Origin of the sequence: Blastopirellula marina DSM 3645, from assembly GCF_000153105.1 — a bacterium.
Classification (GTDB): domain Bacteria; phylum Planctomycetota; class Planctomycetia; order Pirellulales; family Pirellulaceae; genus Blastopirellula; species Blastopirellula marina.
The window spans coordinates 1922855-1980525 of the sequence record NZ_CH672376.1 but is presented as its reverse complement, the minus strand read 5'-3'; the positions used below and the strand labels follow the sequence as shown (position 1 = coordinate 1980525).

At 56.9% G+C, this 57671-nt stretch carries 45 protein-coding genes and 1 pseudogene (1 of these 46 cut by a window edge); 18 read left to right on the top strand and 28 right to left on the bottom strand.

What is annotated here, in order from left to right; genetic code table 11:
• Positions 1-565: the 3' portion of a 3-keto-disaccharide hydrolase gene (locus DSM3645_RS09940; protein WP_002652009.1), read on the top strand. It extends 425 nt beyond the left edge of the window; the window shows 565 of its 990 coding nt (coding positions 426-990); the start codon falls outside the window, past its left edge; it ends in the stop codon at positions 563-565.
• Between the two features lie 65 nt (positions 566-630).
• On the opposite strand, the gene DSM3645_RS09935 is transcribed toward DSM3645_RS09940, so the two are convergent.
• The 3 genes from DSM3645_RS09935 to DSM3645_RS09925 form a co-directional block, all read right to left on the bottom strand.
• Positions 631-1323: a lysophospholipid acyltransferase family protein gene (locus tag DSM3645_RS09935; RefSeq protein WP_002652008.1), complete on the bottom strand. Its 693-nt coding sequence runs from the start codon at positions 1321-1323 to the stop codon at positions 631-633.
• Positions 1324-1578: 255 nt separating this feature from the next.
• Positions 1579-3549, bottom strand: a complete 1971-nt coding sequence (locus tag DSM3645_RS09930) for an alpha/beta fold hydrolase (RefSeq protein WP_002652007.1) — start codon at positions 3547-3549, stop codon at positions 1579-1581.
• A gap of 580 nt (positions 3550-4129) precedes the next feature.
• Positions 4130-6445 (bottom strand): hypothetical protein, encoded by a 2316-nt coding sequence (locus tag DSM3645_RS09925; RefSeq protein ID WP_131282397.1) that lies wholly within the window; start codon positions 6443-6445, stop codon positions 4130-4132.
• 1446 nt (positions 6446-7891) lie between these two features.
• Between DSM3645_RS09925 and DSM3645_RS09920 the strand changes: the two genes are divergently transcribed.
• Both DSM3645_RS09920 and DSM3645_RS09910 read left to right on the top strand, forming a co-directional pair.
• Positions 7892-9658 (top strand): tetratricopeptide repeat protein, encoded by a 1767-nt coding sequence (locus DSM3645_RS09920; RefSeq protein ID WP_237564792.1) that lies wholly within the window; start codon positions 7892-7894, stop codon positions 9656-9658.
• Between the two features lie 523 nt (positions 9659-10181).
• Positions 10182-10379: a cold-shock protein gene (locus tag DSM3645_RS09910; RefSeq protein ID WP_002652003.1), complete on the top strand. Its 198-nt coding sequence runs from the start codon at positions 10182-10184 to the stop codon at positions 10377-10379.
• A 701-nt stretch (positions 10380-11080) separates the two neighbouring features.
• Here DSM3645_RS09910 and ftsY read toward each other — a convergent pair.
• The 6 genes from ftsY to polA form a co-directional block, all read right to left on the bottom strand.
• On the bottom strand, positions 11081-12067 hold the full coding sequence (gene ftsY, locus DSM3645_RS09900; RefSeq protein ID WP_002652001.1) for a signal recognition particle-docking protein FtsY: 987 nt from the start codon (positions 12065-12067) through the stop codon (positions 11081-11083).
• 47 nt (positions 12068-12114) lie between these two features.
• Positions 12115-12528, bottom strand: a complete 414-nt coding sequence (gene nusB, locus DSM3645_RS09895) for a transcription antitermination factor NusB (protein ID WP_002652000.1) — start codon at positions 12526-12528, stop codon at positions 12115-12117.
• 52 nt (positions 12529-12580) lie between these two features.
• Entirely contained in the window at positions 12581-13057 is a 477-nt protein-coding gene (gene ribH, locus DSM3645_RS09890) for a 6,7-dimethyl-8-ribityllumazine synthase (RefSeq protein WP_002651999.1), read from the bottom strand.
• 168 nt (positions 13058-13225) lie between these two features.
• Positions 13226-14770 (bottom strand): transcription termination factor Rho, encoded by a 1545-nt coding sequence (rho, locus tag DSM3645_RS09885; protein WP_002651997.1) that lies wholly within the window; start codon positions 14768-14770, stop codon positions 13226-13228.
• 395 nt (positions 14771-15165) lie between these two features.
• Positions 15166-15786 carry a dephospho-CoA kinase gene (coaE, locus tag DSM3645_RS09880; protein ID WP_002651996.1) on the bottom strand — a complete coding sequence of 207 codons (621 nt, stop codon included), beginning with the start codon at positions 15784-15786 and terminating at the stop codon, positions 15166-15168.
• Between the two features lie 181 nt (positions 15787-15967).
• The gene (gene polA / locus DSM3645_RS09875) at positions 15968-18778 is read right to left on the bottom strand and encodes a DNA polymerase I (protein ID WP_390072398.1); all 2811 of its coding nucleotides are present in this window, start codon (positions 18776-18778) and stop codon (positions 15968-15970) included.
• A gap of 74 nt (positions 18779-18852) precedes the next feature.
• Here polA and DSM3645_RS31630 point away from each other — a divergent pair, with 74 nt between their 5' ends.
• Positions 18853-18975, top strand: coding sequence for a hypothetical protein (locus DSM3645_RS31630; RefSeq protein WP_261339558.1), 123 nt, complete (start codon positions 18853-18855; stop codon positions 18973-18975).
• Positions 18976-19178: 203 nt separating this feature from the next.
• The gene (locus DSM3645_RS09870; protein ID WP_040351744.1) at positions 19179-20564 is read left to right on the top strand and encodes a hypothetical protein; all 1386 of its coding nucleotides are present in this window, start codon (positions 19179-19181) and stop codon (positions 20562-20564) included.
• Positions 20565-20863: 299 nt separating this feature from the next.
• Here DSM3645_RS09870 and DSM3645_RS09865 read toward each other — a convergent pair whose 3' ends face one another.
• From DSM3645_RS09865 to DSM3645_RS09845, 5 genes are all read right to left on the bottom strand, one after another.
• Positions 20864-21319, bottom strand: coding sequence for a hypothetical protein (locus tag DSM3645_RS09865; RefSeq protein ID WP_002651991.1), 456 nt, complete (start codon positions 21317-21319; stop codon positions 20864-20866).
• Positions 21316-22941: a HEAT repeat domain-containing protein gene (locus DSM3645_RS09860; protein WP_002651990.1), complete on the bottom strand. Its 1626-nt coding sequence runs from the start codon at positions 22939-22941 to the stop codon at positions 21316-21318. Before DSM3645_RS09860 ends, DSM3645_RS09865 begins: the two co-directional genes overlap by 4 nt.
• 181 nt (positions 22942-23122) lie before the next feature.
• Entirely contained in the window at positions 23123-24445 is a 1323-nt protein-coding gene (locus DSM3645_RS09855) for an alkaline phosphatase family protein (RefSeq protein WP_002651989.1), read from the bottom strand.
• Positions 24446-24480: 35 nt separating this feature from the next.
• Complete coding sequence (locus DSM3645_RS09850; RefSeq protein WP_002651988.1) at positions 24481-25332, bottom strand: sugar phosphate isomerase/epimerase family protein; 852 nt, start codon at positions 25330-25332, stop codon at positions 24481-24483.
• A 61-nt stretch (positions 25333-25393) separates the two neighbouring features.
• Positions 25394-26437, bottom strand: a complete 1044-nt coding sequence (locus tag DSM3645_RS09845; protein WP_002651987.1) for a UbiA family prenyltransferase — start codon at positions 26435-26437, stop codon at positions 25394-25396.
• Positions 26438-26652: 215 nt separating this feature from the next.
• On the opposite strand from DSM3645_RS09845, the gene DSM3645_RS09840 reads away from it, so the two are divergent.
• Positions 26653-27573, top strand: coding sequence for a DUF6655 family protein (locus tag DSM3645_RS09840; protein WP_002651986.1), 921 nt, complete (start codon positions 26653-26655; stop codon positions 27571-27573).
• Positions 27574-27580: 7 nt separating this feature from the next.
• Here the strand turns inward: DSM3645_RS09840 and DSM3645_RS09835 are convergent, their stop codons facing one another.
• Positions 27581-28066, bottom strand: a complete 486-nt coding sequence (locus DSM3645_RS09835; RefSeq protein WP_081444781.1) for an MEKHLA domain-containing protein — start codon at positions 28064-28066, stop codon at positions 27581-27583.
• Between the two features lie 260 nt (positions 28067-28326).
• On the opposite strand from DSM3645_RS09835, the gene DSM3645_RS09830 reads away from it, so the two are divergent.
• A complete protein-coding gene (locus tag DSM3645_RS09830) occupies positions 28327-29463 on the top strand; it encodes a M48 family metallopeptidase (RefSeq protein ID WP_002651984.1) in 1137 nt (378 codons plus the stop codon).
• A gap of 18 nt (positions 29464-29481) precedes the next feature.
• On the opposite strand, the gene DSM3645_RS09825 is transcribed toward DSM3645_RS09830, so the two are convergent.
• The 4 genes from DSM3645_RS09825 to DSM3645_RS09810 all read right to left on the bottom strand — a co-directional run bounded on the left by DSM3645_RS09825 (position 29482) and on the right by DSM3645_RS09810 (position 37027).
• Positions 29482-31968: a sensor histidine kinase gene (locus DSM3645_RS09825; protein ID WP_161603319.1), complete on the bottom strand. Its 2487-nt coding sequence runs from the start codon at positions 31966-31968 to the stop codon at positions 29482-29484.
• Positions 31969-32015: 47 nt separating this feature from the next.
• Entirely contained in the window at positions 32016-33254 is a 1239-nt protein-coding gene (locus tag DSM3645_RS09820) for an ABC transporter substrate-binding protein (RefSeq protein WP_237564789.1), read from the bottom strand.
• Between the two features lie 220 nt (positions 33255-33474).
• Positions 33475-34794: a DUF1552 domain-containing protein gene (locus tag DSM3645_RS09815; RefSeq protein WP_040351742.1), complete on the bottom strand. Its 1320-nt coding sequence runs from the start codon at positions 34792-34794 to the stop codon at positions 33475-33477.
• Entirely contained in the window at positions 34778-37027 is a 2250-nt protein-coding gene (locus DSM3645_RS09810; protein WP_161603318.1) for a DUF1592 domain-containing protein, read from the bottom strand. The genes DSM3645_RS09815 and DSM3645_RS09810 overlap by 17 nt, the downstream gene beginning before the upstream one ends.
• A 506-nt stretch (positions 37028-37533) precedes the next feature.
• On the opposite strand from DSM3645_RS09810, the gene rnr reads away from it, so the two are divergent.
• The 7 genes from rnr to DSM3645_RS09775 all read left to right on the top strand — a co-directional run bounded on the left by rnr (position 37534) and on the right by DSM3645_RS09775 (position 44632).
• Positions 37534-39846, top strand: a complete 2313-nt coding sequence (gene rnr / locus DSM3645_RS09805; protein ID WP_002651978.1) for a ribonuclease R — start codon at positions 37534-37536, stop codon at positions 39844-39846.
• Positions 39847-40185: 339 nt separating this feature from the next.
• Positions 40186-40515 (top strand): hypothetical protein, encoded by a 330-nt coding sequence (locus DSM3645_RS09800; protein ID WP_131282394.1) that lies wholly within the window; start codon positions 40186-40188, stop codon positions 40513-40515.
• A gap of 138 nt (positions 40516-40653) precedes the next feature.
• Positions 40654-41229, top strand: coding sequence for a tRNA-(ms[2]io[6]A)-hydroxylase (miaE, locus tag DSM3645_RS09795; protein WP_040351740.1), 576 nt, complete (start codon positions 40654-40656; stop codon positions 41227-41229).
• Positions 41230-41306: 77 nt separating this feature from the next.
• Positions 41307-42032, top strand: coding sequence for a methylthioribulose 1-phosphate dehydratase (gene mtnB / locus DSM3645_RS09790; protein ID WP_002651974.1), 726 nt, complete (start codon positions 41307-41309; stop codon positions 42030-42032).
• 39 nt (positions 42033-42071) lie between these two features.
• Positions 42072-42653: a 1,2-dihydroxy-3-keto-5-methylthiopentene dioxygenase gene (locus tag DSM3645_RS09785; RefSeq protein ID WP_002651973.1), complete on the top strand. Its 582-nt coding sequence runs from the start codon at positions 42072-42074 to the stop codon at positions 42651-42653.
• Positions 42650-43384 (top strand): acireductone synthase, encoded by a 735-nt coding sequence (gene mtnC, locus DSM3645_RS09780; protein ID WP_002651972.1) that lies wholly within the window; start codon positions 42650-42652, stop codon positions 43382-43384. The genes DSM3645_RS09785 and mtnC overlap by 4 nt, the downstream gene beginning before the upstream one ends.
• A gap of 222 nt (positions 43385-43606) precedes the next feature.
• A complete protein-coding gene (locus DSM3645_RS09775; protein WP_002651971.1) occupies positions 43607-44632 on the top strand; it encodes a hypothetical protein in 1026 nt (341 codons plus the stop codon).
• A 32-nt stretch (positions 44633-44664) separates the two neighbouring features.
• Here DSM3645_RS09775 and DSM3645_RS09770 read toward each other — a convergent pair whose 3' ends face one another.
• The 5 genes from DSM3645_RS09770 to DSM3645_RS09750 form a co-directional block, all read right to left on the bottom strand.
• The gene (locus DSM3645_RS09770; RefSeq protein ID WP_002651970.1) at positions 44665-45900 is read right to left on the bottom strand and encodes a GspE/PulE family protein; all 1236 of its coding nucleotides are present in this window, start codon (positions 45898-45900) and stop codon (positions 44665-44667) included.
• Positions 45893-46252, bottom strand: coding sequence for an STAS domain-containing protein (locus tag DSM3645_RS09765; protein ID WP_002651969.1), 360 nt, complete (start codon positions 46250-46252; stop codon positions 45893-45895). The genes DSM3645_RS09770 and DSM3645_RS09765 overlap by 8 nt, the downstream gene beginning before the upstream one ends.
• A gap of 92 nt (positions 46253-46344) precedes the next feature.
• Positions 46345-47121: an SDR family NAD(P)-dependent oxidoreductase gene (locus tag DSM3645_RS09760; protein ID WP_002651968.1), complete on the bottom strand. Its 777-nt coding sequence runs from the start codon at positions 47119-47121 to the stop codon at positions 46345-46347.
• 314 nt (positions 47122-47435) lie between these two features.
• Complete coding sequence (gene rpsT / locus DSM3645_RS09755) at positions 47436-47711, bottom strand: 30S ribosomal protein S20 (protein WP_002651967.1); 276 nt, start codon at positions 47709-47711, stop codon at positions 47436-47438.
• An 88-nt stretch (positions 47712-47799) separates the two neighbouring features.
• Positions 47800-49242, bottom strand: coding sequence for a tetratricopeptide repeat protein (locus DSM3645_RS09750; RefSeq protein WP_002651966.1), 1443 nt, complete (start codon positions 49240-49242; stop codon positions 47800-47802).
• 188 nt (positions 49243-49430) lie between these two features.
• Between DSM3645_RS09750 and cobA the strand changes: the two genes are divergently transcribed.
• The gene (gene cobA, locus DSM3645_RS09745) at positions 49431-50957 is read left to right on the top strand and encodes a uroporphyrinogen-III C-methyltransferase (RefSeq protein WP_040351739.1); all 1527 of its coding nucleotides are present in this window, start codon (positions 49431-49433) and stop codon (positions 50955-50957) included.
• Positions 50958-51019: 62 nt separating this feature from the next.
• Here the strand turns inward: cobA and DSM3645_RS09740 are convergent, their stop codons facing one another.
• Positions 51020-52087: a prenyltransferase/squalene oxidase repeat-containing protein gene (locus DSM3645_RS09740; protein ID WP_002651964.1), complete on the bottom strand. Its 1068-nt coding sequence runs from the start codon at positions 52085-52087 to the stop codon at positions 51020-51022.
• Between the two features lie 256 nt (positions 52088-52343).
• On the opposite strand from DSM3645_RS09740, the gene DSM3645_RS09735 reads away from it, so the two are divergent.
• Positions 52344-53045, top strand: a complete 702-nt coding sequence (locus tag DSM3645_RS09735; RefSeq protein ID WP_237564788.1) for a hypothetical protein — start codon at positions 52344-52346, stop codon at positions 53043-53045.
• A gap of 15 nt (positions 53046-53060) precedes the next feature.
• Here DSM3645_RS09735 and DSM3645_RS09730 read toward each other — a convergent pair whose 3' ends face one another.
• Positions 53061-53243, bottom strand: a complete 183-nt coding sequence (locus DSM3645_RS09730) for a hypothetical protein (protein ID WP_040351738.1) — start codon at positions 53241-53243, stop codon at positions 53061-53063.
• A 264-nt stretch (positions 53244-53507) separates the two neighbouring features.
• Here DSM3645_RS09730 and DSM3645_RS09725 point away from each other — a divergent pair, with 264 nt between their 5' ends.
• Positions 53508-54653 (top strand): aminotransferase class V-fold PLP-dependent enzyme, encoded by a 1146-nt coding sequence (locus DSM3645_RS09725; RefSeq protein WP_081444778.1) that lies wholly within the window; start codon positions 53508-53510, stop codon positions 54651-54653.
• 20 nt (positions 54654-54673) lie between these two features.
• On the opposite strand, the gene DSM3645_RS09720 is transcribed toward DSM3645_RS09725, so the two are convergent.
• Both DSM3645_RS09720 and DSM3645_RS28010 read right to left on the bottom strand, forming a co-directional pair.
• Positions 54674-55558: a dihydroorotate dehydrogenase electron transfer subunit gene (locus DSM3645_RS09720; RefSeq protein WP_002651960.1), complete on the bottom strand. Its 885-nt coding sequence runs from the start codon at positions 55556-55558 to the stop codon at positions 54674-54676.
• Positions 55555-57108, bottom strand: coding sequence for a pseudouridine synthase (locus DSM3645_RS28010; RefSeq protein WP_002651959.1), 1554 nt, complete (start codon positions 57106-57108; stop codon positions 55555-55557). Before DSM3645_RS28010 ends, DSM3645_RS09720 begins: the two co-directional genes overlap by 4 nt.
• A 103-nt stretch (positions 57109-57211) precedes the next feature.
• On the opposite strand from DSM3645_RS28010, the pseudogene DSM3645_RS09710 reads away from it, so the two are divergent.
• Positions 57212-57671 (top strand): annotated as a pseudogene (locus DSM3645_RS09710) (2-isopropylmalate synthase); the annotation flags it as partial.

The window sequence follows — 57671 nt, the reverse complement described above, 5'->3', positions numbered from 1 at the left end:
GCTGGGCGCCAAGCCGCCGACCGGAGCGACCGTGTTGTTTGACGGAGCGAGCGCCGACGCTTTTGAAAACGGCAAGATCGTGCAAGACGGTTTCCTGTTGGCCGATTGTTACACCAAAGAGAAGCTGGGCGATCACACGCTGCACATTGAGTTCATGACCCCGTTCAAGCCCGACGCTCGCGGCCAGGCCCGTGGTAACAGCGGCGTTTACATGCAAGGTCGCTACGAACTGCAAGTGCTCGATTCGTTCGGCCTCGAAGGAGAAAACAACGAGTGCGGCGGCATCTATCAAATCTCGAAGCCGAAAGTCAACATGTGCTTTCCGCCGCTCACCTGGCAAACCTACGACATTGACTTCACCGCCGCCAAATACAACGAAGCCGGCGAGAAGACCACCAACGCTCGGGTGACCATCAAGCAGAACGGCGTCGTGATTCATGACGACCTCGAACTGCCGAAGCACACCCCGGGTCGCGAACAAGAAGCGAACAGCCCGGCGGCGTTGTATCTGCAAGGACACGGCAACCCGGTCGTTTACAAAAACATCTGGGTTCTCAAAAAGTAAGGCCGCTTCGGCTTTACCAGCGATTCAATCCGAGAACGCCGGCGATTTCAATCGTCGGCGTTTTTTTAGGCCGCGATCTCATCGCTGGACGCTTGTTCGACGACCACTGCCGGCGCTTCGGCCGGATCATGCTCCGCTTCCAGCGAGTTCAGCGAAGCTTCGATGCGGCGACGGTAGTCTTCCAGCGACTCGTCTGTGATGGGACGCACAGGCTCGGCAAAATAACCATGCACGCGGCAAAACGGCTGCGGAATCTGAAGCCGATCCCAGGTCTTCGCCAAGATCCAGCGCCGCTCTGGCACCGCGACCATGTTGATCACGACGGCGCCTGTCTTTTTTGAGAGGGCCGCGACCCCTTTGTGAACGCGATTACGCGGCCCACGTGGTCCATCCACCGCCAGATAAGCCGGTTTTCCGCCGTCGACATGCTCGATCAAGCCGACCAGCGCCTCGCGGCCCCCTTTGGTTTGACCACGGGTTCGATTCGACCCACGGATCGGCGTGACGCCCATCATTCGCAAGGTCGGAACGATCAACTCTCCGTCCAACGACTGCGAGACCATCGCAGCGGTCCCTGCTTCGCCTCCCATCGCGGCGGCGACCTGATGGGCATGCAAAACCGAATAGACGTACGGAACGCCAGCGGCTCGCAGAGCGGGCCGTGGATCGTTATGCAAACGAACTCGACAAGTCCATCGCAACAGCAAAACGACGATCGCCGCCAACCAGGCGATGGTCCAATTCAAAATATATTTCACGGCCTTCGGCTCTTCCGCACGACAAATGACTTACGACGTCCGATTCGCAGCCCTAAATCGGCCAGTTGATCGCGACGAAAAGAACGCACACGGCTCGTCTGCCTGAGACGAACGCGTCTACGTCCAGCGGTCCGCCGCAGCGCCGGCTCGCCGTGATTGCCCACGCCATCCACATCGCCGGGCGTTGATGGGGCAATCGAGAGATCGGGAGTTTACCTAGCAACCGGCGAAAGGGTCAATGCGACCGCAGGCCGATTATTCAGCCTCTTTCGTCGGTTTGACCTGCCAGACTTCATCAAAGAAGTCTGCAGCCGCTACTTTGCCGGGAGTCGATCCATTCGGGGGAGTCGTGATGTCAATAATCGCCCAGTCGGGCAATTGCGGGTTCTGCCGAGAATTGCTGCTATCATCCGCCTCGCGAAAGGTCGGACCGCTGTTGAGAACCAGATACTTCTGCGGATTCAGGGGGTTCGGGTAAATCATCAACGGCACGTGGACATCAGCCGAAAATTGACGCCCTCCAAGCGTCACTTGCTTCTCGTCCCAAGTGAGCGGTAGTTTCTCCAGCGAGTCTCGAATCAGGCGGTTCGTTTGCGGCGTCCCCCACGCGATAAGGTGATACTTGGCGATGTCGGCCGGCGTCACCTGATCGTCATATTTCCAGCGCGGCTTCCCCCGGAAGAGCGCCTGCCAGCGATCGTCAAAGTGGGCGATCTCAAACTCGAGCCATTGCTGCAGTCGCGCGTTCGTCGACTTCTCGCGCGGCACGACCACCATAAACGGCTCCAGAAAAACGTCATCGATTGGTCCTTGGAGGCCCGGCAGTTTCGCCAATTGTTCGGCGTCGGCGGCGGGAGCAGCAAACGTCCACTCTCCGTCTTGTTTCACCAGCGAAAGCGGCGCATCGTCCGCAGGCGCCGTTTCGACATTCAACTTTTGGCCATCGATCTCGACCACAAAGCCGGTCGGGATTTTTTGCAGGTGCAGCGCCAACGCGGCGATGTTTTTCGTCGTCAGCGTCACCGAGTCAGGCCACGCGACCTGGGCGTCGATCCGCGAATCTCGCCAATGCTCCTCCAGTCGCAAAGCTTCGACCCAATGCATGTGTCGATAGCGCAGCGTTTGGGTTTGCAGCGAGACTTCGGTCGGCGTCCTATTCAAACCGGCGTCGCGAAACTCCTTCATTTTGGCGAGCAGCACTTTCAGCGTCTCTGGTTCATACTTATGCGCCGTCTGGGGACCGATCAAATGGGGCAACGTACGACCTTCGGCGGCGTACGCAGCTTCCATTACCTGGGCCGCTTGAATCTGCTTGTCGATTTCGCCGCTATAGGCGATGACCGGCAGATTGAACAGATTGCGCACGTAGTCGGGAACGTCGTAACAGCCCCATAGTTTTTGCGTGTAGCTCGGCGGATAGTTCTCTGGCTTCAGTTTTTGATAGCGGGCCGTCTCAGCGAATCCAGCGCCTGGGCTCATCGCGACCCAATGATCAGCATAGTGAGCGCCCACATGCCAAACGCCGGCGCCCCCCATTGAAAAGCCCATTAGGACGATCCGATCGGGATCAATCGCATAGCGCTGTTTGACATCTTCGATCGCGTCCAGAATATCGATCTCGCCGGCCGACTTAAATCCAATACATTGCCGGCCAAATGGATGCAGCGTGATCGCATCGTCAGGCGCGACATAGCCTTTGCTGCGTTGACGACCATGGATGAAATAGAGATCGGTTTCTTTATCGCCGCGTCCATGCAACCAGACGTACAGCGGAACCGGCTTCGACAGATCCAGATCCGCCGGGATATGCAAACCATACGGTTGCGGCGAATCGTCGATCGTACTGCGATAACCGCGCACCAACAAACCATCGGCGGTAGTCCACTCCGGCTTACCAGCGTCAATTTGGGCGATCCGCTGTTCGGCCGAGTCAAGCGCCGCCCGAGCGACGTTGACATCTTTCGGTTTGTAGAATTCGCCGTTTCGCAGCGCGAGCGAAACCGCTTTCAAATAGATCTCGGCGTCGATCGACAACGGATTGTTTTCGACCGTCTCCAGTTGCTTTTGCAGTTGCTCTAAACGGGTCGTTAGTTCCGTCTTTGTTTTGGCGTCAATTTCCATTCCCAGCGGCGGCAAGATCCGTCGGATCGCAGGGATAGAATCCTCGGCCCAGGAAGCGGAAGCCAGCGACAAGACAAAACAAACAGTCCAGACGTAGCGCATCATTTTTTGGCGAACGGGTTGGATAGGAAGGGGGATAGGAAGCAGACGAAGAAGGAGATATTGACGCATAGGAAACACCCATCAACAACTCCCCATGGTAGTCAAAATGCGGCAAGCATGCGATTGCGCTGGGCCGCGATGAAACCAGCCCTTATTGCACGACTTTTACCGCCTACCGTCCGGTTCCTAAAGACCGTCCAACCAATTCTCAAACCGGCTACCCAAACTGCCTAGTTTCATCGTCCTCGCCCCAACGAGCGCTGGGCGGCCCAGGCAGTTTGTCCAGAACGGACCGAGTTACGTCCGCAACAAAATGCAACGTCCACTTGCGGAATCGTCCCCCGACAACCGCAAAGCGACGCTCCGTCCCTCTCAGCGTCGACCAGAGGCCAAACCGATTTTAAAGGAGTAGCTGGGAGACCATTAGCGCCGGAGCGATACAGACAGAGACTGAATACTTCGAGCGCCACTGGCCGAAGTCAGCCTGGTAGCGACTGGCTTGATCGTAACTCGGTTTGCTCCACCCACCTATGTGACCGTCAATGAAATCATGGAGCCCGCGCGTTATCGGGATCGTACTCCATTACTTCGACAGCAAAGGCAATCCCTTGATGGTGTTTTGCAATCCGCCGACGGTTCCGCCGACCGTGCTACCGACTCCATTTAACCCTCCTCCCACGGCGCCGCCGATTCCATTCAGCCCGCCTCCCACGGCGCCGCCGACTCCACTTAAGCCGCCGCCTAGGCCTCGCACGGTGCTGGGTAATCCGCCTGCTCCGCCGAGCGAAGAAGCTTTGAACGAAGTCTGCGATCGAAGGGAGCCCAACGTGCTTTGCTGAAGATGGATAGTTTGGTTCAGCTTGGTGCTCTTAAGCGAATTCTGCAGCAATCCAGATGCTTCTGCCGACAGCGTCGCAGTTCCCTCAAGCTTGCCTATTTGGGGCCGAAGAGATTTTCCTGAAGAGTGGTGAATATCTCCGAGCACATTTGCGACGAGTCGCCGCGATAGCGCAGATGTTTGCACTGCGGCATGCTCGGTGGAAGTCAGCAGTAATCGCTTTGTTGCAGCGGCGTTAACCGGCGGTCGCCATTCTCTATGGCTTTCATAAAAATGCTCCCACCCGGCCAGGCGACGCTCAAAGTCAATATTGCCAAGTCTATGTATCTTCTGATATTGCCCCAACAAGGTTCCTTCAGCGAGCCCGGCTTTTCTCCAAGCGATTAGTCCCAACGATTTTCCGGTCTCGCCATAATAATCGCCGAAATAGAATCGGTCATTGGCGCGATCGACGAATAGATGCAGTAACAGATTACGAATCAAAATCGGCTCGGTGAGCGTGATGGAGACCGTGTTTGGTTGCGACATCGAAAGGGTTGAAGCGTCAATCGGCGCAAATAATATGCCGCGATCTTCCAGCAAATAGTCGAGATGGCGCACGGTCTTCACAACGCCAGTAGCGGTAGCGACTCTTGCAGCCGGGGCAATAATCTCATGTGGTCCCTGTTCCGCTAAGGATTTTATCTCGCCGGTAACCTTCCAGTAGCCGGCTGTCCGAATGAATCCATTTTCCGAGCTCAGCCAGCTTCCAGCGACCCATTCCATCCCCTGGGGCGCGCGTCGCAAAACGCCGGTCACCCACACAAATTTTTGTTCAACAGGCTCAAACGACCAGTACCCCGGTATAAACGAGAGCCCATCGTCAATCTCATTCACGATTTCACGAACAGATGGCGGCGGAGTGATCGGCGCCATCTCTCCATAAAGGACATCACCGAGAAGGGGACGAGCGAAGGCTTCATGTAACGAACCTCGAAATCGCGATGCCTCTGATGTCGCTGCCACGATTTCGTTCAGATTCGCTTGCGATGATCGATTGATTCCCGCGTTCACATCGACCAGGCGTCCCGTGGGCCGATTGTTCGCGGAGTTATCCATACCTGCGTTCACGCCAACCAAGGGGCGTCCGCCATCATTCGCGCCGCTGCCCGATCGATCGATTCCCGCGTTCACATCGACCAGGCGTCCCGTGGGCCGATTATTGGCGGCGTTATCGATACCTGCGTTCACGCCCACCAAGGGTCGTCCGCCGTCATTCGCGCCGCTGCCCGATCGATTGAGTCCCGCGTTCACATCGACCAAGCGTCCCGTGGGCCGATTGTTGGCGGAGTTATCCATACCTGCGTTCACGCCCACCAAGGGGCGTCCGCCGTCATTCGCGCCGCTGCCCGATCGATTGATTCCCGCGTTCACATCGACCAGGCGTCCCGTGGGCCGATTTTTCGCGGAGTTATCCAGACCTGCGTTCACGCCCACCAAGGGTCGTCCGCCGTCATTCGCGCCGTTACCCGATCGATTGATTCCCGCGTTCACATCCACCAAGCGTCCCGTGGGCCGATTGTTCGCGGAGTTATCCATACCTGCGTTCACGCCCACCAAGGGTCGTCCGCCGTCATTCGCGCCGCTGCCCGATCGATTGAGTCCCGCGTTCACATCGACCAAGCGTCCCGTGGGCCGATTATTGGCGGAGTTATCGATACCTGCGTTCACGCCCACCAAGGGTCGTCCGCCGTCATTCGCGCCGCTGCCCGATCGATTGAGTCCCGCGTTCACATCGACCAGGCGTCCCGTGGGCCGATTGTTCGCGGAGTTATCCATACCAGCGTTCACGCCAACCAAGGGGCGTCCGCCGTCATTCGCGCCGCTGCCCGATCGATTGATTCCCGCGTTCACATCGACCAAGCGTCCCGTGGGCCGATTGTTCGCGGAGTTATCGATACCTGCGTTCACGCCCACCAAGGGGCGTCCGCCGTCATTCGCGCCGCTGCCCGATCGATCGATTCCCGCGTTCACATCGGCTAATTGGGCTGTCGATCGATCGTTAATTTGGTCGCCACTCATAATGGACGCACGACTAAGGGGACGAATGGTTGTTTCACCCTGCGTCGGACTTCCACTCTGCGTCGGACTTCCACTCTGCGTCGGACTTCCACTCTGCGTCGAACTTCCACTCTGCGTCGAACTTCCACCCTGCGTCGAACTTCCACTCTGCGTCTGGTTACCGCGCGGGCCCGGGCTGTCACCTCCTGTTGCTGACCCCTGACCGATCGGAGTGTTCGTTGGACCCGCGTTGCCGCTGCGTGACGATGGGCTCGGAGAATTTCTCGGAGAGGCTTGACTCGCTGAGGATCTCTGATTCTCGTTAGGAGCCTGATTGTCCGTGACGACGTCGTCGGTTTTTGAATCGTCGTTACCGCTTGGGGTTCCAGCATTTGGAGTATTGGATGATTCCGTTGCGACTTGGCGTTCGCTGGAACGTTGATCGTCACGACTCGAATTGTCGGCGAATGACTGCCCCTTGGACGAACCATCATCGGCGGAAGTCGACTGACTACCCGAGGGGGTCTGACCATCGTTGGCGTTTCGTCGATTTGATCGATTCTCGCCCGAGGACTGCCGCGACGAATCGCGATCACCGGCACTCGTCGACGAATCCATCCCAGCTGTTCCAGCTTGGCCCTCTGAGGCGTCAGGATCACTGGAATTCGCGCCACGCTGATTCGTTGAATTGCGGTCGCCCGCTTGACTTGCGTTTTCTTCCATTTCGGACTGCGGCATCTCTCGATCGCTGAAATACTCGCCTTCATTCACCCGCACTTGTAAGGCGACCTCACCTTTTTTGTCGGACAAAGTGCGAACTTCCACCGGTGCTCCAGCCGATAATTCGCTCATTTTATGACGCGGATGAAGTTCATCGACGACGAGAAATGCAGCGATATCGTGCACGACGAAAGAACGCCTTTGGGCGACTTCCTTTTGCGTATCACCGGGCGCAGTCACACGCTGAATATCCATCACCAGGACAGGTTCGTTGTAACTGACAAATGTTCCTTCGTAGCGCCAGGAAGGAATTGTGGTCAGAACTGTTTCACTATCAGCGATTTGGCTGAGGCAGAATGGCGAAAAAGAAAAAACAGCCACGAAAAACATGCATGTTCGCAGCCAAACATTTCGCTGGTTCATGGATTTGCCCCCATCTCGATTACCCAGACGTCCATGAAGGCGAACACGCCCTCATCAATACAAACATATGCCTGTTCCCCGCAACTGCTGGGAAATCTCTGCTTTTAATGCTTGCACATCGATTTCGCGCACGAATAACTTTCATGAGTCGTACAGTACGCACGCGAGGCGATTGAGATGCATGCGTTCCCCGACTCCACGCGAGAATACTGGTATTAGGGGCAAATCGAGATGTACCATTTCATTCGCGCAGTAAGTCTATGCGCATTACTGACCTTGATCTGCACAGATCGAAGTTCAGCTCAGACTCCCTTTTTTTCGTTCTTGAGTCGACAGCCTAAAGCGGCGGAGGACGCGCCCGTTGAGCCAGAACTTCCGCGGCAACGCTATCCGTTGAACGATCCGCCGACATCTGCCTTTCGCATGGCGCAGGCGACGGGTGCGCCGATCGAAGAGAATCTATCGCCGCAAAACGGCGGTATCCCCTCACCGTTTCCACCCCGTTTTGTTCCGCAGGGGCCGGCGTTGATCCCGCTTCCGCCGCTTGATCAGGAATCGCCTGCTACCTCGGCGCCAAATCAAGAGTTGGATCGCATCGAATCGTTGGCGGTCGCCGCGCTGCAACGAGAGGATTGGAAAGCAGCGGAGAAATATTTGAACCAAATTCTCGCACAAAATCCGACCCATCGGGACGCTTTGAAAGTATTGGCCAACATGCTGCGGAGCCGGGAACGTCCGGCCGATGCAGTAAAACTTCTCCAGCAATACCATGCTCATTTTTCTGATGACGCCGAGATCACCATGATCTACGGACGAGCCCTGTTGGAAAATGAGGAAACGGATGCGGCCATCCGTTCTTTACTAGCCGCCGAACGCATTGATCCAAAGTTGGATGACGTTCGATTTTTCTTGGGGTCCGCTTATTTGCAGGCCGAACTGCCGATGAAAGCCTGGTCTGCGGTACAACAGGGCGAAAACTCCAGTGCGGAAGCTTCGCAATATCAGTTGTTGACCGAGGCGACAGCGCTCGCTCAATTGGGACAATTGCGACAAGCGGACACGATTTTCTTCGAGGTATTTTCAAATCCTCAATCTCAAGCGGTTGCGGAAATGGCCGAAAATTATCGCCATGAAATAAAGGAAGCGCTGCTGGAAACGCCGCGATTTTTTGGCGCGGTTAAATTAATGCAGCGCTATGACGACAACGCAGGCGTAATTCCAACTTCCAACCTGTTCAACGCACCGCCGATGACGGTTCCATCCTTTGGCGGACTATTATCCGCAGACCTTAACTACTATTTGCTTCGCACCTACCAGACTAATGTTGTCGCAGGATATGCGCCCTTGGCGACGCACTACTATCGCGACTTGGCTTCGCAGTTTGACTTGATCGGTCACTCTGGTTATCTATCGATGACGAACATTGGTTTAACGCCCTGGCGCGACCGCCCTTATGTGGCGGCCATTCGCACCGAGTTCGATCGGCTCGACATCAATACGTCTCCTTATCTGCAGCGTTGGGGCGGCAGCGTCGCACTTTCGATCAAAGAAAATGACATCGTCACCAACAGCGCCGTCCTCCAACTCTCTAATTTTGACTTTTTGGGCCTTGGTCCGGGAATCGAAGGATCGCCCAGCGACGCGGATTCCTTCAGTTGCCAAGCGGCCTTCTCGCGACAATGGCAAACCTGGCGTCGCAACTTGAAGTGCCGAATTGGCTACGCCTACAATCGCAACGAATCGCAAGGCAGCGACTTTGACTACAACGGCCATATCGCATCGTGCGGATTATCTTATGATTTCGAGGATGAGTCGTACGCCGCTGTCGACCTGCAATATTTCTATCGTCACTACGATCATGTGCAGACAATATCCGGCATCACGCGAGAAGACTCGGAAATATTGCTAGGCGCCAGCTATGTGCGTCCCCTGTGGCGAGAATTCGACTTACTGCTCACCTACGCATACGATCTCAATGACTCGGATCTGGTCAGCAATACTTATGACCGCAACGTCATCGAGATCGGCGTACAATGGAACTTCGGTCAAAACGATCCCAATGAACCGTCGCAGCGGCGTTGGCTTCGGTAAGCGTCTCTTTTCAGAGTTTGACTCTGAGCGAATCCCAAAGACGCTACGCGAATTGCAAAAGGCCGGAGGTCTCACTCCGGGATTTCGATCGCGAAGTACGTTTCGCGCTGCGAAAGGCGACTAACTGCATCGGACTCTCGTCTCGGATTACGTTTTTACTTTCGCATTCCGCTTTTTGGTGATGCACGGTGGGTGGATCGTCAGCCGGTCGGTGGGTTGCGCAAACCGGTCATATCGATTGGCGATGGTGGGATCGAACAAGTTTTTTGCTTCCCCGACTCCGCTACTTTGCTTCCGAACCTTGCAGGAGAAGAAAGACGAAAACATCGGGCGAAAGGGAGCAGCGCCCGTATAAAAGACTGCTGCAATTGGCCCTCTGCCCTCTTTGGCTTGAGGAAAGCAGGTCAATCGCCCCATTTACTTTACAATCTCCCTATTGCTACACTTCGTGTACCAGAATGGCGACTGAAACTGTTCCAGTGAGCAGGTTTTTCTCCATCAATACCATTTAAGAAGACGACACATGGCTGACGGCACGATCAAAAAGCTGACCGACAAGGGTTTTGGGTTCATTAACACAGGTGGTTCAAAAGACCTGTTTTTTCACTCAAAGGCTCTGCAAGGCGTGAGTTTCGACGACCTGCATGAAGGACAGAATGTAACTTTCACGGAAGCTCAAGGCCCCAAAGGCCCCTGCGCCGAGAACGTACGTCCCTCTTAGGGCATTTGCTTCCTCTACGACAGATTTAGTGGGCCGAACTCATCTTTGATGTTTCGGCCCGCTTCGCGCTGCTCGATTCCTACTCTGAGTACGAATTGAATTGTCGTTGTTAGTTAGCATCTTGCGCATCATCTGCATCTAACTGACGCGGGCGCCATTGCCACGACGTTGCGTGGCAATGCTGGTCCACGACGATTTCGCTTGAGAACGTTCCCTTTTTGCTGCTGCAAATGAGCATCGCAGAAAGCAGCTTCTCTCCTCAACATCGCTGCTCGCCGCATTCATGGGCGCGGCGTCCATGATCGATGGATCCATCAACGCAGACGATTGAAATAATCGCCTGCGTAGTTGCGATCCACATTTTCTTGACTGTCAAACTCGAATGCAACGTCGAGATCGCTGCGATTTCCTCGGCCCCCCACAGTCAGTTCTTCAAAGACGAAATCTCTGATCCTTGCAGAAAGGCCTGACGATTCGGCTTTGCCAAGATCACAATCCGCGGCGTAGAATACGTAGGCGCCAAACGAGTTTCGAGCGGGAGAGTAAAGGAGAAAGAACTCTTGTACACCTTGGCCATGAAAGCGATTTAAGAGACGCTCGCGAACATCGCTGAGCCCACGATCGCAAGACCTCCGAGCAGCCTTCGCGCGTGCAAAATCTTCCTCGGAAGGACTGCCATATTCGCCCATGCTTTCCGCTTTTCAAAAAGCGTCCGCAAACAGCGCGTCGCCAAACTGCTCGGCATTGAACAGGGCGAAGTCTTCCGGCGTTTCCCCCACGCCGATGTACTTGACCGGCAGGTTAAAGGTTTGGCGAATCGGGACGACGACGCCCCCTTTGGCGGTGCCGTCCAGCTTGGTCAGGATAATGCCGGTGCACTGGGCCGCTTCCGAGAAACCTTTGGCCTGGCTAATCCCGTTTTGTCCGGCGGTCGCGTCGAGGACCAACAAGACTTCGTGCGGCGCGGCTTCGATCTTTTTGCCGGCGACGCGGCGGATCTTGTCTAATTCGTTCATCAGATTCGTCTGCGTTTGCAAACGACCGGCGGTATCTAAGATCACGACGTCTTTGTTGTTTTGCAGCGCGAAATCGACCGCTTTGAAAGCGACGCTCGCGGGGTCGCTCCCCTGCTCTGCTTTGACGATGTCGACTCCTAGGCGATCGGCCCAGATCGACAGTTGCTCGACCGCAGCGGCGCGAAACGTATCGCCGGCGCCCAGCACGACGCTTTTGCCTTGCGACTTTAGATAGGAGGCCAATTTGGCGATGGAGGTCGTTTTGCCGGAACCGTTGACCCCGACGACCATCACGACGGTTGGGCCTGACTCGGCGAATTGAATCGGTGTCTCTGGTTGCTGCATCAGCGCGACCAGTTCGGTTTTGACCGTCGTCAGCACTTCGGACAGATGGACGACGCGACCGCGAAAGTCGGTTTTCACCTGATCGCGAATCTTGCCGGCGGGACCGACGCCCATGTCGGTGCGGACGAGGATCGCGTACAGCTCAGTCAGAAACTCATCATCGACCAGGCGCCCTTCCTGTTTGAAGAGATCACGAATGTCGGTGTTGAGCACCCGGGACGTTTTGACGAGCCCTTGTTTGAGCCGCGAGAAAAAGCCGGACGGCTGTTCTTCGGCCGGGGGCGCGGGTTGCTCTTCTGACTTTTTGAATGGATTAAACAATCCCATGTTTACCTCAACGGACCTATCGTTTTCTCACCAGACGAGACGCGCAGTTAGCTGGCCGTCTGCTTCGACTTTAAAACGCGGTCCAGCAGACCGTTGACGAACTGCGGCGAATGCTTGCTGCCGAAACGCTTCGACAACTCGACCGCCTCGTTGATCGCGACGCGGTCAGGCGTTTCGGAAAACAAGATTTCAAAAGCGCCGATTCGCAGCACGTTGCGATCGGTCACAGCCATGCGAGCCAGGCTCCAATTCTCGGCGAACGCTTCGATCTTGGCGTCGATCGCTTTGCGGTGCAGGCGCACGCCGACCAACAACGAGCGGCCGAATGCGACCAGATCTTCGGTATGTTTTAAGCGTCCACGCAAAAACCGCTCCGAGACGCCGATGTCGGCTTCGGGATTGAGGTCCTCTTGATAGAGGATCTGCAGGACAACTTCACGAACTCGACTACGTTTCGACATGACTGAGGTTTCGACAGAAAAAAGTGAGTATCCGCCACGGCGTCAAGGAGAACTATTCTTCGCGGGGCAGTTGTTTCATCAAATGGACCATTTCGAGCGCCGCTTCCGCCGCTTCGCTCCCTTTGTTCCCCACATTTCCGCCGGCGCGATGCATCGCCTGCTCGAGCGTGTTGACCGTCAGCACGCCAAACATGATCGGCAGCTCGCACTCCAGAGCGAGTTGCCCCAGCGTCGAGCTCACCTGACTGTTGATGTATTGGTCGTGGGTCGTTTCTCCTTTGATGACCGCGCCCAGGCAGATCACCGCATGAAATTGCCCGCTCCGCGCAAATCGCGCGGCGACGACCGGCAGTTCCCATGCGCCGGGAACCCAAGCGACTTCGACCGCGTCCTCAACGACCCCTTGGGCCGCCAACGTGGTCAGAGCGCCCTCGCAGAGCTTCCCCGTAATTGTCTCATTGTAGCGAGCGACGACGATCGCGACGCGTACGGCTTCGCCCAGCGGCTCACCGCGATAAATCCGGACCAAAATAACGATTCCTCCACGGAAAATTGCTGGAAGGGAGATCCATTGTAGAAAAACTTGACGCTTTGAGAGCGCCGGCAAACCGCCGAACGAAAAAACGCCGCTGAGTCCAACGAAAAAACGCCCAGATTATTGCCTGGGCGTTGGATCGTTTGCGGGCGAAAACGCCCCTTAGCGGTTGGTATTCATGCTCATCAGGAATTCGGCGTTCGTCTTCGTTTTGCTCAAACGAGACAACAGGAACTCCATCGCGTCGGGCGAATTCATGTCATTCAGGACGCGACGCAAGATGCAGACCCGTTTGTACTCTTCCGGATCCATCAACATTTCTTCACGGCGCGTGCCGCTGGCGTTGATGTCCATGGCCGGCCAAACGCGGCGGTCGACCAACTTGCGGTCAAGCACGATCTCTTGATTGCCGGTCCCTTTGAACTCTTCAAAGATCACGTCATCCATTTTGCTGCCGGTGTCGACCAGCGCCGTCGCGATAATCGTCAGCGAGCCCCCTTCTTCGACCTTGCGAGCCGAACCGAGGAACCGTTTGGGACGCTGCAGCGCGTTGGCGTCGAGTCCGCCGGAGAGGAGCTTGCCCGACGATGGGCATTCCGAGTTCCAGGCGCGAGCCAGACGCGTGATCGAGTCGAGGAAGATCACCACGTCGGTACCGTACTCGACCATCCGCTTCGCCTTTTCGATCACCATCTCAGACACTTGCACGTGGCGCGACGGCGGTTCGTCGAAGGTGGAGCTGATGACCTCGCAATTCGGGCCTTTGACCTGACGCTCCATGTCAGTCACTTCTTCCGGGCGTTCGTCGATCAACAAGATGATGACGTAGGCGTCGGGATAGTTTTTCAGGACTGCTTTGGCCATCTTTTGCATCAAGACGGTCTTGCCGGCGCGCGGCGGACTGACGATCAAACCGCGTTGGCCGAAGCCGATCGGGACGATCAGGTCGATCACGCGCGTTGCGACTTCGTCGGCGTCCGACTCCATCCGAATCCGGTCGTCGGGATGCAGCGGGGTCAGATCGTCGAACTGCACCTTGTTGGCGGCGATATTCGGATCTTGGTAGTTGACCGCTTCGACGCGCAGCAGCGCGAAATAGCGTTCGTTTTCTTTCGGCGGACGAATTTGCCCCGAGACGACGCTGCCGGTTTTCATGCCGAAGCGACGAATCTGGCTCGGCGAAACGTAAATATCGTCCGGGCAAGAGAGGTAGTGGTAGTCTGGGCTGCGCAAAAAGCCGAAGCCATCCGGCAAGATCTCCAGCGTCCCTTCGCCATACATCAGGCCGTTCATCTTCACGCGTTCTTTGAGAATGCGGAAGATCAACTCTTGGCGTTTGATGCCGGCGACTTCGCCCAGGTTTTCTTTGCGGGCTTCTTCGATGAGCTCGTTCATCGACATTTTTTGCAGTTCGGCGATATGGATCTCGCCCTGCTTTACCTTCTCGTAACGTTGATCGTCCGCGTCCTCCTCCTGAGGACGGCGCGACCGACTGACCAATTGCTCGGCCAGCGACATAGGCTCGGCGTCGTCATCGACATCAAGCCGACGTAACTCATTCACTGCGTCTGTTCCTTCCGACTTCGGATTACGAGCACTGGGCTCGTGGTTATTACTTGATTCGGGCAGGATGCCAGCCCCAAATTTGGGCTGTCCTGAGCGCGAATCATGATTCTGATTTTTTGTTCCGCTGCTTCGATGAGGCATGGAACTGAACTCCAAGATAAGAAAAGACGAACCGGACGACGCCCGAAAAGACGCCGTGTGCGGAGTTTTATAGGAAGACTAAAGTCGAGCTGGATGGGTTTTCGGCTCGGCATTCGCCTTGCTTGGGAGGAGACGAGTTACCTCCGTTGTAACAGATCGCCGCATCGTCGACGAGTCGAGAATCGCTACTCGAATAAACACGCTAAGGTGTTACTGTTTCGAGAATTAGCGGTCCTAACGACATTTGTCGAAGCTAGGCGATTTGTCGCCCCCACGCATCATTTCAAAAGTGGTTTGGTTTCCCCTAAATGGGACATTCGGCAGGCGAATCGGCAAGCCGCGAAATCGGGCTGGGATGTCGTAATTGCAATATTTAATGAACAGCAAGAAAAGCATCAGGAGGTAGGAGTAAGGACGCGTTCTCGCCAATAATGTTCGACCTGCTCGTCGAGCTGGGCAAGATCACCGCCGTTACGAATTATGTAATCGGATAAAACTCGCTTCTCTTCCAATTTTTCCTGAGCTGCCTCTCTGGCGTTAAATTCGGAATCGCTCCACCCCCTTTGGCGGGATCTCTGGAGCCGGTCCATAAGCGGAGAGTCAATAAATAGGAGATTATCGCAAATACTGGACCAGCCGGCCCTCACTAGCAGGGCTGCATCCATAATCAACGCCGGAGGGGGACCTCCAGGGGAATCCATTGTTGTCTGGATAAGTGCTTGGAGACGAGTTTTAATTCGAGGATGTGTGATTTTTTCTAACTCAGCAAGTTGCTTACGGCTGAGATCGTCGCCTCCAAATACTTTTGCCGCCAATTGTCGGCGGTCAACTTCCCCGTCGATCTGGAATACTTCGCTCCCGAATTTTTCCCGGATTTCGCGCTTCGTTGCCTCATCCCTTAGCACCTCGTGCCCCATTTGATCCGCATCGGCGATGACGGCGCCCCGATTTCGAAACAGAGAGGCCACGGTGCTCTTCCCGCTCGCAATTCCCCCTAAGATTCCGATTACCTTCATCTTCCGCTCTCGGCGAGATCCTGATCCACGATCCGTTCACTTTGCGGCCGGCGCCCAAGCGAGCAGCGGTCTACCCTAGCGGCGACCAACGATCGGGCCCCCTATCGTACTGGACGTAATTGTACCGGTATCTCCTGCTGGACACTTGTTCCGGCAAGTCAACTCGATCCACCCAGTCGAGCTACAAAAGCGGCTCGCACTGGGCCCAATTGTCCCCACTTTTGATGTCCACGACGAGCGGAATGGCCAGATTTCGCGCCGATTCCATTTCTTCTCGGACCAATTGCGCCAATTGTTCCAGATATTCAGGCGGCGTCTCAAACACCAGTTCGTCGTGGATCTGCAGCAGAAGTTTGGCCGGGGATCCCTCTTTTTCGAGCCGACGATGCACGCGGAGCATCGCCAGTTTGATGATATCGGCGGCCGATCCTTGAATTACCGTATTGATCGCGGTCCGCTCTGGCATGGTCAGCTGCCGTTTGAGTCGATCTCGCTTGTCCGCCGTGCGAACCCCATCAATCGCGCGGCGACGGCCCAAAATGGTGCGCACATAGCCATCTCGCTGGCAGTCGACCAAAATCTGCTCCATCAGCACGTCGACGCCGGGATACCGTTTAAAGTAGGCGTCGATAAATCCGTAGGCTTCGTCTTTGTCGATATCTAGCGACTTCGCCAGCCCAAACGGGCTTTGCCCATAGACAACGCCAAAGTTGATCGCTTTGGCGCTACGGCGATGCGTTGACGTCACCTGATCCAACGGCACTCCATACACTTCGCTGGCGACACGCGCATGGATATCTTCGTTCTTCTGATACGACTCCATCAACGCCGGATCGCCCGAGAAGTGGGCGAGCACGCGCAGTTCGATTTGCGAGTAGTCGGCACATAGGAGTTTCCAATCAGGCGTGCCCGGAATAAATGCCGAACGAATCTCGCGACTTTCTTGGGTGCGAATCGGAATGTTTTGCAAGTTCGGATCGTTCGAACTCAAGCGTCCCGTCGCGGCGACCACTTGATTGAACGACGTGTGCACGCGATCGGTCTTGGAACAAATCAACACCGGCAACGCATCGACATAGGTTCCCTTCAGCTTGGCGTATTGACGGAACTGCACAATCTTGGCCGGCATGTCATGCTGCTTGGCCAGTTGCTCCAGCACTTCGGCGTCGGTGCTGGGGCCGGTCTTCGTCTTTTTGATCACTGGAAGATTCAATTCGTCAAACAGGACCGTCCCCAGTTGCTTGGGCGAATTGATATTAAAATCGCGGCCTGCCAATTGATAGATTTCCCGCTCCAACACTTCCATCCGTTCGCCATACTGACGACTCAACTCGTTCAACCGCTCTACATCAACGCGTATGCCGTTAAATTCCATCTCGACCAACACGTCGATCAGCGGCAATTCGACATCGGTCAGCAGATCCCCCAGTCCCTCGGCTTCGATTCGTTCGGAGAGGATCGGATCAAGCCGGAGCGGAATATCGGCGTCTTCGGCGGCATAATAGCCAACTTTGTCAACCGGAACCTGATCCATCCGGATTTGATTTTTTCCGGTTCCGATCAGCTCCGAAATTTTGACCGTTTCATGCTGCAAGTAGCGGAGCGACAATTCGTCGAGTCCATGCGAGCGCGCGCCGGCCTCTAACAAATAATGTGCGACCATCGTGTCGAACGACGCTCCCCGCACGTTGACGCCGACGCCGCGCAGCACGACCAGATCGTACTTCAAATTCTGACCGACCTTTTCGATCGCCGAGTTTTCCAAAATGGGGCGCAGCTTTTCCAACACGAGCGACTCGTCCAGCTTCACATCTCCCTCGGGACTGCGAATCGGAATGTAGACCCCTTCTCCCTGATCCCATGAGAAGGAAATGCCGACCAGATCGGCCCACCGCGGATTGGTCGAAGTTGTCTCGGTATCGAACGAAAGCCGTTTGACGTCCGCCAACTTGGCGACCAATGCGTCCAGCTTCTCGATCGTGTCGATCGTTTGATAGTTGGCGATCCACTCTGGCTTATCGGCCGCGGGAGCTTCGACTTGAAAAGCGGCCATCTCCCGGGCCAGCGTCCGAAAGCCAAACTCGCGGCAGAGCTCTTGCACCTGCTCTTGATTGATGGGATGAACCCGACAAGCGTCCCAATCAATCTCGATCGGCACATCGCGAACCAAGCGAACCAACTCGCGACTCAGCTCGGCCATGGCGCGGCCGTTGATCAAGTTCTCGCGGCGTTTGGCGCCGGAGATTTCGCCGGCGTTGTCCAACACGGCGTCAAGGGTCTCATACTTTTGCAGCAGTTCTTTCGCGATTTTGGGACCAATCAGCGCGACCCCGGGGACGTTGTCGACCGAGTCGCCGACCAGCGATTGAAAGTCGACGACTTGATCGGGGCGAACTCCCCAATCGGTCATCAACGCGTCGGCGTCGTAAAAGGCGTTCTTGCGGACGTTGAACATCCGGACACGATCACTGATCAGTTGCCGACAATCTTTGTCCGACGTTACGACCGTGCAATCGCCGCCGTTGGCTTCGACGATGGTCGCAACCGTCGCCAACACGTCGTCCGCTTCGTAGTTCACCAGTTCCAGAATCGCGACGTTCATCGCTTCCAGCATGCGACGGATCAAGCCAATTTGCGCACGCAGATCGACCGGCATCTCTTCGCGGGTCACTTTGTAGTCGACATACAATTCATGGCGAAACGTGCCGCCCGGCGGATCAAACGCGCAGATCAAATAGTCTGGCTTCTTCTCGCGCAATAGGTTCGCCAAGTCGCGGGCAAAGCCGTAAACCGCTGATACCGGTTGGCCGCTGGGACTGGTCATCGGGGGTAAAGCGTGGAATACCTGATAAATTAACGAGTGCGAATCAACAACCCAAACGTTCGCTCCGGCCAACCCCGCGAGACCGGACGGGCGCGGCTGACGGGGCTCGCTTGGCGCCTCTGGGGATTTTGGCGCCGCTTCTGGAGGGGAGTCACCGCCAAAAAGCAGAGATTGTTGCGACTTGGATTTGGCCATTCCCGAAGCATTCCTGAGAGAGGGGTAAAGACGCGGAGATTATTGTGGTGAACCGAGTTACGAACAACCGGCAAAACGCGATGTTGCCGCCGTGCGACGTCATGATGCCCGAAAGCGACGCCGGTGTCTTGATAGTTCCGACGAACTTGGCCAATTCGTTGACGCCGTAATTTTCGCTAACTACAATCGACCTTTGGACTTCAGGCGATCCTCTTCGCCTTCGCGGTCCTCACTTTTCCTTAGCAATTCTGCGGATGGCCTACGGCTTGCACATAGAAAACGGTCATTAGGCGAATTACGCTATTCAGTTCTGAGCTAATCACGACAATTTGGCGGCGTCACACCATTGGCCGCCTGCAAGGAGTTTATCGATATGGCAGCGCGAGAGAGCCAAGGTCTTCAGATCGCCGTGATTCTACTGGTCCTGTTAGTCGCAGCGCTCGGCATCACCACGTATGTCTTCTATGCCGCGAATGACAAGTCAAAGCTCGACGCCGAAGCGGCGAATACGCGAGCGACGGAAGAAGCGACTCGTTCTCGCAGTTATTTGGCCGAACGCAATGAGCTGAAAGTGATGATCGGCCATAGCGAAGAAACGCCGATGGAAGATGTTCAAAAAGCGTTTGGCGACGACATGAAGACCTTCATCGCCGACGAAGGCGCCGCGGCCCCGACCGTGCAAAACTATCGTCAGGTTCCGGCCGTGATGCAAGCGTCGGTGATCAAGCTCGAGAAGCAACTCGCCGATTCGCTCCGCGCCAACACCGCGCTGCGTGCTGAGAAGGTCGCCCTCGAGACCACCTATCAAACGAAACTGAGCGAAGCCGACACCGCACGCGACAATGCGTTGGCCGCCCAAGCCGAAGCCGAAAAGAAGATGGCCGACGATCGCAAGTCGCTCGAAGCCGCTCAAGCCAAACTGCAAGACGACAAAGTGAAGTTGCAAGGGACGATCGCTCAGACAATCGACGGCAGCAAGAAGCAAGTCGAAGCGGCCAACAAGGAACGGGACGAACTGTTCACCACGCTAGAAGCCAAAGACGCGATCCTGAAGAGCAAAGAACCGAAAGTCGGCGATGTCGCCGACGGCCGCATCATCTGGGTCAATCAGAAAGAAGATACGATCTGGATCAACCTCGGCTCGGCTGACCTGCTTCGCCCGCAAATGACCTTCAGCATCTTTGAAAAGGGGGAAGTCAACATCGCGTTGGCGACCGTGAAGGGGAAGATCGAAATCACCCGCATCAACGACGCTCACGAAGCGGAAGGTCGTATCATCGAAGAAGAAGTGACCAACCCGATCATGCCGGGAGATCAGATCTTCACGCCGATCTGGTCGCCGGGAACCGTTCAAAAATTCGCGATGGTCGGAATGATTGACCTGGATGGAGATGGCGAAGACGACACCGACGAACTGCGAGGCATGATCGAAGGGTCAGGCGGAGTAGTCGCCGCCTGGGTCGACAGTGAAGGAAACGTCAAAGGCGAGATCACGCCGGACGTGCGTTACCTGATCGACGGCGAACAGCCCACCGAAAAGACCGCCGCCGCCGTCCTGACCGCCTACTCGCAAATGCGAGAAACCGCTCGCCGCCGCGGAGTCGAATTGATCCAAGTCGGTCGCCTGCAAGAACGCATGGGCTGGCAGAACACCGAACGCTTGGTCCGCTTGGGCAAAACGACCCGGTTGGAAGAACTGGAAGCCGAAGCCCAACGCGAACGTGATTTCAAACCGCGTCGTCCCAACAGCGCTTACTAAGACGAAGACAGTCGACGCAGAATTATCGAAAAGAGCCGCACTCCCCAACACGAGTGCGGCTCTTTTTTATTTCGAACTATATCGACCTGCTCTTGGTAGCCGGCTGCGTAAGCAAAAGACGACGGGACAGAACACTAGCCAGAGGCGCAAGCCGATGGAATGCGGCTCGTCACTTCAATCCAAGTTGGGATCGTCGCCCCCATTCCATCGGCTTGCGCCTTTGGCTGGTGTTCGCTTGATTCGAAAAACGCAGCCTCAACCCAGGCGTTTCGGACTACGATGAGAAGCATTGTCGCGTTTTACAACTGCGGACAATGCGTCAGGTGACGGCGAAACATCAGCGTGCCGAAGAGTCGCACGCCGAGATGCTCGAGCCGATGACGCAGCGCATCATCTTCGGCCGCGCGAACCGCGATAACCAGGTGGGTTGGATCGGCGAAGAGCGACGCTGGATCGGCCAATTCTAATTGTCGCGGCACTTGCGAGAGCAATTTGCTCTCGTCGCGACTGAGTTCATGAATCCGGCACAGGTCCTGAAAAAGTCGTCGTGGACTGTCGGTCCCTTCGTCTCCCTTGGCGCTCAAGCGCTTCTGCAAATACCATAAACCGATCACGGCGAACAAGACAAACGCGGCCAACAGCAACAGTTGACCAACGTCAATCGATGCCGAGCCAGGACGAAATCGATCGCCTAGATTACGAAAAGTGGCTTGCTCTTGAGCCAGCAGCGTGAGTGCGCACCAAAGGATGTTCATTCGGTTTCTCCCGCGGGAGACTTCGCTCGCCGGCTTGGCGGCGGCGAAGTAAGACGATTCTCGGCGATCGTCTGCAGGCTCATTTCCGCCGCCTCTTGCACGCGCACGTTCCGATCTAGCAGCGCTTCGCGCAGACCGGCGATCACTTTGTCACTTTTGCAAACTGCCAAAGCATTTGCGGCCGAAACGCGAATCAGATAGTCGTCGCATTGGAGCAACTGCAACAGCGGTTGCTCCATCTCTGCGGCGATTCCCAGGCACTCGACCACTTCAATCGCACGACGGCGGCGCGACTGCATATCGCTGGTCAGTTCAGTTCGGAGTAAGTCGTCGGAATGCTCGTCAATTTTACGAACCAGATGACCTGTCGTCTCACGGCGATCATCCGCCATCAGATCGAAGGCGGCGAGATACTTGGCGAAACTGAATTCTTCAAGCGATTGTCGCACCGCCAGACGGACAATTTCGTGCTCGCTGTCGAGCTGCGCGAGTAAATACTTGAGCGAACCGGGGATTCCGCGATGGCGCAATTGCCGCAGCGCAGCCGCGGCGACCTCGGGATCTTCATCGGTGGTCGCATTGATAATCAACTGACTCGCGACGGCGCCTCGATCGCTGGCGAGCGCTTCGACCGCGGCCAGCCGTCCCTCGGACTTTCCTTGGGTCAACAAAAAGTGGATCACGGCGAAAACCGCATCCCGCTCTTGGCTGCTGGCGATCAAAAATTGCAGCGCGATTTCTTGCTGTCGCCCCGTGAGACCGGCGAGTAACTCCCACTGACCGTCGCTCCAGCCAACTCGCGAGATTTTCTTGATGTTGCGAAGTTCGACTTCACTAAACCCTCCGGAAAAGAAATCGAGCATTTGCGTGACGAACCCCGCGTCACAGCGCCAAGCGGCGGCGCCCAACAGCGTTGCGCAAGGAGCCGTCTCTTGAAAAACGCTAAGGATCAGCCGCACAATCGCGGGTCGCATCGTTCGTTTTAGAATCGCCAACGCGATTTTGTAAACCTGCGACGTGGGAGTATCGAACAGATGCCGAAACATCGGATGTTCGCGACTGGTCAGCATCAAAAACGACTCGACAATCTCCTCGGATTGGTGCGTACTGCAACGACGCATCGAATCCTCCAGCGTTTCGATGGCGCGTCCGCGCCACAACACTAGATTCCGTTTGCGAGCGTCGGTCGCTTCATCCAGCAACTTGCGCAATCGATCGACCAGCGACACCAGCGTGCGTCCGGCGATGTCGCGATTCTCGTTGTTCTTGTCTTCGGTCGCTGTTGTCAGCGTGCGCAAGAGATCAAAGTCTTCCAACTCCAACGCAATGGCCGACGCTTTTTCGCAGTCGGGACGCGACGTTGAGAGCAGATGCTCGCGCAAGATCGTCGTCATGGCGCCCATCTGCTGCTTGATCTTCATCCGCCAAGCGTCGGGCAGCGTCTCCCAATGCTCCAAGAAATAGGCTTCGGCTTTGCGACTTGACCGCTGCAACATCGCAGCGAATGCAGCGTCGCGAATGTCGATCGCTTCACTGCGCAACGCGGCGATCAACACCGGCGTCGCCGCTGCGTTGCCTGATCTCGCTAGAAACTCGTAGGTTTTCTCGAATTCTTGGGGCACCGAGGGCTCCCGTTGTGTCGCCCGACTAATTACAGCATGGAAATGTACGCAATAACGTACGTCGCTGCAGGATCCAAGCGAAAACGGACAGCCCGCAAAACCGAGAAGCCGAGTCATTCTGATCATTAAGATCGGAATGACCCGACAAATTGGTCAGCTAGGTCAGAACTGGCGATTGGATTTAGACGCCAAACTGGCGGAGGACGATGTCGCAAACATCGGTATCGGCCAAGGGAGTTTCGGCGAATACTCCCTTCTGGCTCGATAACAACACGCCTTGCTGCATCTCTGACTTGACCGGGGCTCCGTGCGAGCCTTTGACTAGGGTCGCATCTAAGGGGATGCTCTTCGTCGCGAAGTCAAAGTGCATTTCGACCGGATCGTAGCCTGGCTTTTGGTGAATGTCGACTTTGCGGGCGAAGCCCGGCGCCAGGTCGTCGTTGATCCACCAGTAGTAGGCTTGCCAACTGTTGGGAGTTGAAACGAGAATCACCTCCCCTGCTCTTTCGTGATCCATGTGGTACTTGGCCCGTTCTTCGAGCGCCAAGACTTCGGCGATTCCCTCGGCGCCTTGGAACAGTTCCTGCACGCGGCGAATGACGCTCGGTTGGGCGTCTTTGACGTAGACCTGCGAGAACTGATGATCGACCAGCGCCCAAGCGTCGCTCCGGACCAGATCCAGATGTTCGCCATCTTCGCGCTGTTCAACTTGCAGCAGGCCGGCTTCACGCAGGATGCGGTTGGGATAGCTGACATGGTCGACCGGCACGATCACATATTCGCTGGCGATCAAAAACAGCGTGTCGTCACCGAGTGCGGCGCGCATCTTGGTGACCAGCTTGCCGATCACTTCATCAATATCGGCCGCGGCTTGCTGATGGGCGTCGCTTTGCGGACCTAGCTTTTGAGCAGCGTAATCGAGATGCGGCAAATAGATGAACGAGAAATGCGGCTGAAACTTCTCGGCGACCATTGCCGCCGAATCGGCGATCCAGGCGCTCGACTTGATGTTGGCCATGGGGCCCCAAAAATGGTGCAGCGGAAAGCCATCCAGCTCTTTCAGCAAGTCGCCGTACAGATCTGACGGCTTGGTGTAGCACCACATCGTCTCGCTGCCGTCGGGGTTGTGGACCGGGGCCGGCATGCAGACGTAGTCGGCGCCGCTCCGCTTGCTGAGCATCGGAAACCACGCCGAAGTACGGAGCTCGGGATCATGCTTCTTTAGCAGATCCCAAATTTGCGGTTGCAGGATCGCCTCGTTACCGGCGGTCCACATTTCGACCTTGTGCGTGTCGCGCCAGTAGAACCCGTTGGCGGTCACGCCGTGATCGACCGGCAATTGCCCGGTCAGCATGTTCGCTTGAACGGGCCAGGTCACCGCCGGAAAACTAGCCGCTAAAGGGGCGCGATCTCCCTCGGCGACCAGCGCCGACAGTTGCGGCATATGCGTCAAATCTTGCGGCGCCAGTCCGGGTAGCGAAAGTAGTACGACGTTGTCAGGCATAACGAGCGATCTCGATCCGGTTGGGAATGTCGTTTTTACGAGAGTGGATGAACAAGCGGACGCAGGAACTGCATCGATCTGGCGGCGATGGTCGGCGCTTCGTGGCTATGGCGACTTAATTCGACGTGCAGGCCTTTTTGATAATCTGCATCCCTCAGCGCCTGGATGACTTCGCCAAAATCGATCTCCCCCTCGCCGAAGGGAAGATGCTCATGGACGCCGCGTTTCATATCTTCGAGATGCACGTTGACGATCCGCGAGCCCCACTGACGAATGAAATCGCCGAGCGGCAATTCGTTTTGACACTGCAAGTGACCGATGTCGAGCGTCAATTGAAACAGGGGGGATTTGACACGGTCGCACAATTGAGCGAAACGATCCATCGTGTCGATAAACATGCCGGGCTCAGGTTCAAAGCCGAGCGGCATTTGGTGCAACTCCGCATATTCGATCACCGGCTGCAGCGCTTCGACCAGACGTCCCATTGCGGCCGCTTCGTTCACGTCGTCGAGCAAACGTCCCGACCAAAGCGATACGCAGTCAGCTTTCAATTTGACCGCGGCGTCAATGCAGTGACGGATAAACTCAAAACGGCGCTGTCGGCCATGCTTGGTCGGAGAGACCAAGGTCGGCTCATGCTTCTGTTTGGGATCGAGCAAAAAGCGGGCGCCCGACTCGACGACGCACGTCATGTTCTTTTCGCGCAGCAGCCCGGCGAGATGATCGGCCTGACGGTCGGCCATGTAGGTATTGCCGAACGGCGTCAGCGTCCCATGATCGACGGTGATCGCGACGCTTTCGTAGCCTAAGTCGGCCAGCACGTCGACCGCATCAAGCGGGTCGTGATGGGCGAAGCCGTTCGTGTTGTAGCCAATCCGCATGCTCATCTCATTTGCATCGCGTCGACGTTTCCCCTGCCAAAATTGCCCGGCGACCGTCTTTGTTAGTTTACGTCGAATAGACCCAGCGGCCCAACAACAGCATCGGCACAATGAGCAAAGCGACGATCACCGCCCAAAATGCCCCGCAAACCCCCAGCACTAAGCCCGCGTTCAGCGTGATCAGCGACAGCAGGGCTTGCTTTACCGCCACTTGTACATTGCCTGGGGAGGGATCGGCAATGGCGATGACGCAGCGACGGATGATCGAAATCGCCAACAGAGTCATCAAGCCGCACCACCCAAACGTCGTCATCGACCGCAAATGGACAATCGAAGAGCCCATTAGCGGCGCAGCGACAAACAGCCCCAGACCGATGACCAGCACCACAAAACCAAAGATCAGCATCGCCCGCGAGCTTTCTTTCGCTTCGCTTCGCGCAAACCAAGTCACGCCGGCGATATAGACGCCGATTCCGCCGGCAAAGGCCAGCTGCCCGATATCGTATCCGACCAGCGAGAAACTCGCGTCGCCCGGCAGATCGCCGGCCAAGCTCATTCCCAACAGCAGATTAAAAAACCGACAAGCTCCCATCGCGACGGCGCCAAAAACGGTCGCTTTTAACCCAACGTCATACAACAAGACCGAGGCGACCAACGCAACGGCGACCAGCCCCCCGCGCCAGGGAATCGCCGCCAAGTCGGAATACAAATAGCCGGCGACCGATGCTAGCACCACGCCGATCAGCAAAAACTGATAACCGAGCCAAGCGGCCAACCGCGGTGAAATGCGGCCGGAAGGGAGCGGACGCTGCGGACGTTCGCGGCGATCCTGCTCGAGGTCGTAATAGTCATTGAGGGCCATTCCGGCCGAATAAATCAAGCTGGAGGCCGCCACCAAGCACAAAAAGACCGGCCACGGCGTCAAACTGGCCGTTTCGCCAGAAAACTGCGTCACAACCAGGTATCCCGCCAGAATGTCGGCCCAAGCCGTAAAGAGATTCGGCAGCCGGAACAGCTGAAAATAGGGAAGCCAAGTCGGTTCAGCGGAGTCGGTCGCCACGTTTTCGGCACACACGATGGAAATAGGTTCGTTCGGATACAAACCGCTCATTATAGGTCCGATGTTCCGGCAGCGACAGGCAGCAAGCGCCTCCTAATCAAGCCAATTTCGCGTGATATCTTCACAAAATTGCGGTTTCGCCGAACTTCCCCTTTTCCTATAGTTCGCATGCAAGGCAACACCACCGATCCAAGCTCGCTGTTGTTCCTCCTACCAAACGCTTCCCGCCTCACTTCCCTCCACCCACCTATGACACGCATTTCGCAATGGCCGCCAGCTTCCAATTTCTCGCCGCAATCCGCGGCTGCGCGCTCCTGGTCGGCTTGCTACTAGCAGCCGGTTGCGGGACGACATCCAACCGAACGCTGACTGAGCAACTTGTCAGTTCGCACGCCGTCGACGAGGCGATCGCCGATATCGACTTTCAACCGTTGCGCGATGAAAAGGTCTATCTCGATCCCCGCTATTTGCAAAACGTCAAAGGCGCCGGGTTCGTCAACGCCGAATACATCACCAGCGCCATTCGGCAGCAAATGAACGCCGCCGGCTGTCTGCTTCAAGATTCCGCCGCCGACGCGGACTATGTGGTCGAAGCGCGCATCGGCGCCTTAGGGACCGAAGGGCACACCGTCACCTACGGCATTCCCTCGAGCAACGCCGTTAGTTCGGCCGCATCGCTCTTTCCGACCGCTCCTCCGTTGCCGACGATTCCAGAGATCGCATTTGCCAAAAAGAGCAATACGATCGGCGGCGCCAAAATCGCACTCTTCGCCTATCATCGCGAAACGCGGCAACCGATTTGGCAATCAGGCATCGCCCAATCGCTGGGAACGGCCAAGGATACCTGGTTGCTTGGCGCCGGTCCGTTTCAAGGGGGCAACATCTACGACCGGGCCCAATTCGCCGGCTCCAACATCGGGCTCCCCAATCCTTTCCGCAAAGTGGAGGATAGCCCGATCCCGGTCGATTACGACGCTCCCTTTGACTTTCGCGAAGAACATCTCGCGGATGCGGAGCACGAATCGGACGAGGTCGAGACCGCGATGACCGACAGCCAAGCTGAAGCCGATCTGGTCGACTACGAAGAGGAGAAAGCGTCGGACAAAAAACCAGAACCGTTGCCCGAGAAGAAAGATCCGAAACCGCTTCCCAAACAAGAGCCGGAAAAAGTCACCATCTCGGGATAGAACCGCATCACGGCGTCTCTTGATCTTTCAAAAACGTCCAGTGATCGAATGTAGCTGCCTGACCGATGTAGGTATCCGCTTCGTCGACGATGTTCCAGATGGTCGCTTGCTCGATGTAGAAGCGGCGACCGCGACTGGAAATGCGAACGCCGCGATAGTCGTCGACATAGCCATCCCGTTCGGTCCTTTGCAGCAAGCGCGCACGCTCATCTCGATGCAGCGGCTCCGCCGTCAAACGTGAAGGCATCTTTAAAAACTCCGGCAACTTCAGTTCCCATAGATCAAGCGCTGTCTGATTCCCAAATTGGAAAATAGGATCGGCTTGCGCGTCGTGCGAAACCACCACCACCGGCAACGTGAACAACTGCTCTAAATCGGTTTGTTCGGCCCCGGTTCGCTCTATCAGTTCGACACCCACCCAACGGCGATACGAATCGAGCAAATGGCGCACGAAGCGGGGAGTATCGGTAGCGAATGTTGCGAGGTCCGTCATTGATCCTTCCAGCAAGAACCGGCCATAGGGTGCGTCTGGACGCACGTCTTTTCTTACTTTGCTAAGGATACCAAATCTTTATTCGTGAGGGATGGCGAGAGCGACCAAGTAGTTCCCCTGGTCCGCTACAGCAAGTTATAGGCACGAGAACGACTGCACATCTGCTACAACCGGCTTGATCGGTTGCTGATTTGCTTTTCGTTGTACGACGCAAAGCTGGGCGACTACCATGGAAGTTCCTCCTCACAACGGCGCTTCCCATGCTTTTACAGATACTCGTCTATTGCACGATTGTGCTTCTCGCTCGCCCGACGGAGACGGTCGACGAGCCGCTCGCATCCTGGATGGTCTGCTTGGCGCTCGGGCTGTTTCAATGGAGCATTGCGCGTAGCTTCAAACGCAGCTTGTTGGCCGAAATCTGCTGGGGCGCAACTTCGCTGCTGATGCTCTGGCCCGGCAATTGGGGCGGAATCGTTGATGCGTCTGCAGTGGGAGAGATTCCCTTTTTGCGCGAAGCGGCGCTCTTACTGCCGGCGATCATCTCGCGCCTGGCCATGCTCTCCGAAGCGGAAGGAATACCCCGGGCGCTTGCCGAAATTCGCCTGTCGCTTCCTTTGACTTGTGGTCCGGTCTGGCTGGGATCGGCGGCCGCTCGCTGGGGCGGTCTGGCGGGCCCGACAAGCGATAGCGGCGTTGGGACGATTGCTTTGATTGTGACGGTTCTGATCGTCGTCTATCCCGAATTTTTACGCCGCTGTTGGGGACTAACGCCGGTCGATTCGCCCGATTTGATCCGACGTTTGCGTTCGCAATTTGGTCGCAACTTGCCGCCGCTGTTGGTTTGGCCCGCAAGCACCGGGATCACCAATGCGGCGCTGCTCGGCTGCGTCCCGCCGTTTCGCTATTTGGTGATTTCGACCTCCTTGCTTGATGCGCTGACTTCCCGAGAGTTAGAGGCCGTGATCGCCCACGAGATGGGGCATCTCCGCTTACGGCATGTCGCGCGGCGGCTGATTGCGATCGTCGTCCCAGCGGCGGTCGTTCTGGCCACACGGTATTGGCTGTCCGTTTGGCTCGCCCCCCAAGGTCTGCAACTGACGTTGCTAGAAGCGTCGGCTCCTTGCGTGCTGTCGGCTTACTACATCTGGTCGACGCCGCGGCAATCGCGACGAATGGAACTGGAAGCGGACGCGTGGGCGGCGGCGCATCTGCGCACAATCTACGGGGATCAAGCGACTTCTTTGCTCGCGACGGCACTGCGTAAACTGAGCGTCGCGGCGGCAATCCCTTTGGAACAAGCGAAGTGGCTCCACCCCAGCTTTTACCAACGAGAAGCGGCGCTCCAGCAGCGCCGCGCTGCGACGATCAAGCCTGCCGTTTGGGAATCGGCTATCTAACGCCATGTCCAAGTTTTCCTAAACCAACGCTTCTTCTGCGACCGGCACAAACGGCAACACGATTCGAAATAGTGCGCCGTGGCCGATGCCATCGCTTTCGATCTCCAAACGGCCTCCCATCTGCTTGGCTGAAAGACTCGCGCCATGCAAGCCGAAACCGTGACCATTCGACTTGGTCGTAAAGCCAAACGTGAAAATGTTATTTAGGTTCTCGGGCTGCACGCCGATTCCAGAGTCTTTGACTTCGATCGCGACGCGATCGTTTCGGAATTGACGAATGCAGACATGGATCCGACGCTGCGGCGCCTGCGCTTCGACAATCGATTCAATCGCGTTCTTCAACAGATTGCCAAAGATTTCTAAAATGCGATGTTTGTCCAACTGCAACAACGGCAGTTCCGAAAAGTCGCTGGCGATTTCCACGCGGTGATGCCGCAGCGCATCACTTTGCCATTCAATCGCTTTGGTCAGCACTTGCGTCAAATCGGTCGGCTCCAGCACGCATTGAACCCGAGCCAGCGATTGTTGAACGGCCACAATCTTGTTGATGTGATCCACATGTCGCCGCAAATCTTCGACTCCGGCAAGCAGAGTTTCCTTCTCCGTTTGCAAACGCGCGTCGAGCTCTGACAGCATCGGAAAAATCAACGTTCTTTTCGGATGACTGGTCATAAACTCTTCCAGCGAGCCGGACTGGTTGGTGACAAAATCGAGCGTTCTGCGGAGATCGTCAATGCTTGACTGCGTCGTACTTTCTCGCAAGAACGACAGCGAGGTATTAACGCTGTTGAGCGCATTGCCCACGTTGTGAAGCACGCCGGTAGCGACTTCGGCCATCCCGGCATGCCGCGCCGAATCGATCAATTTGCTATTCAGCTCCTGCAGACGACTGTTCGCCTGGGCGCGTTCCAAGGTTTGACTCAAGCGTGTGGCGGCATGCTCCGCGAGTCGCAACATCCGCGGAGAAGGCTGCTCGACGCCGGGCGACAAAAAATGACAATGGACGAAAAACGCATCTTGCCGGATCATCATCGCAATCCCGCTGCGGTGTCCGCCTCCATCCTGCGAGAGTCGGTCGTCACCATCAAATACAAGAGGACGGACCGACAGTTTCGCCGATCGATCGGCGCCGCAAGACACGACCAGCGGCTCGATCGGCAAACCCGCTTCTCGCCAGGCTTCGGTCGCAACAACGTGTCGCGCCCCGCGTTCGGTGGTGAATGTCGCAATCGCCAATAGAAAGCCGGAATGTTCGGCGAATCGTCGCATGACGTACTCGGTCGTTTCAGCCAGCGACGCCGTTTTGTTCGCCGCTTCAGCGACGTCTTGCAACAGGCGAACTTCGGAGTTTTTGATCTCCAGCTCCGATGACTTTCGCTCGACATCTTCGATTTGCTGCGTAATGATTCCGGCGATGCGCCGCGCCAAAAAGACAAACGCACAGATGCAGATAACGCCGATCACGATCATAATCGACCAGGCGATCATGCCGGCCAAGTCCGCATGTCGACGCTGTTGCTCGGCGACTTTGGCGCAGCGCGTCTCCAAGTCCGTTAAAACAGGACGAAACGAGTTAAACGCTTCTTCCATTCGCCGCAACGTGGGACCTTGCTCTTGTTTGCCCAACAATTCTTCGCGTTGCCAGACGTAAAACCCTCCATCGCCGGGATGGATGGTCTGATGAGCGTCGTCAAAAACGCTTCCTGCTCCAAATAGCGCCTCGCGCAGCGCCATCGCAAGTTGGCTGACGGCTTCTTCATCTCCTGAAAATCGCTGCAGCGTGTGCTCCAAACGTGAAAACGCCGCTTTGAGATCATTGTCTTTCAAATCGACCAGCTGATCGACGTCGTTTTCAGCCGCTAATTTTTCGCACAGGATGGCTAACTGCATCAACTCGTTGGCGATCGCTTCAAATTCTGCAGCGTCACGAAAGCTTTCGACTAAATCATCATGCGTCACCGTCACGCCAGCAGATGACCTGGGCGCATGCTTTCGCAATTTTAGCGCTAAGTCTAAGCGACGTTTTCCTTCCATCTCGTCAAAATAGGCGCGAATCCGGTGTAGCGCCTCTTGCGTCTTTCTTTGCGCCTTGGACGTTTCCAACTCGGCGGCGGCAACGGACTTCGACCAAGAGACGACTTCGAGATGCATCTCTGGAATTCGCCGTAACAGTTCAGTGAGTCGCCGGACTTCCTGAGAGCCCTGAAAATCAGGATCCTTTCGCAGGTCCGCTACTGCGCTGCGCAGTTCTAAAAACCATGGTTCATCCTGAATCTTCACAAAATCGCTCGCAGGCGTTCCCTGCCCTTCAGGCGCCAAGATGATTTCGGCGAAGTCGCGTCGGCCATCGACCAAATTCCGGTCAATCTCGGCGATCGCCGCATCAATCCGATTTCGTTGGGCGGTGGATGATTCGTATTGATATTGGATGTATTGCAGCGTCGGCGCAGTCACGCAGAAGACGATCAGGCCGGCGATCAAACCGACCCCTGTCAAAAGCCACACCAATCTTCTGGCATCCGAGTGATTCCTCGATTTTTCGAAGTTGTTTTTCATTGCTTCCCCCTCGTGGCGCGAACGTCCGACCATTCCATCGGCTTTACTTCGCCCCCTTCAATTCGACTAGCCCAAATCGCATGGCTCGCTTGATGCTCGTCGCTGGAGAGTCGCAGCGGCACGCCTAACCCCAGATCAAAACTACCCAGTCCTTCGCAAGCGACTACGATCGCTTCGCGATCAATCTCACCGGGGATACGTTTCAGCGCCAGGAGAAGCATGCGACCCACGATATAGCCCTCGAGCGAGATCGGCGTCGGCGCCGCCTCGTGCTGTTTCAGTTGGGCCAACGCCGCGCGATGCTGCCGATTGATCGGAGCGGCGCCATGGACATCAGGAACAATTTGCGAGACGACCACGCCGTCCGCTTGATCCCCCAGCGCCGCCGCCAAAGAATTGGGCGCGACAAACGAAACGCTCAAAAACAGCGTCGGAAAATCGCATTCCTTCGCCAGGCGAATCAGTTTTGCACAGGGAGCATAAGCGCCGACCAGGATGACGGCTTGCGGGGCCGGTTGATGCAGGATCAAGTCGGCTAGCGCCCCTTCGACCGCCATGGTGTTTCGTTCGTACCGGCCATGGGCGATTTTTCCCTCTTGCGCCACGCCATGGCGTTTGAGCGCCTCGCTTCCTCCCGAAAAACCGGCGTCGCCGTAAGCGTCACGTTGCGTAATGAACGCGATTTCGTTCGGAGGAATGCCTGCTGCGACGAGCGCATCAACCATCGCCGACGTCTCCTCGGCGTAACTCGCCCGAAAGTTGATCACGTATCGATCCGGAGGCGTCTTTCTCAAAACGCCGGCGCCGGTGAGCGCTCCGATAAAAGGAACGCCGGATCGGCGAGCGATCGGAGCCGCAACGATCGCCGTGGGCGTTCCGACATCGCCGACGATCGCCAACACTTGGTCCACTTCGATGAGTCGGCGGACATTGGGGCCTGCTTCGCTTGGCTCGTATCCATCATCCAATACGATCAGTTCCAACTTGCGGCCCCGGACTCCGCCGGACGCGTTCGCTTCGGCGAAGGCCGCGAGAACGCCGCGATGCATTTCGATCCCCAGGTCAGCGATGGGCCCCGTCAATGCGGTCGACATGCCAAACCGCAGCGGTTCGCGATCATCGCTTCCATCGGCGGCACAGACGCTCGCCGAGAAAAACAACAGCAGCGAGGCTACACAAACTGCGGCGCATAAAATACGCCTATAGGTCCGCCACAGCGGATTTCTTTGGATCACGACGTTCTACCCCTAGTTTCGTCGTCCGACTCGTCGCCGAGCCGTGATTCGCTTCAATAGCGCAATTGATAAAACTTAGCACCCCTTTTCTTGCGGTGAGAAATGGTTCGGATCAGCGCGATCGTAGCGAATCTCCGGTCCGACCAATCCGCAAACGGCGTAAAAAAAGCCGCTTGGGATCCAAGCGGCTTTGCATTTGGCGTTTTGTCGAGGTCGCATCTTACGTCAAATCGGGCAAAGCGCCCCCGCTGCAGAAGTCGGGATTGCCGAAGGTTTCGACCTGATGTCCCATCGCTTGAGCGCACGAAATCCAGAGGCGATTGTGGGGCTGCCGATCGAATTGAAGCGAACGTCCCATGCGGAACCCAAGTCCTCCGCCGACCAGCACCAGCGGCACGTCGTCCAACGTGTGCGAGTTCCCTTTTCCTAGCTCGTTGGTCCAAATCACGGTCGTGTTGTCGAGCAGCGTGCCGTCTCCGCCAGGCTCCGGCGTCTCGTCCAACTTTTTGACCAGATAGGCGAGTTGCTCGCAAAACCAGACGTTGATCTTGATCAACTTCTGCTTGGCGTCTTCGTCGTTGTCAGGCTTGTGCGACAGTTCGTGATGCGTGTCGTCAACGCCGATCCAGTTCATCCGCGCTTGCCCGACCGAGTTGGTGTACTGCAACGTTGCGACCCGCGCGGCGTCATTCGCCAGACTATTGACCAACAAGTCCATCTGCATCTTGCTGATTGTCGGCATGTTGTCATTCTTCAGTTGCACGCCGGGCTCTTGAATCGGAGCTTCCAAGGCCAGTTTTTCTTCACCGGCTGATTTTAGCTCTTGCTCCATCTGGCGCACGAAGGACGCATGTTCTTCGAGACGCTGCTTGTCTTCGCTGCTGACGTAGCGTTCGACCCGTTTTAAATCGATGCGGACCTTATCAAGCACGCTTTGCAGACTTTCGCGATCTTTGACCTGACCATACAGCTTCTGGAACATGCGGTACGGATCATCGATCGGCGCTACTGGATTGTTGGGTCCCGAGTAGACCATGCGGGTCCAAGGATCGGCTCGGTCCGGAACGTTGACGCCAAACTCCAGCGAACCAAAGCGAGTGCGGGTCGATTCTTGCGCCTGCAAATATTCTTTCAGCTCTTGGTCGATCGACAAACCGCGCGACCAACCGGCAGGCGTATGCGATCCTCCTTGGATGTTGCCGGGAAAGAGCTCGATACCGGTCAGCAGGCAGCTCATGCCGCGCATGTGACTATCGCCGTCGCCGCGGACGCGATCACAGACCCCCTTCATGACCAGGGTCTTGCTCTTGTAAGGCTCGAGCGGCGCCATGATTTCTTTCAGCGCGAAATCCTCGCCGACCTTATCGGGCCAATAGGCGTCCGGAATGATCCCGTTCGGGCTGAACATTACAATCATGCGCTGCTTGCGCAGATCGGGACTGGCCGCCATGCCGAGGCTGGGCAAATTCGCCAACAGCGGCAATGCGGCTGAGGAGATTCCCAAATTGCGAACGAACTCTCGTCTAGATAGACGCGACATGTTCTGCGTTCCCTTCGTTAGGCGTGTGCGTCGCAGCGACCATGGCGATCGAGACAAGCAACTTGCGTATATTGTAATTCGATTGCTCGAACGACGTGACCAATTCGTCACGCGTTGTCGAGCCATAGGCGTTGATCGGATGTTTGACGCAATGATGAAACAGCTGATCGACAAAGGCGCCATGCGCCGAGCGGCTCTCGACAATGTGCCTGGCCAAATCGCGTGCGCCCTCTAATTTTATCGTCTCACCGACCGCCGTGGCAAATTCGGAGGTCGCGTCGACCTGGCGTTCTCCCTCGGTTTGCCGATAACGCCCAATCGCGTCGAAATGCTCCAAGCTGAAACCAAGCGGATTGATGATTTGATGGCATCCCTGGCACGCGGCTGGTTCGGTCAAAACCGACACCTTTTCTCGCATCGTCATGCCGGCATGAAAGTCGCCATCTTTGAACTCGGTCGCTTGAGGAGGCGCCGCCAGCGAACGTCCGAGCAGATGCCGCGTCACAAACACGCCGCGATGAATCGGCGACGTGAACTCGTTGTACGCCAGCATCGACAACATGTAGGGATGCGTCACGACGCCTGCTCGATGCTCTGGTTGAAACGAGATCGGCTGGAAGTTGTCGCCCCCTTCATACGGAACGTCGTACAACTTGGCCAGACGCTGATTGACGAACAAACGATCGCCCAGCAGCAATTGGCGATAGTCGGACGCGTCGCTCCAGACGATGTCATCCACAAACAGGTCGAGCGACGTCCGCAGGTCCGATGCGATCTGCTCGCTGAACTCAGGGAAGACGTGGGAGTCTTTGACGATCCCTTCTTTCTCGTTTAATTGCAGCCAATGATGAAAGAAGTCGTGCAGCTTCGCCTTGGCGCGCGGATCTTTCAACATTTTTTCGGCTTCGCTGCGCACTTGCTCCGGCTTGGCGATCCAGCCCTCTTTCGCCGCGCGAAACAGATGCTCGCTCGGCATCGTGTCCCATAACGCATACGACAATCGTGACGCGACGTCATACCGATCCGGCGGCGAGTTCTCCAAGTTCGTGTACAGGAACCGAGGAGACTTGAGGGCCAACAAGACGCACCGTTTGACTGACGTTTCGAGCGCCATCTCGCCGGCGAATTGCTCATCAACGAAGAAAACCCGATCTTCATCACTCAACGGACGACGGAAGGCTCGCTCGACAAACTTGCCGCAGAACTCGATCACTTTTGGGCGTCGATCGTCGGCGTCGGGCTTCGTTTTCGCCAATTCATCCAGATGTTCGACCACATAACCGGCCGCTTCCAACGCGCCGCTGGTCGTCGCTTCGTCCCACGCCTTCGAGACCGAGACGCCGCGTTCGTAGCCCGAAACGGCGTCATCCGCCGGAAAACTGGCGGACGAAATGAACAACTCCGGCGCGAACTCGGGCGAGAGATTGCGCGCGGTCAGGAAATCACGAGCCTTGCGCGGCGGCTTCCATTCGAGCCGAGCTGACGCGGCGTCATCTTTGAATTTGTAGACTTCCAGCTTCAAGCGGTAAGGACGCCCTCCGAGCAGGCGAATCGAAGCTTTGAATTCTTTCGGCTCGCCCCGTGACGCGACCCATTGATCGATCAACGGCGTCCGATCTTTATTGACATACAACCGCGCGCCAATTTGGGTGGTGAGAATGAACTCGTAATCGCCGGTCTCTTCGGCCAGCACGGTCCCTTGCCAGCGGACTGCGAATTGTTCGGCGTTGGTAACTTTTTCGTCCGGCGTACCGGCGCCAAAGTCGAAGTCGATCTTCGAGTCGATCCGTTCGAGCGCGCGATCCTGGAAGTTTCGTTTCCTATAGATCTCGGTCTTTAGCCCTCGCTTTTCTTTCGGATCTGGAACCCAGCGAAAACTGGCGATCAAATCAGCGATGGTGTTGTCGTACTGATCGACCGTCAGACGCGCCAGTTCGATCCGCGAAGGGGAAGTCTCCCGCGCATGGGGCGCGTAGAACTTTTCGTGGATGAACTGAGCAACGGCTTTCGCGTCTTCGCCGACACAGGACTCTGGATCATCCTCCGGCATGGTCTCTTCGATCGCCATCGCGAGTTCGGCAATCGATTTGGTCCCGCGCAGCGCGTTTTCGGCGGCGCCTGCGACTCCTTCGCCTTGCTCACCGTGACAGTCGACGCACAATTTTTTGAAGATCACGGCGCCATGGGGCTGCTCAGCCCACGCGTTATTAGCGAGCAGCAAAACTGCGAACATCCCCAGCGACGCCTGAAAAAGGCGTTGAATGAGCGCGCAGGAGGTAGGCAGGATCGTAGGCATCTCAGGTGCTGACTATTAGGCGGGAACTCGATCACCCAGCGCAAAACGCACGAAGCGATCTGAGAGCGGGATGACCCAGGAGCGGGCGGCAGGGGAAGACACGGGAGAGTAAACCCCATCCCTTCACCCCTTATGGTAGCTATTTCGCCAACAAGTTGTCAAGTTTTCGCCTTCGAGAACGAACGCCTATTCAAGCGATCCATTTGGCGAAATGGGCGATTTTGGCGAACAATCGGGTTCGACCACGTGTCTTACCGACTTAAGTTAAAACTTGACGCCATTACGGCTGATCGCTTAGGCGAACGAGCCGAAATCTGATATATTAAAGCAGCGTGGTTTCCCCCATAGAAGCTGGTATCGGGCCATTTTTTCGGCAAGGTCGCCGAGCCCTGACGCTTCAAGCGGGTTGAGACCCAATAAGTATTTCTCAAGAACGGAGATTCATGGAACTGGAACAGCTGGAGCAATTGCTCCTAGCCCACATTCAACGGTCGACTTACCAACCGGTCAAACCGAAAGTCATCGCCAAACAACTCAATCTGGCGGAAGAAGACCTCAAAACGCTCAAGCGTGCCATCAAGCGACTTCTTAAAAAAGGGCACATCGCTTACGGCGCGAGCCATCTGATCAAACGAGCGAATGCCGAAAACGCCAAAGCAGCCCAAACGATCGTCGGCGGTTTTCATCGGACCGCCAAAGGCTTTGGCTTTGTCCGGCCGCTCGGAACGCCCAAATCCGCGGAGCGCACCGCCGACATCTATGTCCCGGCGAAACGCACTTCCGACGCCGCCAACGGCGACACCGTCCGGATTCGCATGTTCCGCACGCGCGGAATGAACGGCGAATCAAAGCTCTGCGGCGAAGTGATCGAAATTGTCGAACGAGAGACGCATCGCTTTGTCGGCACTTACAACGAAGCACATGGTCAGGCCCTCGTGCAAGTTGACGGCAACGTCTTTACGCAACCGATCTCGGTAGGCGACCCCGGCGTCAAAGGCGCTCGTCTGGACGACAAGGTCGTGATCGAAATCGTCCGCTTCCCGTCCCACTTTCATGACGGCGAAGGCGTGATCGTCGAAGTCCTGGGAGCGCGCGGTGCGCCCGGCGTCGACTTGCTCTCGGTGATGCGCGAGTACGACTTGCCGGAAGAATTTCCGGAAGCGGCTCTCGAAGTCGCTCGAGAAATGGCCGACGCATTTGACGAGTCGATCGGCGAAGATCGCCGGGACGAAACCGGCGAGACGATCATCACGATCGATCCTTTCGACGCGCGCGACTTTGACGACGCGATCAGCTTGACCAAGCTTGACAACGGACATTGGCTGCTCGGCGTGCATATCGCGGACGTCGCTCACTTTGTGCCGGAAGGTTCGGCGTTGGATACGGAAGCTCGCAATCGGGCGACCAGCATCTATTTGCCTGACAAAGTGATTCCGATGCTGCCGGAGGTGATCTCGAACAATCTAGCCAGCTTGCAGCCGAACAAGATTCGTTACGCCAAGACGGCCAAGATCGAGTTCACCCCAGACGGCACGCGGGTTCATACCGAAGTCTTCAACAGCGCGATTCGCAGCGTTCGCCGCTTTACCTACGAAGAAGTCGACGAGTATCTCGCCGATCGCGACGCATGGAAAAAGAAGCTGACGCCGCCGGTGCATCAATTGGTGGGCGACATGCATGAGTTGGCGATGACGCTCCGCGAGCGCCGTTTCCAACGAGGCTCGATCGAACTGTTGATGCCGGAGTTGAAGCTCGATCTCGACAATGATGGAGCGGTGACCGGCGCACATGTCGAAAAGAACACCGAGAGCCACCAGATCATCGAAGAGTTTATGCTGGCCGCCAATGAAGCGGTCGCCGATAAGCTTCACAACCAAGAACTCTTCTTCCTGCGGCGCGTCCACGATTCGCCCGATCCCCGCAAGTTGGAAGCTTTGACCGAATTTGTCCGCGACGTCGGTATCGAATGCGACAGTTTGCAAAGCCGCTTCGAGATCATTCGCGCCCTCGACAAGGTCAAAGGTCTGCCAGAGCAGGCGGCGGTCAACTACGCGACGCTGCGCAGCATGAAAAAGGCGGTCTACAGTCCAGAAGAGATCGGCCACTACGCATTGGCCAGCGAATGCTATTGCCACTTCACTTCACCGATTCGTCGTTATCCTGACCTGACCATCCATCGGATGTACAACGACCTGGCGACCGGCAAGAAGCCGGTGCAGGACTACGATGCGATGGTGGCCGAGGGTGAACATTGCTCGCAGCGGGAACAGCGAGCCGCCAGCGCCGAGCGAGATCTGGTGAAGATCAAGCTGCTCAATCATCTGAGCGAAAAGATCGGCATGGAGATGGAAGCGGTCATCACCGGCGTCGAGTCGTTCGGCCTGTTCGTCCAAGGGTTAGAGTTGCCGGCCGACGGGTTGATCCATATCGACGCGCTGCAGGACGACTACTATCACTATGATCGCACGACGCACTCGCTGGTCGGCAATCGTGACGGCAATGCGTTTCGCTTGGGCGATGTGCTGAAGGTCTCGATCGCACGGGTCGATCTCGAAAAACGAGAACTCGATTTCCGCTTGATCGAACAAGAGGCCCGCGCCGCTGGGCATGCCGCCGACAATAGTCGACGTCGTCCCACTTCAGGGCGAACCGCCAGCGATGACTTTTCGTACCAATCGGGCAAGCCGGCGCCAAAGAAAAAGAACTTTGGCAAGCCCGAGCGAAAACAGGGAAAGGCAAAAAAGCGGAAACGCTAGGCCCCAGATTGGGCGAAGCGAAAGGAGTCGGGCTGACTGACGGTCAAGCAAAACGCAAGTTTCTCAGTGGCTCATTTTGAGAATTGCGTTATCAACTCGACAACATGTCGCCAGCGTTTCTATTCTCGCCACAATCCCAATCTCCGTAAATCATTACCAATTGGGGACTTGCAGTGAGCCACCACAATTCTGGCACGCTGCTTGCACTAATGTCACTCAACAGCATCGGCCGGCAACCAACAGAAAACGATGCTGATTGAGACACAAAACCAAAGCGAGCGATCCCGCGTAGTTACGCGAAAGAAGCTCGCCGCTTCCCCCCAAGTCGGAGATGAGAAAATGAGACGCATCCTACTCGCACTCGCAGTTACGGCCGCCGTTGGTTTGTCGTTGGGCGCTTCGTCCGCAATGGCTCGTGGCCCCCACTATCATGGCGGCGGACACGGACATGGCCATTACGGCGCCCCTGGCCACTACGACTATCATCGGGGTCACGTCGATTATCACGTCGGCGGACACCGCTACCCGGCGTACGCAGCTCCGCGCGTTTACACGCGGGCCTACTCGCCATATCCCAGCTACTATGGCCGTAGTTACTACCGGGGTGGTTATGGCGGCGGCGGAGTCTACCTGAACGGCCGCAACTTCTCGATCGGCGTCGGCTTCTAAGCCAACTTCGTGAAATAAAATGCGAAACGCCTTGACCGCTGGTCAAGGCGTTTTTCGTGCGCTCATCACCTTGAGCCAACCGCAGAGCGCGCCTACATTGGCGGTTTTCCCTTTTGGCCAATCGGCGTGAACTGCCCCGTGTTGCATCTTCAATCGACAAGCTCCGAGCGTTGGCTGACTCAGGTCACTGAAAATCTCGATCTTCTCCTGATCGATCACGCCCACTGCGAGAAAAAGGCGGCCGGCGTTGCGATGAACATGATCTTCGCCTATGTCGAGAACGAAGATCTTTGCCGCGCGATGACCGAGATCGTCAACGAAGAGCTGGAGCACTTTCACCTGGTGCTAGAGTTGCTCCACGAGCGGGGAGTCCGCTTTTGCCGGATCAAGCCGAGCAAATATGGAGAGCAATTGCACGCGCTGGTTCGCAAGAGCGAGCCCGAGCGTGCGGTCGACCGCTTGCTGGTCGCCGGCCTGATCGAGGCCCGCAGCTGCGAACGGTTTGGCATTTTACGGGAACGATTGGAAGACCAGCGTCTGGCCAACTTTTACGATCAGTTGTTCGAGTCCGAAGCGCGACACCATTCAGCCTATGTTCGCCTGGCCAAACAATATGCGGATGATGCGACCGTGATGCGTCGTCTCGAAGAACTGGCCGCGATGGAAGCAGAGATTATCGCGGTGGGGGACGAGAATCCCCGGATGCACAGCTAGAGTTTCGCTCGGTTGCCGTCACCGTAAATCGTGTTAGACTGGCGTTTTACGCACCCCAGAACCTGTGACAAAGATTTATGGAAAACGTCTCGCTTGGCGGCGCTCCGCATGGTTTGCCCCATTCCGCCTTGGCCGGCAAAGAAGCGGAAATCGATGCGCTTCGCGAAACCGGCACGTACTTCTTTCAACGCGGTTGGTCGGTCGGAACCAGCAGCAACTACAGCGTCGTGCTCAAGCACGATCCGCTGCAACTGTTGCTGACCGCCAGCGGCATGGACAAGGGGCGCCTGACGCGCGCCGACTTTGTCCGCGTTAACGATCAGGGACAGCAGGTCGATATCGAAGGCGCCGCGACCTCCGATCAGCCGAAGTCGTCGGCCGAAACGTTGTTGCACGTCGTCGCCGCCGGCCAGCCCGGCGTGGGCTCGATCTTGCATACGCATTCAATTTGGGGAACCTTGCTGTCGGACTACTTTTTCGACGAAGGGGGATTTGCGATCGAAGGCTACGAGATGCTCAAAGGTCTCTCCGGCGTCAAAACGCACGAGCATACCGAATGGGTTCCGGTCTTCGACAACACGCAAGACATTCCTGTTTTGGCCGAGCAAGTCGCCGCTCGACTCAGCGACCAATCGCAACCGCCGATTCATGGCTATTTGATTCGTCGGCACGGGCTTTATACTTGGGGCGCCAACGTCGCCGAGGCCCGACGTCACATCGAGATATACGAGTTTCTGTTTGAAACCCTGGTCCGTCGCATGCTGCTGTGCGGCGAACTTCGCAGCGCCGCTTCGGCCGTTTAACCTGTTCAACTTTGCAGCGATATTCGGAGAGATCTCCCCATGGCGAGCATAACCATCCACGACGAGAACCGTCGCATCCAAGAGACCGACGCGATTCGCGAATACCTAGCGCCGTACGGCATCTGGTACGAAAAGTGGGAAGTCGAAGGACGGATCGGCGTTGATGCAACCAACGAAGAAATCCTGACCGCCTATGCGCCGGAAATTGAACGCCTGAAAGCTAAGGGAGGCTACGTCACGGCCGACGTGATCAACGTCAATCCCGAGACGCCCAATCTGGACGTGCTGTTGGCCAAGTTCGACAAAGAACATACGCACAGCGAAGACGAAGTTCGCTTCACGGTCAAAGGCCAAGGGGTCTTTCACATTCATCCGCCCACCGGACCGGTCTTCTCGGTGTTGGTCGAATCAGGCGACCTGATCAACGTTCCGGCCAACATGAAGCATTGGTTCACCCTCTGCGACGAGCAGACGATCCGCTGCATCCGGCTGTTTGAAGACGCAAGCGGCTGGACGCCCCATTACATGGAACAAGGAGTGCACGAGAACTACTCGCCGCTCTGCTGGGGCCCCGACTACATCGCCAAGGCCGATGACCTGGATCCGGTGGTGAAACCGTGATCAAGTTTTCGGGACGCGGTTTGCTGTTGGATATCGAGGGTACGACCGCCAGCGTCGCCTTCGTCTACGACGTGATGTTTCCGTTTGTGCGGCGCGAACTTGACGCCTATTTGCAGGCGGCCTGGAAAACGCCTGCACTGGAACCGGTGCTGCGCTACATCGCCCAAGATGCAGGCGCCGACACCTTTGCCGCGTGGACGCAAGACGACGCGACCGAACAGGCCAAGCAACAGCGCGTCAGCGCCGAAATAACGCGTCTGATGGATAACGACATCAAAGCGACCGGGCTCAAGCAACTGCAAGGTTTGATCTGGAAGTCCGGCTTCGACTCGGGCGAACTGGTCGCCGCGGTCTTTGACGACGTCCCCCCTGCCCTGGTTCGCTGGAACGAAGCGGGCAAAGATGTGCGGATTTATTCTTCCGGCAGCGTCGCCGCCCAGAAGATGTTTTTCGGGCACACCAATCACGGCGATCTACTAGCGTCGTTTCGTGGTCACTACGACACGACGACCGGCCCCAAGAAAGAAGCGGCCAGCTATCGCGTCATCGCCAGCGACTATGGTTGCGACGCTAGCGAGATTCTCTTTCTTAGCGACATCGTCGCCGAGCTTGACGCGGCTCGTGAAGCCGGGATGCAGACCGGACTATGCTATCGCGTCGGCAATGCGCCGGTCGAAAACGGGAATGGACATCCCGGGATCGAATCGTTTGACCAGGTTTCCATCGGCTAGCAACCATATCTTTTGCGGCGACTTACGTGATCCGCACGATCGTCCATTGCCGCCGAACCGATGTCGCTTACCATAGCAACCGGAATCACTCGGTGATGCTTTGACTCTCAATGATGAGGTGAACCAGGTCCGCGGCTGAAGGTCAGCCGCCCGCTGCAGGGAATCGCAGCCAAGCAATCCGCCCTACGCACGGTAGCAAATCGCTTTCCGCAGGAGGCAAGGATGTTGGCGAATTTTTCGTTCCGCTCGATCTCGTTCGGCTTACTCTTTACGCTGGCGACGCTATCTTCAGCAGCGCAAGCGACGGCGGCTCCGGTCAATTTTGACGTCGGCTATCGCATCCCCTGCCGCGACGTCACTCCGGATGATTATGTCGGGGACGAAAGGTTAATTGAAGCGAAATTTGTCGTCTCGTCGCTGGTCGCCTATGAGGCCGAGAACGACTTGCTGCAGTTCGTCATTCGGATCGAAAGCAGCGATCCGCGGATAACGATCGTTGATTATTCTCCGCGCACGACGCTGGAGAATACGCTAACCGGCGGTATGCAAATCGAACAAAAGAAAGAGACCGACGCGACTCTCGGAGCCAATCTGAACGGCAAGTACGACGGCGTCGTCAGCGGCAATATCAGCGGCGGGGCAAGTCGCAAAAATTCGACGACGACCAAGTACGAACTTCGTTCGCCGGTCGAACTGATCGCGGCCAGCGGAACCATTCATCGCGGCGCCGGCGTTTACTTCAAACTGAAGCCGGCGCGGCAAACGACGCTGGAAGGCGCCAAAGAATATACCTGCATCTTCCGCGCTCCGCGTGACTGGAGTCGGGGACTCGCAAGCGTCCACTGCGATGCGCTGGGAGAAGAATCATCGACGCTATCGCCGCTCGACAATCGCCGCTCGTACGCTCGTCAGGCGTTTCGCGTCGCGCTGTACCTGGACATCGACGCCACGGCGAAACGCGCCGCCGAGAACTATGTCGCCAGCGAACGTGCATTACGCGCCGTCACCTATCAGTATCGAGACGCGATTGAGAAGGTGACCCGTAACTCGCCGGTCGATCAACTGGTTTCGCTCGTTCGCCATGGGCGAACCTCCAGCGGTCCCAAGCTGGATCCGAGCGATTTGACGCGCTGGCCCGCCGATGACATTTACCGGTTGCCGCAACCAGTGCAGGCAGCGGCGGCCGATTTTCGAGAAGCGGAAGGACGCATGCGTCAACGGACCGATCGTTTCATTTCGGGCTATTGAGCCGCGGCGTCGCGGTCGACGCAGACCGTTTGCTATGCGTCTTCCAGTCCCAAATACTCGGTCGGCACGTTTTTGAAGACTTCTTCCATGCTGGTCACCCCTTGGGCGACCTTCATCAACGCGGCGCGACGGAAGTCGAGCATCCCATGGCGAATCGCGATCGACTCCAACTCATGGGCCGGCAACTTGTCCGAAATCGCCCGGCGAATATCGCCGGTCACTTCCATCAACTCAAAAATCGCGGTCCGGCCCGAGTAGCCTTCGTTCGGAGCAGAGGGATCCGGTCCATAAAAGACCTCGCCATCGCCGGGCTCGATTAACTCCTGCACATCGCCAAAGGTCGCCGCGGCGCCGCCGGGGCCCAGTTCATACGGAATCCGCGTTTTCTCATCCAGAACTCGCACCAACCGCTGCGACAACACGCCGCGTAGGCCGCTCGCTAAGAAGTGGGGATTTACGTCAAGCGACAACATGCTTTGCACTGCCGCGGCAGCGACCGGAGCATGCAACGTCGCGAGCACCAAGTGACCGCTATTCGCGGCGCGAACTGCCGTCGCCGCCGTTTCTGGATCACGAATCTCGCCGATCATGATCACGTCTGGCTGCTGACGAATGACGCTGCGCAACAACTCCGAAAAATCGAGACCGATCTTCGGATGGACCTGCGACTGCCGGATGCCGGCGAGCGAAAACTCGACGGGATCTTCCAGCGTGTTGATTTTGCGTTTGCCGTCATTCAAGAATTGAAGACAAGCGTAAAGCGTGGTCGTCTTGCCGGTGCCGGTGGGTCCGGTCACCAAGATCAATCCGGCGTTCGCTTGGATCATCGACATGATCCCCTGGCGATCATGGCGATTCAGCCCGAGTTGGTCAACCGAAAGTAAGCTTGAGTTTCGATCGAGCAATCGGACCGTTAAATCTTCGCCATATAAGGTCGGCAACAAGCTGAGTCGCAAATCGAGTTGGCGCCCTTGATCGTCAAAGATCCAACGACCATCCTGAGGCCGGCGACGCTCGGCGATGTCCATGCTGCTCATCGCTTTGAGGTAGCTGATCCAGGATCGACCTTGGTCGGCAGGAACGTCACGGATTTTCTTCATTCGCCCCCACTGTCGAACCGCGATCTGCACGACGCCGTCGCAAGCCAGTACGAACAAGTCGCTCGCTTGCATCTGCGCCGCCTGGTGGATCAGCAACTTGACCGCAATATCGGGCTCAATGGTGGTCAAATCAATTTTGACGAAATCAGGGGCAAGCGTCTCAGTCACGGTTCTCTCCTTGGGCCATCCGCATTGCAGCTTCGCCGTTGGCGACAATGTGAAAGAAACTGTCCAACCGCATCAGCTTAAAGACATTGGCGACAATTTGCGGCATGTTGAACATGATCAATTTGCCATTCGCCTCGTTGAATCGCTTATGGCACGTGAGCAACCAACCAACGCCGCTGGAATCGATGATGTCGGCTTCCTGCATGTTCAACAACACCGTTCTCTGGTAGGCGTCTAAACCGATCAAAGCCGAGATCGGTTCGGTCTCGCGCGTCGAACCATCTTGAGTAACCCGTCCGGAAACGGCCACCTGTACGACGTCTCCGTCATGAGAAACGACATGCAGTTCCATAGCTTTGCCCTGTTGTCTATCGGCGCCCAAACGGTTGTTTATATCAGCTGCATATGAAGAGAGAGCGAACATCCCGGTGAAGTCGCCGATTCTTAATCAAACGTGCGACAGATCATGCCGCCTTCAACTAGAAGCGTTGTTCCTGTTATATACGCTCCCGCATCACTGGCCAAAAGCAAAGCAGGACCAACAAGATCTTTCGTTTCACCCCACCGCAAAACGGCCGTCCGTTCGGCGAATCGCTGCTTTTGTTCGTCGTTCAGGAGGCTCATCGGTAGATCGGTCGCAATCGGTCCCGGCGCCAGGCAATTGACGGTGATTCCATGCGGCCCCAGTTCCAGCGCATGGGCGCGGGTCATAGCGCTGAGCGCCCCTTTCGTTCCCGAATAGTTGCCCCGGCCAGGATTGGAAACGACCGCCAACACGCTGGAAAGATGGATGATTCGCCCCCAACGACGCTCGATCATTCCCGGCGCTAGTTTGCGAGCCAACCGCATACAACTAGTGAAGTTAATCTCCAGAACGTGATCCCAGCTTTCGTCGGTCGTCTCGACCAGCAACTGCGGCTGATTGGTGCCGGCGTTGTTAAACAGAATGTCGACTTGCCCAAACTCTTCCAAGACTCCATCGGCCAACGCGTCGACCGCCGCGCGGTCGGCCATATCGCAAATCCGCCAAGCGACGCGAACGTCTAGTCCGGCGCCGATTTCTTGCGCGGCGGTCTCCAGCTCTTGCTGATGGCGAGCCGTAATGCAGACGCTGGCTCCGGCTTCCGCCAAGCCGCGTGCGATCGCTTTGCCGATTCCTTTACTGCCGCCGGTGACCAGAGCGGTCCGGCCCGAAAGATCAAATAGCGCAGAAAGCGTCACGAGGGGACCTCTGTGGGAAAGGGTGATGAGGTACCCCGGTTGTAGCACGAGCCTGTTTCGGAGGAAACAGGCTCGTGGAATGGATCAGATTTTCTTATGCCATGCTCTTCTAGCGTCTTTCCAAAAAGACGCGGTAGGAACATGGCAGGGCGGAATTAGCCGCAGGCGGGTTGTAACCGTCGCATGCGAAGATCACGACGCGAACAGTGGCCCGCAAAAACAAAACCGACCGTACAGAGACGGTCGGTTCGATAATTCAATATTCCCGTGGATCGTTCACCGTAAGGGGGGACAGATCCGTTGTGATCGGGAAATTAGGCTTGGGCGGCTTTCGCAGCCTTGGAAGCGGCGTTGAGACGCGACTTCAGACGTGCGGCGGCGTTGGCGTGAATGATGCCAGCGGCGGCGGCTTTGTCGAGACGCTTCACAGCGCCCTTCATTTCCGTATCGATGACAGCGGCGTCACCGGTGGTGATCGCAGTGCGGACCTTGCGGACCTGATTACGCAGGGCCGACTTGACGGCCTTATTGCGGGCACGGCGAACTTCGTTTTGACGGAGGCGTTTCTTGGCGCTCTTGGTATTGGGCATGGATCCTGATTTCCCTAGCGGGCGGCCCTAATTTCGTAGGTGAAGGAGGCCGCTATCTTACCGCGAACAATGTGTTCTCAATGCGAAGCTACTTATCTTGCAACATTTTCCGGACCTTGTCTAGCCTTGAACCGACGTCACGGTAGCTGGGATCCATTTTTTTCAGCCGCTTAAAGTACGCTTTAGCGTCAATGAGCTCACTTAACCCCATCGCCAGCACTCCGGCGCGGTACAGAAGCTGCTTTTGTCGGTCGGAACTCAAGGAGTCACTGTAACTTAGGGCTTCTTCGAAGCATTCCATCGCCGTGTGGTACTTCTTTTTCGCCTGCAGACACTCTCCTTTGCCCAAATTGGCGATCGCCAGCAGTTTCTCGTCCCCTTCGATCACCTGATCGAAGGTTTCAATCGCTTCTTCGAAGTTACCCGCGCGTTTGAGCCGCAATCCATACTCATAAAGCTGCTTTTTATCGTCCGGGTGCCGTTCGGCCCGCCGTTGATAGATTTCGAGCTCGGTTCGATTCAGTTCGTCCTTCAAATCGTCCGCCAGCTTGCGACTTTCGGCCGTTTTTTCGACGTCGTACTGCTTTTCGGCAACTTCGTAGCGATGTCGGGCTCGCCCAATCCGGATATCTTCCAGCTTGCGGACAATGTCCATCGACTGCCCGATCGCGGACTGGGCTTTTTTCATGACCAGTTCCGCTTCGTGATATTTGTCCTCGAGCTGCCACAAATCGGCCAGCTTCAAATAATTCTCGATTTTCTCGGGGTTGTCCAAGATAACCCGATCGAGGATCTGCTTTTCGTTCAGCTGAATCGCAACCTTGGGCTTCTCGGTCTTCACCTCTTCCTGGTTCGACTTCGGGCGAGGCCGCATTTTTTCGCCGGGGCGAACGTCAATTTTGTTGGTGATGGTCGGCAAACCTTGACGCATCCGTTCTTTATCGAGCGTCAACTGCGAAATCATTTTGTTCGCTTCGTCATCGCCGCGGGTCTTTTCGTTGACAAAATGCCAGACGGAGATCGCCTGGTCAAATTGTCCGACGCGGCCGAGATAGCGCGCGCAATGGCGACGAACTTCGATATCGTTCGGCGAACCGGCGGTCGCATTTCGCATAAATAGCAGACCGACTTCGTGACAACGAAGCTCGGCGCAAGCATCGACCATGCCGATCAGCGCTGACGAATCCCACGGATTCGACTTCAACATGTCGACCCCTTGGGCGATCACTTCGGTCCAATTTTTGGCCGCCAACGCCTTTTTGATGCCGCGCCCCGAAAATGCGGAGAACAGTCCGGATGGCTTTTTGCCTTTGAACTTACGTTCCAAATTCTCCAGCATCTTCTCGGCGTAGATTAAGTTCGCCGGATCTGATTTGACGCATTCCCCCAGCAGACTATGAGCGTAGTCAAAGTCGTACTTCGGCTGCTTCATCATGCCGGTCGCATGGTCGAAAATCGACTGCAAGCGTTTCCGCTTGGCCGGAGTAATTTCGTAGGCCGCTGAATCGGCTATCGCGTTCTGCCCGTCCACGTCGCTAATTGTCCACTTCAGAAGAAAAACTGGTCCACCGCCATCGTTACCGCGACGAAACCTTATTCTAGCCGGACTAAGACAGTCGTGCCAAGTTCTTGGCAAACAAGAAGTTGGCGTCTTGTGAAACTTGCCTTAAAGGGGTTCAATCGATAGGAATTCGCCACCCTTAGCCCCTTGAAATCGGAATGCCGAAAATACCTTCCCATTCCCGCGGTAAAGTCTCTCTCGTCGGCGCAGGGCCAGGCGACCCCGGTTTGATCACCCTCCGCGGCGTCGAACTACTGGCCGACGCCGATGTGGTGCTGTACGACTATCTCGCTAACCCCTCTCTGTTGCGGCATGTCCGCAGCGACGCGCAGCTGCATTGCCTTGGTCGACATGGGCAAGGGAAGCTCTGGTCCCAACAAGAGATCAATCAGGCGATGGTCGACGCGGCCCAACAAGGACTGCGGGTGGTTCGGCTGAAAAGCGGCGACCCCACCATCTTTGCTCGCGCGGCGGACGAAATCGACGCGCTGAAGCAGAACGAGATTCCGTTTGAAATCGTCCCCGGAGTGACCACGGCGCTCGCCGCGGGCGCATGTGCCGGAGTTCCCGTAACCGACTCCCGTTTCGCTTCGGCAGTCGCATTGGTGACCGGCCGGGAGAAGCCCGGCAAGTCGGACGCCGCAATCGACTACGCGGCGCTGGCGAAATTCCCCGGAACGCTCGTGATGTACATGGGCGTCACTTCGGCGCCTGCCTGGTCGGCGGGACTGATCGCCGGCGGCAAGTCGCCGGATACTCCCTGCGCCATCATCCGTCGCTGCAGCTGGCCCGATCAAGAAACCTTTCAGTGCACACTGGGCGAAATCGCCGACTATCTCCACTCCGGCTCAAAGATTCGCCCTCCGGTGATCGTGGTCGTGGGAGAAGTCGCACGCGAAGCCTCGGCCGACAACTGGTTCCAACAGCGTCCGCTGTTTGGCCAACGCATCTTGATTACGCGTCCCGAACATCAAGCCGAAGATCTAGCGCACACGCTGGCCGAATTAGGCGCCGACGTTTATTTGCAACCGGCGATTCAGATTTCGCCACCTAGCGATTGGACGCCGGTCGACGACGCGATCCGTCGCCTGCACGATTTTGAGTGGCTCGTCTTCTCGAGCACCAACGGCGTCCGTTATTTCCTGGATCGGCTGTTCGCGTCGGGTGAAGATCTGCGCGCCGTCGGCCATCTGCACATTGCGGCGATCGGTCCCGGCACCGCCGATATGCTGGCGAAATACCATCTGAAGGCTGATGTGATCCCGGCCGAGTATCGCGCCGAATCACTGGTCGAGGCGCTGCAAGCCACCACGGATAGACAGCGTTTCTTACTGCCGCGGGCTAGTCGTGGTCGAGACGTGCTGCCGACAGGACTCGCCGCCGGCGGCGGGGAAGTCACTGAGATCGTCGTCTATCAAAGCGACGATTGCATGACGCTTTCGCCCGAGATTATTGAGGCCTGGGACGATCAGCCGATCGACTATGTGATTGTCACCAGCAGCGCGATCGCCCGAGCGACGGTTCGCTTATTGGGAGCTCGAGCGCAGCAAACCAAGTTTGTCAGCATCAGCCCGATTACTTCCGATGCACTGCGCGAAGCTGGCGTCGAACCGAATATCGAAGCGGCTGTCTACACAATGGACGGAATCGTCGCAGCCCTGCAACAGCACGTCAGCGAGAACTGATTCACCACGCCGTGTCTCAAGACGCTGCAGGCACATCCCGATTTTTAGCTGAAAAGCTGGTACTAGCGCTGATAGATCGGTAGGAACCCGTAGTCGAGTTGCATCATGATCAAGTTGCAGGCAGTGACGTAGATCGGCCCCACGGTGGAATCCTCCCAAGCGCCGTCATTGCGCTGCTTGCGGACAATCTCGGAATAGAGCCGATCACGGAACGTCTCCCAAAATTCGCGATCGCGAAAACCTTCGCGATAGACGACCTGGGCGTAGTACAGATACGTGTAGTGCCAGTGGCTGAACGCTTGCTGCTGCGTCTGGATCTGGTGCAAGTTGTCTTTGCAGTAGGCGATCATCTTATCAACGACATCGCCGCCATACTCGCCGGCGTTCTGCAAGCAGCAAATCGACGCAGCCGTGATCGCCGGTCGCGAAGTGCCCCGATTCTTCGAGCTGTACGAGATGCCGCCGTCCGGATTCTGACAGCCGTAGATGTATTGCTTGGCTCGTTCGACCACTTCTGACGGGACGACAATCCCGGCGTTGCGACAACCGCGCAGGCCTTGCACTTGGGTGATGGTTGTCGAGCCTTCGTCGAAATCATTGCCATCCTTCGCGCTGACATAGCCCCAACCGCCAGAGGTCGTTTGCGCGGCGACGGTAAACTCCACCGCTTTGGTCAGCGTGTTGATTAACTCTTCGCGTCGATCTTCGTCTTCTTCTTCGCCGAGAACCTGCGAGAGGAAGAGCATCGAAAAGCCGTGCCCGTAGGTGTAACGATTGTCGGTCAACGGATCACCGATCAAACCGTTGTCGCGCCGTTTGCTGTAAATGAAGTCGGTGACGCGGCGAATGTTCTTGGCGTACGGCCCTTGCGTCGTCGTCGATCCCGACGAGATCAGCGCCGTGCCGGCCAGCGCCGCCATCGCAGTCGGGTAGGCCTGACTGGCCCAATGTCCCATCCGAGTTTGGGTACGTGCAACCCAGTCGAGCCCCTTGCGGGTCGACGTGAGCCAATTGGTTCGCAGTACGTTATCGGCAGCGGCGAGCGACGAACTTCCCGCAACTCCTGCCGCCAGGGGAAGCCCTGCAGCGATCCAGCGAAGTGCGTCTCGGCGATTCAAATTGTCAGTCATCGGCTTTCCTCCGGAAAGCGGCGGAACTTTCCTGTCCTTTATTGTGGCTCATCCCGCAGCTTACGGCTATCTCTTTCCTTCGTCGCAGAGAGTAACCCGATAGTTCATTTCTGGTCGCGCGCCGGCAAGGTTTTCCTAATTCGATCAAATCGCCTTCCCTGCCTGAGACGAGATCCGGCCAAATCCTTCACCCGCAAAATCCTTGCGACCGATCCAGAAAACAGGTCCATTCTGCAACTTGTGACGGGAGAATCCTATGCGACTTGGGGGCATGTTAACCAACCGTCTGGTAATTACGATCGACCTCCAACTCTCTGCTTCTTCGCTTCAACTGGCCCAGCATCGGCGTCTGCATGACGTCGCTCGCACGCTGATCGACTATCTGGCCGAACGTCAGTTGCCTGCGACATTTGGGCTGTCACGCCCCGGCTATGGCCAAATCGCCGATTGGATCGCGACCCAACCGCAGCTCGAAACGGCCCTGTTGATGCAGCCCTCCAGCGACTGGCGACAATGGGGGGGAAAAGGCTTGTTGGACGAAGTTCGCCGTTTGGCGGGACGCTCGGTTCGCTCGGTGTTCACTCACGCCCCCCTCCAGCAGCGGCAATCTTGTGCGCTGCGGTCGGCCGGCGTTTTGGCGATTCGTAGCAGCGGAGGCGCATTGCAGGGAATGTCGCAACAGCATGGACTGGCGCTGTTCGAGCCGAGCATTCAGGCGCCCAAACTACTATCGCGACTCACCCAGTGGCTTCCCCAACGGTTTGATTTCGCCAAACCGGGACCAGCTCAGGTGATGCGGATTTGTGGCGAAACTGTCGCTAATTCGGGCCCTTGGGCGGCCGATCAGGCGATTCGCGCCATCGACTTCGCGGCGCGATTTCGAGATCAGGGGGGATCGGTCGAAACGTTGGCGACTTGCGCCCATCAGCTCGCGCAAGCGACGGCCAAAGCCGCGTAGCGCGTTAGCCGAGGACTATTTCAGCTCTCGAAACGTCGTAAATGCGAGAAATGCGACGACGGCTGATCCGACGACGAAGGCGACATCCATCGTCGTACTGACCCCTTTGAAGGGAACCCCTATCGCCAAATCGAGCGCAAACACCAAGAATATGAGAATGGAAATAGCCATTCCCGTGATTGTTAGCGCTTTCGGCATGCGGCGACTCCTGTTTGGCCCCTGCACAAACCTGGTGAAGTTTTCCCAGGTTTCCCAGACGGTGTAGTATAACTCGCCTCTGCCAGATGTCACCCTGGGCGTGGGAAAAGTCCTTTCTCGCAACAACTTGCGTAGAAAACACCGACATCGCGGAAGAGGAGAAACGAGGATTATTGATGACGGCCGGGGGTTTTGCAACCGGCGAAGAGGTCCTTATAGTACGCCGTAACTATTTCTCTCGCAAGCTTTTGGAACACTGCAGACATGAGCGACCCCTCTTCCTGGGACCAGTTTCGTCAAGAGATGACCATTGTACCCCAGTGGGCCTACTTTGATCACTCGTCGGTTTCTCCCCTCCCCCGGCGTACTGCCGACTTGATTAAGCAGTTTGTCGATCAGGCCGCGGCCGGAGGAAATCTGCACTGGCCCGAGTGGGCGGCGACGGTCGAAAAGACGCGTGGAAAGATCGCGTCGCTGGTCAACGCCGACGTCGAAGAGATCGCGCTGCTCCCCAACACTACGCACGGCGTATCGCTGGTCGCCGGCGGATATGCGTGGAAACCGGGAGACAGCATCGTCGTCCTCAGCAACGAGTTTCCGGCCAATCTGTACGCGTGGATGCATCTCGAGAGTATCGGTGTCGAAGTTCGTCAGGTCGACGTTAACGGCCCGGGGCCGACGCTCGATAACATCGCCGCCAAGATCGACGCGACCACCAAGATCGTCGCCGTCAGTTGGGTCAGCTATTCGACCGGGTTTCGACTCGATATCGCCAAACTGGCCGAAATCGTCCACAGCAAGGGAGCGTTGCTGTTTGTCGACGTGATCCAAGGATTGGGCGTTTTTCCTTTCGATGTCAAAGCGACCGGCGTCGATTTTTTCGCGTCGACCAGCCAAAAATGGTTGCTGACCCCCGAAGGCGCCGGCATGTTCTACATTCGCCGCGAGCACTTCGACAAGTTACGTCCGTTGTTTGTCGGGCCGACCAGCATGGCGAAGCCTTACGAATATGATCGGATCGATCTGAACTTTAGCGACACCGCAAGGCGCTTTGAAGGAGGATCGAAGAACATGGTCGGTTACATGGCGATGGGAAGCAGCTTGGGGCTGCTGATGGAACTTGGCGCCGGACCACAGCAGTCAGCCGTTGGAGATCGCGTGCTGGAAATCGGCGATCTGGCGTGCGAGCGATTGCAGTCAATCGGCGCGTCGATCTATTCGAATCGAGTCGGCGACAATAGATCAGGGATCATCTCGTTTGAGTTCCCCGGACAAGACCCGCACCAATTGCGGAAGCGCTGCGTAGAAGCTCAGGTCGCGCTCAGCGTACGCAGCGGGCGACTCCGAATCAGTCCCCACGGCTATACCAACGCCGAAGATGTCGATCGCTTAATCGCCGCTTTATCGTAAGCGTCGCGAGCAACTCGAACCTATTCCCAGTCGATCTTTTCGGCCGCGAAGATCGGACCTTCGACACAGGTTCGTTTGTAGTCCCAACTGCCATCGTCCTGGCGAACCTTGGCGACGCAGGTAAAGCAGATGCCGATGCCGCAAGCCATCGGCGTTTCGAGCGAAACCCAGCACGGCACGTTGCGCTGGGCGGCGATCGTAGCGACCGACTCCATCATCCGTTCGGGTCCACAGCAAGCGATCTGGACGCCGGCCGTTGACGCGTCCAAGGCCGCATTGAGCAGATCGGTCACCAGGCCGTGATGCCCGGCCGATCCGTCATCGGTGCTGATTTTGACATCGATCCCGCACGCGCGGAAGTCTTCGACGCCGGCCAGGTATTCGGCCGAGCGAGCTCCGTAGCACATCGTGACTTTGCCGGCCGAGGCGCCCTGCCGCGGCGGATCTCCGTACGCTTGGCGACCAAGATATTCTTTGCCGAGCGCCACAAACGGCGTTTGGCCGATGCCGCCGGCGACCATAATCAGATGATCGACCTGCTGCCCCGGAAATCCGTTCCCCAGCGGGCCCCAGACTTCCAAACGTTGGCCCGGCGCGCAGCGCGCCAGCTTGCTGGTTAGCTTGCCATGCACGAGATAAACGACGTCGATACCGACCGCCGCGCCGTCGGCGTCACGATAGACGTCGTACATCGCCAAGGGTCGACCGAGCAGCGGATCTTGCATGTCGGCCAGACGCAGCATGACAAACTGCCCCGGCGTGATGCTGGCCGCCAAGCTGGGACAAGCGAAACGAATGCGATACGTATCACGCGCCAACTGGACGTTTTCGACCACTTCCACCGTCAGTTGAACAGCGTGGTCGGCGTAGTACGGGGCATGCAGCGGATTGCAGTTCTCGTTCACTTGCGGCGTTTCGTCTTTTTCTTGGTAAATGTCTTTTTCTTGTCGTCAGGATTCTTCACGTACTTGGTGCGCGTGCCGCCGCGTTTGCTCTTGCGACCGCCGCGTTCGGTTTCGGCCGAAGCCTGACCAAAGGTCGACTTCTTCTTTTTGGGAGCGCCCTTCTTGGGGCCTCCTTTTTTGGGTCCACCCTTTTTCGGTGCTCCCTTGAAGCCGGTTCCCTTTTTAGCGAATTTCTTCTTCGGCGCGCCGCCGGTTCGGGAGGCGCTTTTCTTCCCCGATCCGCCGCTTTTTTCCGACGACCACCCCAACTCGGAGATCGGACGACCTTCGTCATCGTCGTCGTCATCATGCGAGCCAAATGACTCGGAGAAACCGCGGCTTTTGCTCGGACGACCCGCCGATTTATCGATCGAGCGGCTCTTCGTGGGAGGCCCCGACTTCTTGTCGTACGAACGTGACGGAGAGTCGCCGCCGATCGTCTTGCCGTAGGTCCGCTTGGGAGCGGAATCGGATGACTTGGAGGCAGAGGCCCGATCCTTCGAGCTTGAACCGGCAGGCTTGCCCGCGGCGCGACTGCTAGAGCCGGTTCCTGCCGATTTTTTGTAGGTCGAGCGATCCTTCGAGGCCGCGCCAGTTGGTTTACCGGTGGCTCGGCTCTTGGCGCCGGTCTCGGTCGGTTTTGCCCCGGCGCGTCCCTTGGCGATGGTTTTCGTCTCAGGGAAAATCGGACCTTCTCGCTCGCCGGGCGTCGATGATTTGCGAGGTTTTGGCTTTTTGGGTTTGCCAGCGCCGACGCCGAACGCCGCATCGCGCAGCGCCTTGGTCTCGGCGCTTTTCAGCTCGCGGAACGCACCTTCCGGCATTTCCCCTAACCGCAGCGGCCCCATCGCGATCCGTTTCAGGCGGAGAACCTTGTGCCCGATCTTCGCCATCAAGCGGCGAATCTCGCGATTCTTGCCTTCGTCCAGAATCACTTCCAGCGTCGTGCTTTGCTTGTTCTTCCGTTTCATCACCACGCTGACCGGCTGGACAAATCCTTCAGCTAGGTGAACGCCGCGGCGCACAAACGTAATCGCGTCAGGCTCGGGATGGCCGGCGACCTCAACGCGATAGGTCTTTTCGATTTCGTAGCGGGGATGGGCCAAGCGGTTCGCCAATTCGCCGTCATTGGTGACGACGATCAGCCCTTCGCTGGCGCGATCCAATCGCCCGATCGTGAACAGTCGGACATCTTGCGGCACCATATCGATCACGCGGGTTCGCCCGGCCGGATCAAAATTGGTGCTGAGAACGCCCGGCGGCTTGTTGAGCATGTAGTAGACGCGCTTGCCGAACTTCAGCCGTTGCCCATCGACCAGGATCTCCTGATGCTCAGGGTCGACCTTCATGCCGAGTTCGGTCACGAATTTGCCGTCGACCTCGACCCGGCCTTCTTGGATCAGCGCTTCGCACTTGCGGCGGCTGTCGATGCCGGCAAAAGCCAAGACTTTGTGCAGACGCTCAAGCCGAAGAGGGGCAGGATTGTCAGATTCAGCGGGGTTTTCAGGCATAGCGGCTTTAGACGGCTTCGGCGAAAACCCCCATTTTATCCGCTACCGCCCTCAAAGCACAGGCGCCGCGGTGAACCGCGAAAAAGAGCCATAAATTGGGTCAGTAGTCGAAGCGGCGATTAAAGCCGGCGCCACCACGGTCAATATTCCCGACACCGTCGGTTACGCGACCCCGTCACACATGGGCCGCGTGATCAGCGACTTGGTCAATCGCGTGCCGAACATCGATCAGGCGGTAATCTCGGTTCACTGCCACAACGATCTCGGTTTGGCGGTCGCCAACAGTTTGGCCGCGGTCGAAGCCGGAGCCGGTCAGATCGAATGCACGATCAACGGCATCGGCGAACGAGCCGGCAACTGCGCCTTGGAAGAGATCGTCATGGCGATGCGAACGCGCAATGACTACTACAATGTCGATTCGCGCATCAATACCGAGCGTCTCGTTCCGACCAGCCGATTGGTGTCGAGCGTCACCGGCATGCAGGTGCAGCGTAACAAAGCGATCGTCGGCCGCAACGCGTTCGCGCATGAGGCCGGCATCCACCAAGATGGCATGCTGAAAG

Excerpts from the sequence above, each read along its gene's own strand:
- rho (WP_002651997.1), bottom strand. The coding sequence starts at position 14,770 with ATGCCTCATCGAAGCAGCGGAACAAAAAATCAGAATCATGATTCGCGC.
- DSM3645_RS09855 (WP_002651989.1), bottom strand. The coding sequence starts at position 24,445 with ATGCCTGACAACGTCGTACTACTTTCGCTACCCGGACTGGCGCCGCAA.
- DSM3645_RS09785 (WP_002651973.1), top strand. The coding sequence starts at position 42,072 with ATGGCGAGCATAACCATCCACGACGAGAACCGTCGCATCCAAGAGACC.
- cobA (WP_040351739.1), top strand. The coding sequence starts at position 49,431 with ATGCCGAAAATACCTTCCCATTCCCGCGGTAAAGTCTCTCTCGTCGGC.
- DSM3645_RS09925 (WP_131282397.1), bottom strand. The coding sequence starts at position 6,445 with ATGAGTGGCGACCAAATTAACGATCGATCGACAGCCCAATTAGCCGAT.
- DSM3645_RS09815 (WP_040351742.1), bottom strand. The coding sequence starts at position 34,794 with ATGTCGCGTCTATCTAGACGAGAGTTCGTTCGCAATTTGGGAATCTCC.
- DSM3645_RS09800 (WP_131282394.1), top strand. The coding sequence starts at position 40,186 with ATGAGACGCATCCTACTCGCACTCGCAGTTACGGCCGCCGTTGGTTTG.
- rnr (WP_002651978.1), top strand. The coding sequence starts at position 37,534 with ATGGAACTGGAACAGCTGGAGCAATTGCTCCTAGCCCACATTCAACGG.
- mtnB (WP_002651974.1), top strand. The coding sequence starts at position 41,307 with ATGGAAAACGTCTCGCTTGGCGGCGCTCCGCATGGTTTGCCCCATTCC.
- DSM3645_RS09840 (WP_002651986.1), top strand. The coding sequence starts at position 26,653 with ATGGCCGCCAGCTTCCAATTTCTCGCCGCAATCCGCGGCTGCGCGCTC.
- DSM3645_RS09910 (WP_002652003.1), top strand. The coding sequence starts at position 10,182 with ATGGCTGACGGCACGATCAAAAAGCTGACCGACAAGGGTTTTGGGTTC.
- DSM3645_RS09830 (WP_002651984.1), top strand. The coding sequence starts at position 28,327 with ATGCTTTTACAGATACTCGTCTATTGCACGATTGTGCTTCTCGCTCGC.
- DSM3645_RS09850 (WP_002651988.1), bottom strand. The coding sequence starts at position 25,332 with ATGAGCATGCGGATTGGCTACAACACGAACGGCTTCGCCCATCACGAC.
- rpsT (WP_002651967.1), bottom strand. The coding sequence starts at position 47,711 with ATGCCCAATACCAAGAGCGCCAAGAAACGCCTCCGTCAAAACGAAGTT.
- DSM3645_RS09765 (WP_002651969.1), bottom strand. The coding sequence starts at position 46,252 with ATGGAACTGCATGTCGTTTCTCATGACGGAGACGTCGTACAGGTGGCC.
- DSM3645_RS09870 (WP_040351744.1), top strand. The coding sequence starts at position 19,179 with ATGGCAGCGCGAGAGAGCCAAGGTCTTCAGATCGCCGTGATTCTACTG.
- DSM3645_RS09735 (WP_237564788.1), top strand. The coding sequence starts at position 52,344 with ATGCGACTTGGGGGCATGTTAACCAACCGTCTGGTAATTACGATCGAC.
- nusB (WP_002652000.1), bottom strand. The coding sequence starts at position 12,528 with ATGTCGAAACGTAGTCGAGTTCGTGAAGTTGTCCTGCAGATCCTCTAT.
- DSM3645_RS09930 (WP_002652007.1), bottom strand. The coding sequence starts at position 3,549 with ATGATGCGCTACGTCTGGACTGTTTGTTTTGTCTTGTCGCTGGCTTCC.
- DSM3645_RS09740 (WP_002651964.1), bottom strand. The coding sequence starts at position 52,087 with ATGACTGACAATTTGAATCGCCGAGACGCACTTCGCTGGATCGCTGCA.
- ftsY (WP_002652001.1), bottom strand. The coding sequence starts at position 12,067 with ATGGGATTGTTTAATCCATTCAAAAAGTCAGAAGAGCAACCCGCGCCC.
- DSM3645_RS09730 (WP_040351738.1), bottom strand. The coding sequence starts at position 53,243 with ATGCCGAAAGCGCTAACAATCACGGGAATGGCTATTTCCATTCTCATA.
- DSM3645_RS09835 (WP_081444781.1), bottom strand. The coding sequence starts at position 28,066 with ATGACGGACCTCGCAACATTCGCTACCGATACTCCCCGCTTCGTGCGC.
- DSM3645_RS09725 (WP_081444778.1), top strand. The coding sequence starts at position 53,508 with ATGAGCGACCCCTCTTCCTGGGACCAGTTTCGTCAAGAGATGACCATT.
- DSM3645_RS09810 (WP_161603318.1), bottom strand. The coding sequence starts at position 37,027 with ATGTTCGCAGTTTTGCTGCTCGCTAATAACGCGTGGGCTGAGCAGCCC.
- DSM3645_RS09775 (WP_002651971.1), top strand. The coding sequence starts at position 43,607 with ATGTTGGCGAATTTTTCGTTCCGCTCGATCTCGTTCGGCTTACTCTTT.
- coaE (WP_002651996.1), bottom strand. The coding sequence starts at position 15,786 with ATGAAGGTAATCGGAATCTTAGGGGGAATTGCGAGCGGGAAGAGCACC.
- DSM3645_RS28010 (WP_002651959.1), bottom strand. The coding sequence starts at position 57,108 with ATGCCTGAAAACCCCGCTGAATCTGACAATCCTGCCCCTCTTCGGCTT.
- DSM3645_RS09865 (WP_002651991.1), bottom strand. The coding sequence starts at position 21,319 with ATGAACATCCTTTGGTGCGCACTCACGCTGCTGGCTCAAGAGCAAGCC.
- DSM3645_RS09845 (WP_002651987.1), bottom strand. The coding sequence starts at position 26,437 with ATGAGCGGTTTGTATCCGAACGAACCTATTTCCATCGTGTGTGCCGAA.